44 protein-coding genes (1 of these 44 running past the window's edge) are annotated in these 57671 nt (G+C 53.1%); 20 read left to right on the top strand and 24 right to left on the bottom strand.

What is annotated here, in order from left to right:
* The 5 genes from J1781_RS13360 to J1781_RS13340 form a co-directional block, all read right to left on the bottom strand.
* Positions 1-761, bottom strand: the beginning of a protein-coding gene (locus J1781_RS13360; RefSeq protein WP_129951037.1) for a methyl-accepting chemotaxis protein. It extends 940 nt beyond the left edge of the window; 761 of the gene's 1701 nt are visible here — the first part of the coding sequence; the start codon lies at positions 759-761; the stop codon falls past the left edge of the window.
* Positions 762-1003: 242 nt separating this feature from the next.
* The gene (rcsA, locus tag J1781_RS13355) at positions 1004-1618 is read right to left on the bottom strand and encodes a transcriptional regulator RcsA (RefSeq protein ID WP_129951038.1); all 615 of its coding nucleotides are present in this window, start codon (positions 1616-1618) and stop codon (positions 1004-1006) included.
* A gap of 387 nt (positions 1619-2005) precedes the next feature.
* On the bottom strand, positions 2006-3196 hold the full coding sequence (locus J1781_RS13350) for a glycoside hydrolase family 88 protein (RefSeq protein WP_129990855.1): 1191 nt from the start codon (positions 3194-3196) through the stop codon (positions 2006-2008).
* Positions 3193-4482, bottom strand: a complete 1290-nt coding sequence (locus tag J1781_RS13345; protein WP_129951040.1) for an oligosaccharide MFS transporter — start codon at positions 4480-4482, stop codon at positions 3193-3195. The genes J1781_RS13350 and J1781_RS13345 overlap by 4 nt, the downstream gene beginning before the upstream one ends.
* Before the next feature lie 26 nt (positions 4483-4508).
* Positions 4509-6347, bottom strand: coding sequence for a DUF2264 domain-containing protein (locus tag J1781_RS13340; RefSeq protein WP_217233730.1), 1839 nt, complete (start codon positions 6345-6347; stop codon positions 4509-4511).
* Positions 6348-6608: 261 nt separating this feature from the next.
* On the opposite strand from J1781_RS13340, the gene J1781_RS13335 reads away from it, so the two are divergent.
* Entirely contained in the window at positions 6609-7460 is an 852-nt protein-coding gene (locus J1781_RS13335; protein ID WP_217233729.1) for an AraC family transcriptional regulator, read from the top strand.
* On the opposite strand, the gene J1781_RS13330 is transcribed toward J1781_RS13335, so the two are convergent.
* A complete protein-coding gene (locus J1781_RS13330; protein ID WP_217233728.1) occupies positions 7457-8842 on the bottom strand; it encodes a CoA transferase in 1386 nt (461 codons plus the stop codon). The genes J1781_RS13335 and J1781_RS13330 overlap by 4 nt on opposite strands.
* Positions 8843-9257: 415 nt before the next feature.
* Here J1781_RS13330 and J1781_RS13325 point away from each other — a divergent pair, with 415 nt between their 5' ends.
* On the top strand, positions 9258-10916 hold the full coding sequence (locus tag J1781_RS13325; protein ID WP_129990851.1) for a glucan biosynthesis protein D: 1659 nt from the start codon (positions 9258-9260) through the stop codon (positions 10914-10916).
* A gap of 158 nt (positions 10917-11074) precedes the next feature.
* Here J1781_RS13325 and J1781_RS13320 read toward each other — a convergent pair whose 3' ends face one another.
* Positions 11075-11257, bottom strand: coding sequence for a hypothetical protein (locus tag J1781_RS13320; RefSeq protein WP_129951045.1), 183 nt, complete (start codon positions 11255-11257; stop codon positions 11075-11077).
* 390 nt (positions 11258-11647) lie between these two features.
* On the opposite strand from J1781_RS13320, the gene J1781_RS13315 reads away from it, so the two are divergent.
* The 8 genes from J1781_RS13315 to J1781_RS13280 all read left to right on the top strand — a co-directional run bounded on the left by J1781_RS13315 (position 11648) and on the right by J1781_RS13280 (position 21449).
* On the top strand, positions 11648-12745 hold the full coding sequence (locus tag J1781_RS13315) for a glycerol dehydrogenase (protein ID WP_129951046.1): 1098 nt from the start codon (positions 11648-11650) through the stop codon (positions 12743-12745).
* Positions 12746-12989: 244 nt separating this feature from the next.
* Positions 12990-15497, top strand: coding sequence for a type VI secretion system Vgr family protein (locus tag J1781_RS13310; RefSeq protein ID WP_217233727.1), 2508 nt, complete (start codon positions 12990-12992; stop codon positions 15495-15497).
* Positions 15490-17625 carry a Tle3 family T6SS lipase effector gene (locus J1781_RS13305; RefSeq protein WP_217233726.1) on the top strand — a complete coding sequence of 712 codons (2136 nt, stop codon included), beginning with the start codon at positions 15490-15492 and terminating at the stop codon, positions 17623-17625. The genes J1781_RS13310 and J1781_RS13305 overlap by 8 nt, the downstream gene beginning before the upstream one ends.
* Before the next feature lie 18 nt (positions 17626-17643).
* A complete protein-coding gene (locus tag J1781_RS13300) occupies positions 17644-18339 on the top strand; it encodes a T6SS immunity protein Tli3 family protein (RefSeq protein WP_217159055.1) in 696 nt (231 codons plus the stop codon).
* Between the two features lie 13 nt (positions 18340-18352).
* Positions 18353-19060, top strand: a complete 708-nt coding sequence (locus tag J1781_RS13295; protein WP_217233725.1) for a T6SS immunity protein Tli3 family protein — start codon at positions 18353-18355, stop codon at positions 19058-19060.
* A 13-nt stretch (positions 19061-19073) separates the two neighbouring features.
* Positions 19074-19817 (top strand): T6SS immunity protein Tli3 family protein, encoded by a 744-nt coding sequence (locus J1781_RS13290; RefSeq protein ID WP_217218606.1) that lies wholly within the window; start codon positions 19074-19076, stop codon positions 19815-19817.
* Between the two features lies 1 nt (position 19818).
* Positions 19819-20079, top strand: coding sequence for a PAAR domain-containing protein (locus J1781_RS13285; protein ID WP_129951051.1), 261 nt, complete (start codon positions 19819-19821; stop codon positions 20077-20079).
* Positions 20076-21449, top strand: coding sequence for a KPHS_23130 family T6SS system protein (locus J1781_RS13280; protein WP_217233724.1), 1374 nt, complete (start codon positions 20076-20078; stop codon positions 21447-21449). The genes J1781_RS13285 and J1781_RS13280 overlap by 4 nt, the downstream gene beginning before the upstream one ends.
* Before the next feature lie 50 nt (positions 21450-21499).
* On the opposite strand, the gene J1781_RS13275 is transcribed toward J1781_RS13280, so the two are convergent.
* Entirely contained in the window at positions 21500-22786 is a 1287-nt protein-coding gene (locus J1781_RS13275) for a DUF445 domain-containing protein (protein WP_217220780.1), read from the bottom strand.
* A gap of 239 nt (positions 22787-23025) precedes the next feature.
* On the opposite strand from J1781_RS13275, the gene J1781_RS13270 reads away from it, so the two are divergent.
* A complete protein-coding gene (locus tag J1781_RS13270; protein ID WP_129951054.1) occupies positions 23026-24363 on the top strand; it encodes an MFS transporter in 1338 nt (445 codons plus the stop codon).
* Here J1781_RS13270 and J1781_RS13265 read toward each other — a convergent pair.
* Entirely contained in the window at positions 24332-25027 is a 696-nt protein-coding gene (locus tag J1781_RS13265; protein ID WP_129951055.1) for an IclR family transcriptional regulator domain-containing protein, read from the bottom strand. The two genes, J1781_RS13270 and J1781_RS13265, sit on opposite strands and share 32 nt — an antisense overlap.
* A 63-nt stretch (positions 25028-25090) precedes the next feature.
* Here J1781_RS13265 and J1781_RS13260 point away from each other — a divergent pair, with 63 nt between their 5' ends.
* Positions 25091-27349, top strand: coding sequence for an FAD-dependent oxidoreductase (locus J1781_RS13260; RefSeq protein WP_217233723.1), 2259 nt, complete (start codon positions 25091-25093; stop codon positions 27347-27349).
* Here the strand turns inward: J1781_RS13260 and J1781_RS13255 are convergent.
* Complete coding sequence (locus J1781_RS13255) at positions 27341-28276, bottom strand: LysR family transcriptional regulator (RefSeq protein WP_129951057.1); 936 nt, start codon at positions 28274-28276, stop codon at positions 27341-27343. The two genes, J1781_RS13260 and J1781_RS13255, sit on opposite strands and share 9 nt — an antisense overlap.
* A gap of 171 nt (positions 28277-28447) precedes the next feature.
* Here J1781_RS13255 and J1781_RS13250 point away from each other — a divergent pair, with 171 nt between their 5' ends.
* From J1781_RS13250 to J1781_RS13235, 4 genes are all read left to right on the top strand, one after another.
* Complete coding sequence (locus J1781_RS13250; RefSeq protein WP_217233722.1) at positions 28448-29836, top strand: MFS transporter; 1389 nt, start codon at positions 28448-28450, stop codon at positions 29834-29836.
* A 79-nt stretch (positions 29837-29915) separates the two neighbouring features.
* Complete coding sequence (locus tag J1781_RS13245; protein WP_217233721.1) at positions 29916-31577, top strand: multidrug ABC transporter permease/ATP-binding protein; 1662 nt, start codon at positions 29916-29918, stop codon at positions 31575-31577.
* A 25-nt stretch (positions 31578-31602) separates the two neighbouring features.
* Positions 31603-32421 carry a hypothetical protein gene (locus tag J1781_RS13240; protein ID WP_217233720.1) on the top strand — a complete coding sequence of 273 codons (819 nt, stop codon included), beginning with the start codon at positions 31603-31605 and terminating at the stop codon, positions 32419-32421.
* A gap of 109 nt (positions 32422-32530) precedes the next feature.
* A complete protein-coding gene (locus tag J1781_RS13235) occupies positions 32531-34957 on the top strand; it encodes a DUF3772 domain-containing protein (RefSeq protein ID WP_129951061.1) in 2427 nt (808 codons plus the stop codon).
* A gap of 639 nt (positions 34958-35596) precedes the next feature.
* Here J1781_RS13235 and J1781_RS13230 read toward each other — a convergent pair.
* The 7 genes from J1781_RS13230 to J1781_RS13200 all read right to left on the bottom strand — a co-directional run bounded on the left by J1781_RS13230 (position 35597) and on the right by J1781_RS13200 (position 44238).
* Positions 35597-38719, bottom strand: a complete 3123-nt coding sequence (locus J1781_RS13230) for an efflux RND transporter permease subunit (protein WP_217220776.1) — start codon at positions 38717-38719, stop codon at positions 35597-35599.
* Positions 38716-39960: an efflux RND transporter periplasmic adaptor subunit gene (locus J1781_RS13225; protein ID WP_217220775.1), complete on the bottom strand. Its 1245-nt coding sequence runs from the start codon at positions 39958-39960 to the stop codon at positions 38716-38718. The genes J1781_RS13230 and J1781_RS13225 overlap by 4 nt, the downstream gene beginning before the upstream one ends.
* Positions 39960-41213, bottom strand: coding sequence for a TolC family protein (locus tag J1781_RS13220; RefSeq protein WP_217233719.1), 1254 nt, complete (start codon positions 41211-41213; stop codon positions 39960-39962). Before J1781_RS13220 ends, J1781_RS13225 begins: the two co-directional genes overlap by 1 nt.
* A 14-nt stretch (positions 41214-41227) precedes the next feature.
* A complete protein-coding gene (locus J1781_RS13215) occupies positions 41228-41494 on the bottom strand; it encodes a copper-binding protein (protein WP_235174085.1) in 267 nt (88 codons plus the stop codon).
* 187 nt (positions 41495-41681) lie between these two features.
* Positions 41682-42101: a hypothetical protein gene (locus tag J1781_RS13210; protein ID WP_217233718.1), complete on the bottom strand. Its 420-nt coding sequence runs from the start codon at positions 42099-42101 to the stop codon at positions 41682-41684.
* Positions 42102-42278: 177 nt separating this feature from the next.
* Complete coding sequence (corA, locus tag J1781_RS13205; RefSeq protein ID WP_129951067.1) at positions 42279-43286, bottom strand: magnesium/cobalt transporter CorA; 1008 nt, start codon at positions 43284-43286, stop codon at positions 42279-42281.
* A 118-nt stretch (positions 43287-43404) separates the two neighbouring features.
* Positions 43405-44238 carry an oxidoreductase gene (locus tag J1781_RS13200; RefSeq protein WP_217137834.1) on the bottom strand — a complete coding sequence of 278 codons (834 nt, stop codon included), beginning with the start codon at positions 44236-44238 and terminating at the stop codon, positions 43405-43407.
* A 163-nt stretch (positions 44239-44401) separates the two neighbouring features.
* Here J1781_RS13200 and J1781_RS13195 point away from each other — a divergent pair, with 163 nt between their 5' ends.
* Positions 44402-45343 carry an AraC family transcriptional regulator gene (locus J1781_RS13195; RefSeq protein ID WP_129951069.1) on the top strand — a complete coding sequence of 314 codons (942 nt, stop codon included), beginning with the start codon at positions 44402-44404 and terminating at the stop codon, positions 45341-45343.
* A 7-nt stretch (positions 45344-45350) separates the two neighbouring features.
* On the opposite strand, the gene J1781_RS13190 is transcribed toward J1781_RS13195, so the two are convergent.
* The 3 genes from J1781_RS13190 to J1781_RS13180 are packed head-to-tail and all read right to left on the bottom strand — an operon-like array spanning position 45351 to position 49769.
* Positions 45351-47030, bottom strand: a complete 1680-nt coding sequence (locus tag J1781_RS13190) for an efflux transporter outer membrane subunit (protein ID WP_217220770.1) — start codon at positions 47028-47030, stop codon at positions 45351-45353.
* Positions 47014-48582 carry a DHA2 family efflux MFS transporter permease subunit gene (locus J1781_RS13185; RefSeq protein ID WP_129990831.1) on the bottom strand — a complete coding sequence of 523 codons (1569 nt, stop codon included), beginning with the start codon at positions 48580-48582 and terminating at the stop codon, positions 47014-47016. Before J1781_RS13185 ends, J1781_RS13190 begins: the two co-directional genes overlap by 17 nt.
* A complete protein-coding gene (locus J1781_RS13180) occupies positions 48579-49769 on the bottom strand; it encodes an HlyD family secretion protein (protein ID WP_129951072.1) in 1191 nt (396 codons plus the stop codon). The genes J1781_RS13185 and J1781_RS13180 overlap by 4 nt, the downstream gene beginning before the upstream one ends.
* 261 nt (positions 49770-50030) lie before the next feature.
* Here J1781_RS13180 and J1781_RS13175 point away from each other — a divergent pair, with 261 nt between their 5' ends.
* Complete coding sequence (locus J1781_RS13175) at positions 50031-50942, top strand: cation diffusion facilitator family transporter (RefSeq protein WP_129990830.1); 912 nt, start codon at positions 50031-50033, stop codon at positions 50940-50942.
* A gap of 113 nt (positions 50943-51055) precedes the next feature.
* On the opposite strand, the gene J1781_RS13170 is transcribed toward J1781_RS13175, so the two are convergent.
* The 4 genes from J1781_RS13170 to J1781_RS13155 all read right to left on the bottom strand — a co-directional run bounded on the left by J1781_RS13170 (position 51056) and on the right by J1781_RS13155 (position 55799).
* Positions 51056-51385: a hypothetical protein gene (locus J1781_RS13170; protein WP_217233717.1), complete on the bottom strand. Its 330-nt coding sequence runs from the start codon at positions 51383-51385 to the stop codon at positions 51056-51058.
* A 25-nt stretch (positions 51386-51410) separates the two neighbouring features.
* Positions 51411-52835 carry an alkaline phosphatase gene (gene phoA / locus J1781_RS13165; protein WP_129990829.1) on the bottom strand — a complete coding sequence of 475 codons (1425 nt, stop codon included), beginning with the start codon at positions 52833-52835 and terminating at the stop codon, positions 51411-51413.
* A 228-nt stretch (positions 52836-53063) separates the two neighbouring features.
* A complete protein-coding gene (locus tag J1781_RS13160) occupies positions 53064-53984 on the bottom strand; it encodes a L,D-transpeptidase family protein (protein ID WP_129951075.1) in 921 nt (306 codons plus the stop codon).
* A gap of 261 nt (positions 53985-54245) precedes the next feature.
* Positions 54246-55799: a DHA2 family efflux MFS transporter permease subunit gene (locus J1781_RS13155; RefSeq protein WP_217233716.1), complete on the bottom strand. Its 1554-nt coding sequence runs from the start codon at positions 55797-55799 to the stop codon at positions 54246-54248.
* A 79-nt stretch (positions 55800-55878) separates the two neighbouring features.
* On the opposite strand from J1781_RS13155, the gene J1781_RS13150 reads away from it, so the two are divergent.
* Both J1781_RS13150 and J1781_RS13145 read left to right on the top strand, forming a co-directional pair.
* On the top strand, positions 55879-57003 hold the full coding sequence (locus J1781_RS13150; protein ID WP_217233715.1) for an HlyD family secretion protein: 1125 nt from the start codon (positions 55879-55881) through the stop codon (positions 57001-57003).
* A gap of 37 nt (positions 57004-57040) precedes the next feature.
* Positions 57041-57628, top strand: a complete 588-nt coding sequence (locus J1781_RS13145; protein ID WP_129951078.1) for a TetR/AcrR family transcriptional regulator — start codon at positions 57041-57043, stop codon at positions 57626-57628.
* Positions 57629-57671: the final 43 nt, after the last annotated feature.

The raw sequence follows: 57671 nt of genomic DNA, 5'->3' as shown, positions 1-57671 counted from the left end.
ACTTGTGCGGGTTGCGTCAGGTCTCCCTCAGCAATTTTCTGAATGCGCATCACCAGTCTGTTCAGCGGATGAATAATGACTTTACGCATCACCAGGTAAGTGATGAAGGTCAGCACCAGTGCCAGCAGGAAACCGCCACCCATCAGGGTATAACCGAGCACGGCATTATGCTGCGCTTTATCATTGATGGCATTAGCCGTTTCGGTACGATAAGCAATTGCCGCCAGCAAAGGGATATTATTGGCGAGATCCAGACTACGTACCGTTTCTGCTTCCTGAGAAATGACTTCCTCGAAATGTGCCTGTCTGGCCGATTCCAGCATCGGTGCCATGCCTTTGGTCAGATAATCGTCATAGGCTTTTTTCAGCGGTTCATCAATTTCCCGATCTTTATCGGTTTTATTCGGCCGGTTGATATAAGCCTCAAACGAAGTTTGTGACTGTTTAATTCGGCTGGCAGCGTCTTTCAGGTTTTGGTTAAACACATCCTGGTCACCAATACGCGCCGCTGCGGCGGCCTGAATCAGCAACAAACGTGCGGTACGCAGATGGTTTGAACTGTTGGAAAGAGCCAGACGGATTTGCAGCTCCTGGGTAGCATTTGCCAGCGCGGCATTACTTTGTTTTAGAAAGAAACCGGAGGTGCCGACGGCAACAGCAAAAAGGAAAAGTATCCCGGTAAGAATCAGGCTAATCAGGGTGATAAGGCGAATATTGCTGATAAAAGAGGTTCTGGTCGTTGAAAATGTAGGAGTATCCATTTTATTTTGTTCCGCTCAATTGATCCTGTATACCGCCTGTTCCGGGCGGTCAGTGACAGCGATAAAGGCATTGCCAGCGGGCAAGTCCGGCCGTGACGAAAAAGACGCCATAAGGAGTCATCGGCATTCCGGCGGAGGGATTCAGTTTATATTTGTGGCGGAGATCTCATTTTCAGAGATTAACGAAGATTTCTACAGGCTGCGCCGTTGCGTAACCTGTAGCCGAAAGAGAAGAGAGGTGATTAATTCACATAAATACCATTGGTGAGCTGATCACATAAACGAACGACGTGATAAATAATATGTTTATTCGGTGATTTTATTTTCCTTTTAATATTTCCCTTATAGGAAGACACCGTTTTGGTTTTAATTTGTAACTTGTCGGATATTTCAATGGTGCCGTTACCGGACATCCACATTCTGAGCATCGCTGATTCAGAACGACTGAGCATCACAGGCCGGGTATCGAGCATTCCACTCCCGGCGGGATCCTTCGCCTGAGGTAATAACGGATGATTTATTAATTGCTTCAGTGTGTCGGCTTTAATGGATTTGGAGGTAATAATCACGTTTTTACGAACAAAAATATACTCTTCGAAATGAATACGTGTACGGGACATAAAAATAAAAAACAGCGTATCAGGGGAGCCGGTGATCAGTTCTCCGAGACGTTCTTTATTGCCTGAATGAGGTGATATGCAATCCTCGTTAATAAAAACAATCGAAGGATTCAGTTTGTTGCAACCATTAAGAAACTGCTCAAAATGGCTGACGTAACTGACATCTTGTTCACTGGTGAGAAATTGTTGCAATCCGAGACGTGTATACCGGCATGGATCCAAGATTATCGTATGCATAGTAAGTCCTCATAGGACGTCCCTGTTCTGCATAATGATTGGATTTTTTGTGTCAGCACAGCAGGCACAAACTGTGTGCTGACTCTACTTTTTGCATGAAAATCGGACAGTTGGAAGTGATTTTTTTACCCCTTAAGGGGCAGGGAAGGATTTGATAAATTTGCTTTATGTCACAATTAAGTTTGTAACTGTACAAAAAGTGGTCCGTATTAAGACTATTTTTAATGGATGTAATGACATAGAAAAAAAACTAATTGATTAGGATGTTACGGTAACACGCCGGTACCTCTGTCAATACAATGAAGACCCTGCTTATGCTTAAAAACAATTCACGAATGAAAAAGGGCAGAAAAGCAGACGCAGTGCGTAAACACTGCGTCCCGGTCATCACCAGTAGGATTGCCAGCACTGCGTCACACGGGTCAGGGCTTCGACATAAAAGTAGTCACCCCAGCTGCAACACTCATCAACACCTTTACCGCTGGCCATATGATAGACAGAATGCTTAAGTAAACCGTCACAATCTTCGTCCTCACGGGTAAGATAATTCTCGGTCAGTGAATCCATAATGCGCAGCGCCATTTCTTCATAGCACACCCGTTTGTCATCGGTGGCTGGCAGCGTGGTCGCAAGCGTCAGCAGACCGCAGACCCCAATCGCCGCAGCCGAACTGTCGCGAACGGCATCGGTGCCGAGCAACGCCAAATCCCAGTGGCAGACATCGTCTTCCGGTAAGCGGTTAAGGAAATAATGTGCCAGACGCCGTGACAGCTCCACCTGATCTTCATCGCCGGTATAACGATAACTGAGCAAAAAGCCGTAGATACCCCAGGCCTGACCGCGTGACCAGCATGAGTCATCGGCATATCCCTGATGCGTATTACCAAAACGCGGTTCGCCGGTCACAGTATCCATGTAATACGTGTGATAGGTGGAGGCGTCCGGGCGCACAATATATTTCGCCGCCTGTTCTGCATGCGCGCGGGCAGCATCGGCGAAGCGCGGTTCACCGGTTTGTTCACTCGCCCAGTACAACAAGGGCAAATTCATATTGCAGTCGATAATCATGCGGCCGGCCTGTTCCGGGTCATGCAAATCGCCCCACGCCTGTATGATTTTCGCCCGGCTATTAAAACGTTCCATCAGGGCTTCTGCTGCCAGCAGTGCAAAACCACGAGCCTGCCGGTTGCCGGTCAGTTTGTAGGCGCTGACGCACGAGAGGCTGTAGAGAAAACCGAGGTCATGCGTCGCGGTATCAATGCGGTTGGCGATACGGTTACCAAACGATGTCACTTGTTTTTCTGCTGCCAGACGGTAACGGTCATCGCCGGTCATTTCCCACGCCAGCCAAAGCTGGCCGGTCCAGAAACTGGTGGTCCATTCCACATTCTCTGTCAGCGGGTAATGGCCGTTTTCGCAGGTTTCTGCCGGGAATTTATCGCCGAACTTTTCCAGATTACGGGAAATTTTGCTGAGTACCGTCTGGCGCGCCCGTTGCATCTTTTGTGCAAAAGCGATTTTATCCAGCTGATTCAGTTCCACGGGTAGCAACGTCTCTTTCGCGATGGTGATCGTCATACTTTCTCCCTTTCCATTCCAATTGTTTCAACTTCAACCTGCACCGCAGGCACGGGGGTGCCTGAGCGCAGGCTGTGACAGGCGGATAATGTGAAGGCGGAAATCAACGTAAAGCACAGCGCGATACCGCCCATAATCAGATAAGTGTGTTCAAAACCAATACGGTCGTAGAAGTAACCGGCAGGCGGGGCGACCACAATGGAGCCGACGTATATCATGGCCTGATAACCCAACAGATACATGGTGGCGTTGACGCGTTTGCTGAAATGCTCGGCGATGTACTTGAACACTGACACCAGCAGCAACGCGATTTCCAGCCCGTAGAACGGTTTGATAATTGAAATCAGCAGCGGGTCGTGGGTCAGCCCGGAGGCAATCAGGCGTAATCCCACCAGTGCGCCGACCAGCAGCAGGCTCTTCTTGGCACCGAAGTAGTTCACCAGGAAAGGGATAACCATCATCATCAGAAATTCGAGACCGGACTGCACCGTGCTCAGATAGCCGTACCAGGCGTTGCCTTGCTCTTTGGTATCGAAGAAGGTGACGAAATAGCGTGAGAATTGTTGTTCGGCGACAAACATCATCCACGCGACACCAGCGACATACAGCGAGAACATCCAGAACTTGCGGTTTTTGAGCAGTAAAATCACATCGCTGAACACGATCTTTTGCTGTGAAATGACGTCGTTATTTTTAAGTTCTTCATCACCAATTTTCAGTGAAAGCAGCACCATCAGCATGACCAGCGAGGTCGCGCTGCTCAGGCCAAAGTTCCAGGCAGGGGAGAGGTTAAACAGCACGCCGGAAAACGACGCGGCCAGCGCCCAGCCCAGTGACCCCCACATGCGAACCTGGCCAAATTCCATATGATACAAGCGACTGAAACGGTCAGCATACGATTCGGATGCTGCCACACCGGCGTACCAGCCGAGGCTCAGATACAGCGCACCGACGATAATCCCGACCATCAGGTGGCTGTTCAGCAGTGGCTGGTAAACGAAAATAAAGAACGGTGCCATCAGGGCGGAAACCAGCACCACAAAATACAGCAGAGATTTGCTCATGCCGATTTTGTCCATGATATAGCCGTAAACCGGCTTCATGACCACCGCGAAAACGCCGTTAATGGCAAACACGGTGCCGATACTGACACTGTCGAGTCCGGCTTTTTGCCCCAGCCATAAGGCATATAGCCCGAAGCTCGAAGACCAGGTGAAGAAATACAGGAATATAAAGCTGCTCATTTTGTAATAAGCCGTTTTACTGGCTGTTTTTATGGCTTTCATCGTGACTCCTGAAACGGCTATTGCGGTTAAGCTAAAATGATTTGTCCGTTATGACCCGGATATTGCCAACGTAGCTGCTGCCCTTCGCGGGAGACTTCCGGTAAAGGGAGGCTGCGAATATCCGTGCTGGCCGAGGCCGACACGGCAGTGATCAGCCAGTGAGATCCCACCGGCAGGGCATTTTTCAATACGGGTATGGCGGCGGTTTCGGCGAACATAATGCTGCTATTGGGCGGGGTGATAACGGTGGACGCTTCGCGCGACGTGTTATCTTCCAGCGCGACAATCCGGCTGATGCCGTTACCGGCTGTGACTGTCACCGCCTGTTTTTCTGCCGGATGCAGTATTTGCGTTGAAGGTGTCTGCATCACTGCAAAACCGCCTTCGGCCGTCTCCAGCGGACGCTGATTCTCAATGTGATGGACCCGCAAATGCCAGTCACCGCAGGGGATCAGCCAGGTGCGTACTGCTACGTCGTGCCACGGCAGCCAGCGGGAATAAATCATCCCGACGGTGATGCGGGTGTCGGCACAGTCGCGACGTCCGCGATAATAGCCGTCGCCCTCAGAGAACATCAGCATCGAATCGCAACCGGCATGATTCAGACCGTACCGGCCGCGATCCAGGGTGAATCCGAACTGACTGGAATAGGCGAATTTGGTGTATTTGGCTTCGGTATTCACAAAATTATTCAGCTCAAGCTGACCGGACGTGAGCATCACAACATGCTGACCTCCGGCATCGCGGGTCAGGATCTGACTGGCATGAGGAATGCAATGAGTGTCGGGCAGTGCCGGAAGGGGCGCCTCTTCTGCCGCCCAGAAGGCATCGTCCGGCGGCAGTGCCAGCACCAGGAACAGTTTGCATGCCCAGTAAGGTGAGCCCGGTGCGTTATAGTCTTCCGCCATCACCAGGTTCGGTGTGTGATAACCGATACTGAGCACGCCGTCGCGGTCGAAAATCGGCTCTTTCAGCCAGTGACGCAGATGGCGCAAAATCAGCCCTTTGATGATGCCCGGAGTGAACACGTCCAGTTGGCTGTACGCTGCCGCACTCCAGAACGCTGCTTCGGCAAAACGGTAGGTCAGGCTGCGTCCGAAAGGCACCGCTGCGCCACCCGCGGAAAACATCGTAATGAAATCATGTGCGAAACGTTGTGCCCGTTCACGCAGCATGGCTGCACGTGATGCATCCACATCAGCCATATTCTGAGCGTACAGCAGGCCGTAATAATGAAACGCCATCGAAATGTAGTAATCACGCGGCCTGCCGGGACCGTCGGAATACCAGCCATCGCCCAGATAATAATCTTCCATCAGCGCAAAACGGGCTGCCACGGCTTCCTGATCCCAGGGTAATCCGGATGTTTTAAAGCCCATCTGCACCATAACCGGGAAGAAATTCCAGTTGTTATTCGGGATGGTGGCATCACGCCCCTGATTCAGCCAGTCCGCCAGATTTTGTTGTTCCTGAACGCTGAAATGCTGCAACAGTTTTGTGTCAAGCAGCGTCAGCCCGACACCAAACGCCGCCATTTCCACACAGCGCTGATCAAAATCGCGGATATCTCCCCAGTATTGCGGATGCTGCGGATCAGTGCCGAAACGAATGGCATCCAGATAAAAAGATAAATCCTCACATTCACCTCCACCGGCCAGCAGCGGGAAAATGCCCCACAACATGCGCGACAGTGCTTCCATTTCGGCAATTTTTTTTCCGTAATGGGTGGTGGAATTTCCGAGGTTGATTCCGCTTTTGCCTTCTTCCGTATAAGGCGACACCGCCGAGAGCAACTCTTTCAGCAGATGCTGCACATCATCGCGGGTCTGTAACGGATTATTAATGTTCACTTTTTTCAGCGTCATAAAAATTCTCCCGGTGACGTAAGGGAAGCAAAAAATAAGGGTTTATTAATTTGAAATATTATTTCAATTCTCTGTGCTGCGAGTGAAATATAGAGAAATGAAAAACACTGATTGTTACGTGCTTCACAAAATGAGGTGATTTTTGAAATTGTGATTATTAAATCGCGACTAAAAGGGCTTAAATTATAAAAAACTGACTGAAAATTGTGTTTTGTTGTCCTTGTCGTTTTACGGTGCCAAATGAAAATGAGGAAAACAGGTATGCCCGTATCTGATTATCTGGAGCGTATTGCCCTTAATGAACGTCAGGTTTCCTTTAACCGGATGAACCGCGGGAGTGCCAATTATTTTCACTGGCATCAGTGTCTGGAATTACTTTTTGTCAGTCAGGGCTACGGGATTGTCATTGTGGATAATCAGCAATACACACTGCGTCCGGGGCGCTTGTTCGTTTTTCCGCCTTTTAAACTGCACAAAGTGTTTGTCGAATCCGGTGAAAAGAACCTGTATTTACGCACCACCATCCATCTGGATCATCAGTTGCTGGATGGTTGCCTGCAATCATTCCCGCAACGCCGGGCGAGGTTCGCAAATTTGTGGGATGCCGATCGTGCAGCACATATTTATGCTCTCAGCGAGCATGCCAGCCATATAGAAGTCATTCTCGAGCAGTTCAATCAGTTGTCCGAACCGCAGGCCGATCAGTGGGAAGAAATTACCCTGCTGATCTTGCAACTGATGGCATTTATGCCAGCGGAAGACGTGTTGCCAAAAACTGTCAGCCGGACAACAGCTTCTAAAGTCATGCAATGGATTGAAGAAAATTACGTGCAAAAATTTTCGCTGGCGGAACTCTCTGTGGCCCTCGGATTGTCAGAAAGTTATATCTCGCGGGTATTCGGGCAGGAAACCGGTGGCTCAATTCAGGATTATCTCGCCACCCGGCGGGTTAAACGGGCATGTGAATTGCTGCGTTCCACAGACCGTTCGGTCGAAGCGATCGGGCTGCAATGCGGATTTACTGACGCGCCGTATTTCATTACCCGTTTTAAAAAGATGATCGGCAAAACGCCGTTGCAGTATCGCAAGGCGGCGTTTTCTCTGACGACTTAACGCCAGCTGGCGGGTGCAGAACCGAGCGGGGAAGCGGGGAGGCGCCACCTTAAGGTTGTGTTTTCCAGATGAACGGGAGGAAGCAGTCGCCGGGCATTGCCCCAGACCGTGCGTTCGGGCTCGGATGAAAAATCGTCCTGTTCTGCAGATTCAATCAGCGGTTCGTGACATGCTGCTGCTGATGCGCCATTTTTCATCAGTTCACAGGCAGTGCGTGCCAGTGAAAGTCTGCATTCACTGCCCTGACCGGTTTGCATACGTTGCGCCAACCCGTGGAGCACAGCGGCAGCCATCAGATAACCGGTCGTGTGATCCAGCCCCTGAACCGGCAACGGCACCGGTTTGTGACTACCGGAAAGCCGCATTCCCTGTGCTGCAATCCCGCAGCTCATTTGTACCAGACTGTCATATCCGCGCCGTTCGCGCCATGGCCCGCTCCAGCCATACGCATTCAGACACACATCCACCAGCCCCGGCGCAATCGCACGACGCTTTTCACTGCCATATCCCAGTCTGTGCAGCGCGCCCGCGCGATAACCATGAACCATCACATCCGCGTCCCGCAGTAATTCTTCGAAACGGTGCCGGTCCTGCGGGTTATGCAGATTCAGCCGTGCGCAATGTTTGCCGAGTGTGATATCCGCTTCCTGACTGGCTTCATCCCAGCCGAAAGGATCAATACGCAATACCTCGGCGCCCAGTCCGGCGAGAAAACGCGTGGCCACCGGACCGGCGAGAATTCTTGTCAGGTCGAGTACTTTCACGCCTGCCAGCGGCTGTAGCGGGGACAATTCCCATTGCGGCAGTGCAGCCTTAGCTGACACCGAATGTTGAAAAAGAGGTTCCGAAATCAGCGACTTTCCCTGTACATGCTGCTGCCATTCTTCCGGGCTGAACATCTGTGCGGCACATCCACCCGCCCGCACAACGGCTTGTTCAAGTTCTGCTTTTTTCCACATCTTCACCCGCAGCGCCAGCGCCTCATGGTTTTCTGCTTTGCCGAGCAGTGTCTCTACGACCTTGCGGTGGACGGGGGCATTAGTATGCAAACGGATCCAGCCGTCCGCGGTGGCGTAATCCCCCGCCAGGCTGTCCCAGGCGGGTGGTATATCCCAGCCTTCAGGCCGGATACTGGTTTTGCACCACAGCGAGGCCAGGCGACGATCCACAGTCACCGTATCGTGTTTATCGCTTTTAAGAGCAACAAGCTGTGAAACGGCAATACCCGCCAGCGCCACAGAGGCGGCAATCAGTGGCGTGACCGGATAATAAGACGGAAGATTGCCGGTACCGCTGACATGGAGCGTACAGGGAAGTGAAATTTTGCCGCTTAACTGTGCGTATAGCTCACGCGCTTTCTCCTGAATCTGTTCATCGGACATGCGGGGATCTCCATGCAATAAACAAAAAAATCACCAAACTATAAGCATTCAGCATAGCAGGACGGGCAAAAGGCGCGCTATCTGGCGAGAATGACTCGATGAGGGAGAAATAACAGTAACCTTCCGGTAACAGAATGCTCCTAAAGTCAGCCGTGATTTGCGCGCCAAAACAGGGCAGGAATAGCGGCTCAAATCCGGGTTTCTGAAAACCGGCTCAGCCCCTGTCATACGGGGAACGGGCGCGGTAAGAACTGATGACTTTTACAAGCAAAATATTAGCTGAATGCATTCAATTTCTTGTACGCGGCTTGTGAATTTTACGTTAGCCTTAGGGTCGAAAAATTCTGAATACGCGGGGACGGCGTCACAGCACGATGTCTCCAGATTTTTGCCCAGTACAGGAAACGATTCTGGCATGGAACGAAGAGCATTTATTAAAGCATCTATGGCACTCGCCGCCTGGTGTGGTGTGCCGGCTATGTCCACACTGTTTACCCGTTCCGCTGAGGCGGCAGAGGCGAATGTAGCGGACGGCGGCGAACTGCCATTTGATTTCAATGCGCTGAAAAAGATGGCGAAAGATTTAGCGGATAAGCCTTATGGTGGCGCGCCGCAGCCGTTACCGAAAACGCTGGCTGAACTCACGCCGCAGGCCTACAACGCGATTCAGTATGATCATGCACATTCCCTGTGGAATGGTCTGCCTGACCGCCAGCTTGATGTGGAACTGTTCCACGTTGGTATGGGTTTCAAACGCCGCGTGCGCATGTATTCCGTGGATCCGGTGAAACATCTGGCGCGCGAAATCCATTTCCGCCCTGAATTGTTTAACTATCACGATGCCGGTGTTGATACCAAACAACTGGAAGGTTTCTCCAACCTTGGTTTCGCCGGTTTTAAAGTCAATAAAGCCCCTGAGCTGACGCGCCGCGACGTGGTGTCTTTCCTCGGTGCCAGCTATTTCCGCGCGGTCGATGATACTTATCAGTATGGCCTGTCAGCGCGCGGCGTGGCGGTTGATACCTTTACCGATCAGCCGGAAGAATTCCCTGATTTCACCGCGTTCTGGTTTGATACACCCAAACCTGGTGACACAACGTTTACGGTTTACGCTTTGCTGGACGGCATGAGCATCACCGGCGCGTATAAATTCGTGATCCACTGCGAACCGACCCGCGTGGTGATGGAAATTGAAAACCATCTGCATGCCCGCGAAGACATCAAACAATTGGGCATTTCCCCAATGACCAGTATGTTCAGTTGCGGCACCAGTGAACGGGGCCGTTGCGACACAATCCATCCGCAAATCCACGACTCAGACCGTCTGGAGATGTGGACCGGCAGCGGCGAATGGATTTGTCGCCCGCTGAACAATCCGCAGCGATTGCAGTTCAACGCTTTCAGCGACAACAGCCCGAAAGGTTTTGGTCTGTTGCAGCTCGACCATGACTTTGACAATTATCAGGATGTGATCGGCTGGTACAACAAGCGTCCGAGCCTGTGGGTGGAACCGGTCGGAGACTGGGGGAAGGGGGCCGTTAATCTGATGGAAATCCCGACCACGGGTGAAACGCTGGATAACGTTGTGTGCTTCTGGCAGCCGGAAAAACCGGTGAAATCCGGCGCGGAATTCAGTTTCAGCTACAAACTGTACTGGAGTTCTGAACCTCCTCACCGCAGCCCGATGGCGAATGTGCTGGCGACCCGTACCGGTATGGGCGGTTTCCCGGAAGGCTGGGCACCGGGTGAGAATTATCCGCAAGTCTGGGCGCGCCGTTTTGCTATCGATTTTATTGGCGGTGAGCTGAAAGCCTTTGCTGATAAAGGCATTGAACCGGTGATCAATGTCTCGGCAGGTAAAATTAAAAACATCGAAATTTTGTATGTGCAGCCGTTCGACGGTTACCGCATCTTATTTGACTGGTATCCTGACAGCGATTCAGTCGCACCGGTCGAGCTGCGTATGTTCCTGCGCAACGGCCAGACTGCGCTGTCTGAAACCTGGCTGTATCAGTATTTCCCGCCAGCGCCGGACAAACGCAAATATATCGATGACCGGCAGATGACCCAATAATCCCGTCATCCCTCAATACAAAAAGCCCCGAATATTCGGGGCTTTTGCTTTTTTACATTATTTTTTGCAGATGAACCGGACACAGGAACATGCAAGATACTTCAAAGGTAACGCAAGGGTAACGCACGGCACTCAGCTGATGAAGGCCAAGATGGCAATCAAAACGCCTTCACCAGCATTCCGTTTTGCGGCTGTTGCTGAGGATGTCTCAGCGCCGCGTCGAAAGATTTTTCAACCTCTTTCAACTGTTGTAAAAATTCGTTCGGCGAAAACTCATGTGGTTTGCTGCTCATATAGGCAAGCGCCAGTTCTTTGGCGTTGTAGCGCTGAAAGTTATACATGCTGTTCCTTATTAATCTCAGAAATATTAACGGAATGGCTAACAGCGAGCTGGCTAATGACCACTGCTTACGACGTGCTGCCAATGCAATGAATTCTACGGGTTTCCTTATTAAGCGAAAGTCGCTTTTATTGATGTATTCAATAGCTAAAAGCTAACAATCTGCCTATACGCTATCGGTAATGAATTATGTGGATTTTAATAATCCTTATGGGGTATCAGAACAGGCGAAAGGAATTTCCCCGATTATTTTAAACATCCGCACCTTTTGGAAAAATTCTTTGCGAGTCATGTTGTTAAAGTGAATCAAATCAGTTGGGCTCGCTGTTGCACTGCGGTACGCTCGGGCAGTTATTCACATCCACATTATCCACGAAAAGAGGTTTTTATCATGAGTAAATTTATCTTTTCTTCGCCAAGAAAATACGTCCAGGGCAGCGGTGTGCTGGATGAGTTAGGAGATTATCTGCCCGCACTGGGAGGGAAATCATTCCTGATTGCTGATGATGTTGTTTGGGGAATTATCGGCGAGCGCGTTCAGCATTCATTAAAAAAAGCTGACGTGGCATTTCATTATGAGCGCTTTAACGGTGAAGCCTCTGCCAGCGAAATTACCCGTCTGGCCGGCATTGCCCGTCATGCGGGAACCCAGGTCGTGGTGGGCCTCGGTGGCGGTAAAACACTGGATACCGTGAAAGCGATTGCCGATGAACTGAAACAAAACGTCGTGATCGTGCCGACCGTGGCCTCAACCGATGCACCGTGCAGCGCGTTGTCGGTTATCTACACCGATGAAGGTGTTTTCGAATCTTACCGTTTCTACAATAAAAATCCGGATCTGGTGCTGGTAGATACCCATGTGTGTGCTCAGGCACCGGTACGCCTGTTTGCCTCCGGGATCGCTGACGGCCTGGCCACCTTTGTCGAAGCACAGGCGGTATTGCGTTCGCATTCTCAGTCAATGGTCGGGGGTGACCCGACTATCGCCGGGATGGCGATTGCCGAAGCTTGCGAGAAAACGTTGCTGACCTATGGTTACAGTGCCTATACGGCGGTTGAGCAGAAACTGGTGACGCCAGCCGTTGAAGCCGTAGTGGAAGCTAACACGCTGCTTTCCGGTCTGGGTTTTGAAAATGCCGGTCTGGCAGGTGCGCACGCGATCCACAATGGTTTTACGGCGATTTCAGGTGATATTCATCATCTGACCCACGGTGAAAAAGTGGCCTACGGTACACTGACGCAGATGGTGCTGGAACAGCGCCCGGACGAAGAAATCGCGAAATACGTCCGTTTCTACCGTGCCATTAAAATGCCAACCACGCTGAAAGAAATGCATCTGGAAAACGAATCTTTTGCCAGTCTGGTGAAAATCGGTGCGCTGGCAGGCGGCGAGGGCGATACGCTGGGTAACCTTAACCACAATCTTTCCGCCGAAGACGTGGCGAACGCTATTCTGGCGGTGGATGCATTCAGTAAAACGGTGAAGTAATTGCTGTAACGGCTCCCCCGTGTGCAGGGGGAGCATTAACACTTAACCAAACATCGCATGGTATAAATTGCGCTTTTTCAGATGGCCGAAATAATGCATTGTGCGAATAATTTTCTATTGTGTATATTAATTATGTATGTGCTTGTCTGTTTTTTTAATAATAAATGCCATTTCAAAATGAAGTCTTTGTTTATTGCTGAGGAAAAGATAAAAATATATTTCCCGTGATTCAGGATGAAAGGAAATGAACAAACACTTCCAGAATAAAGATTCATTAAACCGGTATTTGTTATGCTTTCTATTTAACGAAAAAATTAATGCAGATGTCTTATCGTTTACCGCGACCGAACACCTGAGCAAACCCTACAAATACATGATTAAATTCACGTGCCAGGATAAGAGTATCCCTATAGAACAGGTTCTTAACACGAACGCCTCTTTCCTTTTTCGTGCCCCCAATATTCATGCATTTCTTGAATCTGACCAGAAGTGGCTGGAAATAAAGCAGGTAAACGGTGTAATTACATCATTCTCACGTATTGATTCTTCACCAGATGAAGCTCTTTATGAATGTGTTTTAGAAAACGAATTAGCGCTTCTTGATAAAACCCGTAAGTCTGCTGTCTACCTCGGCATCAGCGTTCCTGAGCTGGTAAAAAAAGTGATGCTGGAACACAAGCAGATCCAGAGTTACAAAATTGACTTTGAAACACTCCAGTCAACTTACCCGTCACGCGCAATGGTCATTCAGTGGCAGGAAACAGACTTACAATTTATTCTGCGATTGCTCTGCGAAGTTGGGATTTGGTTTCATTTTGAAAATCATCCCAAAATAACCACTGAAACCCTCATTATATTCAGTGACAGTGGTACGGGTTATCAGTTTTCTGACAAGAAAATTCCCTTTGTCAGGAACTCTGGTATGACCAATGAGAAAGAATACATTACCGATCTCAGGGAGTTCTACAACGTCGTTTCTGATGCTGTTAAAACCCGTAATTATAATTACCGTGACCCGTCTTCCCCTCAGGCTGATAAATCTGTCTACGTACACAATGTTTCAGAAAGCGTCCGTGCTGGTCAGGAATATCGTTATGGCGATAATCAGCTTACTTCCGGCGATTACTATGGGACTGAGGGCGAATCGGCGTCATTTTATGCCCGTGTGCGCCACGAATATTTGCTGAATCACCAAAGTATTTTTACCGCAGTGACCAATGATCCTCAAATTTCACCGGGTGTGATGTTCTACCCCACAGGGAATGTCCCCGAGGGTTTTAAGCGCGGTTTTGTCGTCTGTCAGATTGAAATCAGCGGCAGTCGAGCAGTGCATTTTACTTCGACACTCAGCGGCATCCCTTACAGTGAGGTGTATTGTTTTCGCCCTGAACGTCTTCCCCGTCCGGTCATTTCCGGCACAGTACCCGCGAGGGTATCAGCCAGAACACGTAATGCCCTTTATGCAGAGACGGATGTGCAAGGCCGTTACATCGTTAAATTCGATTTTGATGTCGATGAGAAAAAGAAAGGTTACGAAAGTGCTTTTGTCAGGCTTGGCAGACCTTACGCTGGCGATACCTTCGGTTTTCACTTCCCCTTACTGGATAATACCGAGGTCGCGGTTGCCTTTGAGCTGGGCGACCCTGACAGACCGTTTATTTCCCATGTGCTCCATGATGGCGCAAATCCTGATCTGGTCACCATCAAAAACGACACACGCAACATTATCCGCACGGCCTCTTTCAACAAGATAAGACTCGAAGATAAGCGCGGGCAAGAGCATATCAAGCTGTCCACCGAGTACGGCAAAACACAACTCAATACCGGTCATCTGGTCGATGCCGAACGCCAAAAGCGCGGAGAAGGTTTTGAGCTACGCACTGATAAGTGGGGGACGATACGTTCCGCTAAAGGGCTGATGCTCACCACGGAGCCACAGCCAGGCGCAGAGGGAAAACAGCTTGATATGACGGCTGCCATCAGTGCATTGCAAAGCGCCTTAGCACTCGCCCGGACATTACAGCAAACCGCCACCACAGCCGGTGCCGGTGCGGTTGATACAGGCGCACAGCAGCAGTTGAGTAAGGCGCTTAACCAGCTCACGTCATCCTCACTTTTAGCCTATTCAGGCCAGGGACAGGCATTCATCACTCCCTCGGCGCTTCAGCTTTCAGCGGGTGAAGATCTGATTGCCACCGCAGGCAGCAATGCCAGCCTGAACATTGTTAAAAAATTCTCATTAGCCGTCGGCGAAAAGTTGTCTTTATTTGCTCAGAAACTGGGGATCCAGCTGATTGCCGCAGCGGGCAATGTCGAAGCCCAGGCACAGCGTGGCGAAATGCATTTACTGTCACAGCAGGATTTCACGCTGTCATCCACAGACGGCAAGATGACCGCCAGTGCCAAAAAAGGCATCCAGTTTTCCTGTGGCGGCGGTGGTATCCGCATTAACGCCGACGGCTCTGTTGAAATATTCTCTCCGACCGGTATTGAACTGAAAGGACCGAATCTGGCTTTTATGGGGCCGGAACGTGTTACGACCACAGCCCCCGTTTTTGAAAAAGGCACCTTTAAGCGGCGATTCAAACTCCATTCTTCTGATGATCCTGATCAGCCTGTCTCTCATCAAAAATTCCGCTTAACCGGCACAGACGGAACGGTTACCGAGGGGATGACGGATGGTGAAGGACATTCATCCCTGCTTGATGCTGATGATATTCACATGTTCAAAATGGAGATTTTACATGACTGATCAGAAGGGTAGCCCTTATCAACCCCGCGTCATTGCCACCCATGAAATCGGTGTACATCACTCACTGGGTTTAGCGGCACAGACCTGTAACATCGGGATTAAACGGCCTATGCCGTGCATTGTCATTCTGGTACACGGTGTGAATGACGTCGGCGAGGCGTACCAGAATCAGGAAAAAGGCATCATTGCCGGTTTGAATAAGCGTCTTGACCGCGCCGATTTATACGCGCACGAATGGCGGGATTTTATGCTGATGCATAATGAAAGTGCGCAGCAAAAAATCAAAGCTCCCGGCCGCTCACCGGTAATTCCTTTCTACTGGGGCTATAAGCCCGTTACCCATGACGACTACATTCAAGATCAACAAAAGTATCGTGATGAACTGAAGACTTTACACGACGACGCCAGACTCCCCTATGACGCTTACCAGGAAGATGATCCTAAAAAAATGGCGGCTCAGGGGAATGACGGCGGCAATTCTGTCAAATTTCAGAACGACAGTTTTAAAAATGCGCTGGATGCCAATTTTGCAAAAAATGGTGGTACGTTTGCCAACGCGACCACCAGCATACCGGATATGTTAGGGCCGGGTTCAGGGGGCGCGGTACTGGCGCCGGTAGGCTTCGCCACGCTGTATATGAACGGCGGCGATTACACTCACCCGATTTACCCAAACCCGCACCGCATCTATCAGTTTTTTGCCGCACAAAGGCTGGCGGATTTAATTATGCAGATCCGAAGCAACCAGGCCACAAGAAATGATGTGATAAACGTCGTCGCCCACAGCCAGGGAACCATTATTACCATGCTGGCGAACATGCTGGTTAAACAGGCAGGCGGAGAACCGGCAAACTGCGTGATCATGAACCACTCTCCGTATTCTCTGGAAAGCCGGATAAGTGAAAACATTCAGGAAGGAAATCAGCAAACCACCGAGGCCAGACAGAAGACTTTTAGAAACTTCTGCAACCTGATGGCGACGCAATACCAGGGAACACAACACACGGAGGAGGAAATAACGGCCATTGAGACATTGTGTGCGCTGCCGTCGGCCAGGAAAAATCAGTGGCACACTGACCCGCGCTACAGCCGGAATAATAACGGCAGAGTGTTTAATTATTTCTGTGTCGATGATGACATTGTGTCATTACAAAACGTTCAGGGGATCGGCTGGCGGGGAGTGCCACAGGCGATTGCTCAGGATATCCCTAATCTTTATCAGCGCGTCTTTGTCCAGCATGGTGAGGTAGGGAAAGCTCCGGACGGACAACCTTTTGTTTATCCCATCAAGAAATCCGGCGATTTCAGCACCGCATCAGGCATCAATGCCGCTTATTATTTCCGCGACGTGATACCCAATGCTGAGGAGTTGCCGGAACCCTTTAAATTTGTATTGCAGGGACAGAACACAAATTACGAACACGCCGTTGATCCGGACAGCCCCGATCAGACGATTTCCTATTCTGCCAAAGCGGGCGCGATAAGCCGGACAGGCAAGGCCATCTATCAGCTGGATAAATATGATTACCGCGACCTTATGCCGGGTTCGGTGCTCAGTGAACAACAACTGATTATCGAAAGTATCTACCGTGAAAAGAAAATCATCAAAGGGGTGATCACAGGAACGCCTGAATATCGCGGTATTCAGTTTACCTGGCTGAAATCACGCGAGGAACTGGAAAAGGAATGGCTGAAAACGGATCCGGTGGGTTACAGCCAGCATTCCTCCATCGTGATGAGTGAATTTGCGCCCTCACATGCCATGGCATTTGATCTGGCCATTGGTCAGTGCAAGTCATTCGATTATCAGGAAGGCAAATTCTGGGAAAGTTTGCTCCATCGGGCTGACTGGCGGGATCCGTTGAATCCATTCTTTGATGCAAAGGAATACTACAGGAGTGGAAAACTTCCCTATGACAATACGAAGATACATATGAGTAAACCCGAGCAGGTGCTTCCGAAAGGTGATTTTGGTGTGGACAATGGTTATGGTCCTCGTGAAAAACCTTATGTGCGCAGCCGTATTGAAATCGAAATGGAGCTCTTCCTGGCGGGAAGTTCAGGAATGATAGCAATCAAACAATGGGAAATGCCGCAACCATTAAGTGACAGCCAGTTGAAGTCATGAAGTCATAAAGGAGACGTGATGAACGGAATGAAATTATTAACAGGCTTACTACTGATTGCTGCAGCCAACACCGTACAGGCCAAAAAAGTGCCGACGCAGGTGGTTTATCGCTTTGACGATCACAGGTATCTGGAACTTAAAGGCTGGAATTGCGAAGGGGAACTTTGGTACATCGATACTAAAAGGGGGGTTCGTTCAAATCCTGTGGGTCAGTTTTATCGCATATTCACCCGAAAACTTGTACATCCCTCTGAGCGATATATTGCCCTAACAGGATGGAGTGCAGGAGGTTTTAGAGTGTCTAAAGATTATGGGCAAACATGGAGTACAGCTATGTTTTCTCCAGGTCCTAATGAACCTGACGAAATGAATCAACCCCCGTCAGAAGATGTCATTTCTTTCACCGTCGTTAACGATCAGGGTTTTTTACTGACTAAAAAAAGCCTCTATATGTCGTCCAGAGGATTTGACGATCCGCGCATCCTTCCTGGCGGGCCAGGTATCACTTTTACAGCACCAGATGGCACCCTCGATACAATAAAACCAAGGTCCCCGGGATGGTCCTGGGGAATGGTCTATATGACCAAAAGAGGGCTGGCAGATGCAACTAATCAATATAGAACTGAATGGATGAACTTGCCGGATAACGTCCCGGAAGTGAAGAACTATCAGGGATGGGATCATATGCGCTGCGATATGGATGCAGGGAAATAAAAGGGAGCATGCAATGAAAGGGCTAAAAGTTTTAGGCGGATTATTGATGACGCTGGTGGTGGGCGCAGCGCAGGCAAAAGAGCCTCCGGCGCAGGTGGTTTATCGCTTTGACGATCACAGGTATCTGGAACTTAAAGGCTGGAATTGCGAAGGCGAACTTTGGTACATCGATACCAAATTAGGGATACGCTCGGAAGTGGCCAGCCAGTTTTATCGTATTTTTACCCATAAATATGTCCATCCCTCTGAACGTTATATTGCTATCCCCTGGTGGGGAGCAGGGATAAGTGGCTTTACAGTGTCGAAAGACTATGGGCAAACCTGGGAGAGCGGCGGTGGACGGATGTCTCCTGGCCCAAATGAGCCTAATGGGGATAACGCCCCCCCTTATGGCGATGCAATTTCTTTCACCGTCGTTAACGATCAGGGTTTTTTACTGACTAAAAAAAGCCTCTATATGTCGTCCAGAGGATTTGACGATCCGCGCATCCTTCCTGGCGGGCCAGGTATCACTTTTACAGCACCAGATGGCACCCTCGATACAATAAAACCAAGGTCCCCGGGATGGTCCTGGGGAATGGTCTATATGACCAAAAGAGGGCTGGCAGATGCAACTAATCAATATAGAACTGAATGGATGAACTTGCCGGATAACGTCCCGGAAGTGAAGAACTATCAGGGATGGGATCATATGCGCTGCGATATGGATGCAGGGAAATAAAAGGGAGCATGCAATGAAAGGGCTAAAAGTTTTAGGCGGATTATTGATGACGCTGGTGGTGGGCGCAGCGCAGGCAAAAGAGCCTCCGACGCAGGTGGTTTATCGCTTTGACGATCACCGGTATCTGGAATTAAAAGGGTGGGATTGTGTCGGAGCGCTTTGGTATACCGATACTCAAAAAACGATTCATACTGAAGTTGTTAAGCAATTTTACCAGATTTTTACCCAACCATTTATTCATCCATCAGAAAAATACATCGCCATTCCCGGATTGAATGTTTCTGAATTTGTTGTATCGAAAGACTATGGAAAAACCTGGCAAACAGCGGTATTTGCGCCTGAGAATTTAGAGTGGCGCCTTAAGCAATGGTCAAATCAACCCGTGCATCCTGACAGGGAAAATACGATATCTTTTACCGTCGTTAATCAACGGGGTTATTTACTGACCAGACCCTATAACAATCCTCGCGAGAAGCAAAAGAAGTGGATGTTTATGTCGTCACAACCTTTTGATGCACCAGAAATGAATACAGATAAGCCAATCAATATTGACGTAGGTCCTGATTATAAACCCGTCGCGATGCCGGGTGGTTTTCGTGGCTGGTCCTGGGGGACATTATATATTACCGCAGATGAACTGCGGCAAACGTCACTCAGGGGGCAAACCAACTGGCAGGACTTACCCGATAAGGTCCCTGAAGTGAAGAACTACCTGGGATGGGAACACATGCGCTGCGATATGGATGCGGGGAAATAATATGAAAGGCGTTATTCGTTTGAACGATCCTCTGGTCAACGGGGGATATGTTAATCAGGCCTCCGGATCGCAGTTTATGGGCATCGCCGTTGCTCTCAAAGGTGATACGGTCATTTGTCTGGCACACAAAGGGACATTTCCCATTACAGAGTGTTGCGAAACCTGGACGATGAACGGGCGTGGCGTTGTTGTCGATGATTGCAGGGCAGCCTGTGGTTGCGCAATTAAAACCACGCTGCAAATTGCCGGAGCCTGTCAATGAGTCAGTGGAAACTATACCCACCCCTTAAAAAGAGAGAAAAGTTTCGTTTCCCCTGGCTCCCTATCTTACTGATATATATTGTGGTCATTGTTGTAGCGGTATTGATAAGGGCTTTGTCCTGGCCTGACAATAAACCCGTTGAGGACATATTTTTTCTCCAGTCTGTGGTGGTGCCTTTTGTCATTATTACAACATGCTTATGCTATGCGGGTATGTTTCTCTCTGTTGAGGGATACTATTATGATGTTAAAAGGCAGTGCGTGGAGTGGGATTTATATTATCTGAAAAAGTTTTCTCAGAGACGCCTGGTGATTGTTGGATACACTTCCGTCGCTCCTGTAGATAACCTTGCGGTGCAATTGCTTAAATTAGAGGGGCAATTCCCCCTTGCGCCGAAAACCCCGCTAAGGATAAAAATGGCGGAAAGATTTGAGGTGACGAAATCACAGTATATTTTTAATCAGCTTATTGAGACTCTGGCGGATAAAATAATTAAATATCCTGAGGTAGAGGTATTCTATTGGTTGCGTGAAGGTGATAATACAACAACCGAAGAATTACGCAGAGTATTAGATGAACATGGTCTCAAATTTAAAAATGAAATAACGCAGCTCTGTGAATGTCCGGATTACAGCGTGCTGGCAGCAATGATCGAAGAGTCAGGTAATCAATGGCAATATAGCCGTTTAATTATTATTGCCGATCTCTACAATGATGAAACGGTGAACAGCATGGAAAGTGCCACAGCCTTATTTATTTGCAAAGAATATCCGGTGAATGAAAAGCCCAAACCTGTTTATCTTTACCAGCCTTTAACCGGCGACGCTGATCTTGCTGATTCGGTACCTGTGTATCTGGCAGGTGAACAAACAACTGCCCCCAAAATACTTTGGCATACCGGATTAGCACAGACAGAAAAATATCCACTTCTGAATGCATTGAACGAATGCAAAGTGGCAGCGGAAAGAATCGATCTTGAACTGGCTTTTGGTGAATATACCGCAGGTTACAGGTGGCTTGCACTGGCAGTGGCTTCTGATGCTGCGAGGTATGGGCAAGGAGCACAACTTATTGCTGCATCAGAAAAGGGTAAAGCTGCTTTAACGGTATTATCGGCGACACAGCCTTCAGCGTTAAAACTCCCCGAAGGGGATTATGTTGCTATGCCGCTTTTGTGGTCTTTTCCGGCCCTTGTGATGTCAATAGTCGCTTTTGTTTTTAGCTGGGGGGTTTATTTCGGCGTGCCAGAGGGATGGTCAGTCATCATATTTATCGCGATAATGTTTTTAATTACCCCGGTATTGGGCGTTTTACTTACCCGATTTGCAGTGAGATCTGCTGAAAATGATGTGCAATATCCGCAAGAATAATATAAACGGGTCTGAAAAAAGGACCCGTTTGCTCTCCGGAGGGTAAATTTTTAAATCCGCGCCATCACCCAGGGAATAGCCACCGGCAGTTGTGACAACAGATACAGCATCAGCCCGATAAATGCGCCGACCAGCGTGCCGTTGATGCGAATAAACTGTAAATCCTTGCCGATGTTTAACTCAATCTGGCGCGACATATCACGCGCATCCCAGCCTTTAACCGTGTCACTGATATGGCGTGTCAGGAATTGCGCGAACTCCGGCGCGACTTTCTCTGCAATACTTTCCATCTGCTGATTCAGCGAGAGGCGCAGCTTTTCATCCTGCGCCAGCGCATTGCCCAGCCATTGCCCGGATTCGGTGACTTTAGCGAATACCCGCGAATCCTCGCTTTCCAGATCTTCTTTCAGCCAGTTGCGCATATCGCCCCATAACTGCAATACGTAGATATTCAGTTTCTCGTCATCTTTCAGATATTGCTTGATCTCTTCCGCTTTCTGCGCAGTGGCCGGGTCATTTTGCAACTTCCAGATAAAGCGCTGAACGGACTGATCAAAGCCTTTGCGGAAGGCATGGGTTTTGTCGTTGCCCATATCATCGAGCACCGAATTTACCGCATTGGACACCATATCCGCGCCGTTGCGCCCCAGCCAGCCGGTGGGCAGCAATTTGGCGGTCAGCGGATGTTCGCGTTTCATCCAGCCAACAATCTGCGCGGAAATAAACTGTCGCGTACTGTCTTTGTCCAGCAAAATTTCCAGCTGATCCATCGCCTGATCCAGCAGTTCCTGATGGCGGCCGTTTTTGGTCAGACTGTCCAGCAAGGTGGCAACCGAGGCTGACAAGTCAATTTTGTCGATCACACGGTACAGCGCACGGCGGATAAGTTGTGCGATGCGCTGATCGTCCGTGACATCGAGAAATCCGCGGATCATCTTCACGGCATATTTCGCAAACCGCTGCGCGTTGTCCGGCGCGTTCAGCCAGTCGGTCAGCATGCGTGCCGGGTCATGCTGGCGAATGAGCGTAATAAGCGTGGCGGGCGCAAGGAATTTCTCCTGCACGAACACTGCCAGATTATCGGCAATTTTGTCTTTGTTTTTAGGGATGATCGCCGTATGCGAGGCGACGAAGGGCACCGGTACGCGACGAAACAGCGCCACGACGGCAAACCAGTCGGCCATGGCACCGACCATCGCAGCCTCAGAAATGGCTTTCAGCCCGGACACCCAAAAGTTGGGCGGCAGGAAAAGGGTGATGATAAACAGGGCAGCGGCCACCAGCAGCAGCCCCAGCGCGTTACGTTTACTTCGGTGAAGTTCTTGTTCTTTATCCATTACCTCAGTTTAGGAAGCGTGCGTCGGACTGTCAGCTTTTTTCTTGCGCCGGTGAGTAACGGAAACGGCGTTCTAAAATTTCGTAAAGGGTCAGCCCGTTCTCCAATGCAGATCACAAAATGAACGATAACACTTTGCGGAGGCCTTAATGTTTCTATAAAAGAAACACTGAAAGATAAGTGAACGTCATCCTGCCGCAGCCTGGCGGGTCGTGAGAATAAATATGAGAGAACATTCTTATGTCAGAACAACCACTTACCCGCGTTAAGGCAAAAAGCACCGGGCGCGTACGCTTTATGGTGCTCGGTCTGGTGTTTATCAACATCATTATCAATTACATGGACAGAACCAATCTGTCGGTGGCGGCCACGCAAATGGCCGGTGAATTACAATTTACACCATTGCAGATGGGGCTGATATTTTCAGCATTTGGCTGGATTTATGCCGCATTGCAAATCCCCGGCGGCTTTATCATTGACCGCTTCGGCGCCCGCGTAGTGTATGGCGTGGGATTGTTTCTCTGGTCACTGATCACCGCGCTGCATGCCGTGGCCAGCAGTTTTGGCGCACTGATTGGTCTGCGTCTCGGCGTCGGGGCATTTGAGGCACCGGTGATGCCTTCCAATAACCGGGTGATTTCCAGCTGGTTTCCTGAAGAAGAAAGGGCCAGCGCCATCGGCATCTATTCTTCCGCGCAATTTGTCGGACTGGCCTGCATGACGCCGGTGTTATTTCATGTGCAGGATCTTTACGGCTGGCGAGGGTTGTTTCTGATCACCGGTGTGGCGGGCATGGTCTGGGCGCTGGTGTGGTATTGCCTTTACCGCGAACCGCTGGAGCATAAAGGCGTTTCTCAGGCAGAGCTTGACCATATTCGTGACGGCGGCGCGATCCTTGAAAGCCGGCAGGAAGCGGCGAAGCGCAAATTTGTCTGGAGTGACCTCGCGCTGATGTTCCGCAGCCGCAAGCTGGCCGGCATTTATTTCGGTCAGTTCACCATTTCAGCCACCTTCTGGTTTTTCCTCACCTGGTTCCCCACCTATCTGGTGCAGTACCGGCATATGGATTTCATCAAATCAGGCTATATCGCCTCGGTACCTTATCTGGCCGCTTTTGTGGGCGTGTTGCTGGCGGGATTTGTCTCTGACCGGTTAATCAAACGTGGCGTCAGCGCCAGTTTTGCCCGTAAAGCACCGGTGATTTTGGGTATGGCGCTGACCCTGTTCATTCTGGGTGCGAATTACACCAATGATCCGACGCTTATTATCGTCTTTATGTCGGTGGCGTTTTTTGGCAACGGCCTGGCGACCATCACCTGGGTATTCGTCACGGCACTCGCGCCGCGTCACCTGATCGGGCTGGCGGGTGGGGTGTTTAATTTTACCGGCGCGTTGTCATCGATTGTGGTGCCGATTGCCATCGGTGCGTTGATAAGCGGAGACAACTTCGCCCCGGCGCTGGCGTTTATTGCTGTACTGGCGGGGCTTGGGATCTGTTCTTACCTGTTTGTGGTGGGGCGGATCAGTCTTGACCCCCCGGAACACCCTACACAGGATGAGGAACGAGCTGCGCGGTGAGCTGGCGTAAGCCGGTCAGGCGCGTTGCGATGTCAGCTTCACCGGTATTCCACATGCCGGCGAAGGCCAGCGCGGCGTTATGTGCACCCAGCGGTTGTGCCATCGACACCTCGCCGTCGTCATGCTGCCAGACGACATAACCCTGCTCACGCTGCTGCGCCAGATAAGGTGCCATCGTCTGCCACTGTTCCTGTGTGAACCGTGCCTGCAATGCGTCATCACTTTCAGCCGCAAGCAGCGACATGCCAATCACAGATTGCCATGCGGGCAGCATATGAAAACCGGCCAGTGCCTGACTGACCTGAAGACCCGGTTCAGAGTGATAAATATAAGTGACCTGATCCTCCCACAGCACGCCCATTGCCACCACGATGTCTTTAGGGGCGTGGCGCTCAAGCAGCGGCAGAGCCTGCGAAAACAGTGCGGAGCCGCGGATAGATTGCGCGGCAAGGGCGTGGATGCCCGGACCGGGAAGATAGCGCCGCTGATCATCCTGCTGGGTCAGCCCCATGGCCGCCATGGTCATCAGCAGCCGGTTAACCCGGGTCGCGTTGATATCCATCAGGCGTGCCAGTTCGCGACAGCCAATGGCACGGTCACTGGAAACCAGATATTGCAGACAGCGTATGCCGTCGATAAGGCTTTGATTCGGTTGTGATGACATGGCGCGCTTCAAATGAAAATACGTAAAACGATTTTATCGTCAGTTTTAGAGGAAACAAACTTTATGCAAATTTTTCCGCAAACCGGTGCCCGTGAATTTCCGCAACAACAGATGCACACTGATTTTCTGGTCGCCGGTGGCGGTCTGGCCGGGCTGTGTGCTGCACTGGCCGCTGCACGTGACGGGCTGAAAGTCGTGCTGGTTCAGGACCGGCCGGTGCTGGGCGGCAATGCCTCGAGCGAAGTCCGCTTATGGGCGAACGGCGCCACCTCGCATATGGGCAACAACAACCGCTGGGCACGCGAGGGCGGTATCATGGGCGAAATCATGGAGGAAAACCTTTACCGCAACAAAGAAGGCAATCCGGTGATGTTTGATCTGGTGTTACTGGATATGGCCAGAAGCGAGCCGAACCTGACATTGTTGCTCAATACCGCCCTGTTTGAGGTGGAAACCGAAGGGAGAAAAATCATACGGGTGAAAGGTTTTAACGCCATCAACGAAACCTTCTACAACATCAGCGCCACACAGTTTTGCGATGCGACCGGTGACGGCGTGCTCGGGCATCTGGCCGGAGCGGAATACCGTGTTGGTGCGGAAGATCCTGGCGAATTCGGTGAAAAAATGGCACCGGGTGATAACTTCGGTCATAAGCTCGGGCACTCGATCTATTTCTACACCAAAAAAGGCGGGGCGCCGGTGGATTTCGTTCCGCCGTCTTTTGCCCTGCAAAATATTGAAGAGATCCCGCGCTATACCCGTCTGACCTCCACGCTCAACGGTTGTGATTTGTGGTGGCTGGAATGGGGCGGGCGGCTGGATACCGTCCACGACAGCGAAGAAATCAAATGGGAGCTGTGGAAAATAGTTTGGGGCGTGTGGGATCACATTAAAAACTCCGGCCAGTTTCCGGAAGCCGCCTGCATGACCATCGAATGGGTCGGCGCCATTCCCGGCAAACGCGAAAGCCGCCGGTTTGTCGGCGACCATATCCTTTGCCAGCAGGACATTATTGAACAGCGCGACCATTATGACGCGGTGGCTTACGGTGGCTGGTCGATCGATTTGCATCCCGCTGATGGTGTTTACAGCAAACATGACGGCTGTCGCCAGTTCCACAGCAAAGGCACTTACACCATCCCTTACCGCAGCCTGTACAGCCGCTCGCTGGAAAACCTGTTTCTCACCGGACGGCTGATCTCGGCTTCCCATGTGGCGTTTGGCAGTGCGCGGGTGATGTGTACCTGCGGTTTACTGGGCGAAGTGGCCGGTCGCGCCGCTGCACTGTGCCATCGCGGGCAGCTGAATGCGCCGCAACTGGCGGAGAAAAACCGCATCGGCGCGCTGCAACAGCATCTGCAACAGACCGGTTGTTATATTCCGCGCCAGTGGCTGGAAGACCCGGCACAGGGCGCACAGGTCTCGGTCAGCAGCGAACTGTTACTGCGTGAACTTGCCGCCAGCGGGGAATGGACGTCCCTTGACGCGCGGATGGCACTGCTTCTGCCGCTGAAAGCCGGGGAAACGCTGCCGGTAATGCATTTTACGTTGCGTTCCACGTCGCCGCAGCCGCTGAAAGTCAGCCTGCTGGGATCAGCGCGTGTGGGGAATTTCACGGCGGATACCCCGCTGGATGCGTGCGAAATTCAGGTCAGCGGTCAGGGGGAATATACGGTGAAATTTACTCATCAGAGCCCGCGCGACGAATACCTGTTTATCGCTTTTGAAAGCAATAAACAGGTGGATATCGCCCTGAGCGGGAAACTTCTGCCCGGCATCATGACCGTTTTCAACAGCCTGAATGCACGCGTGGCAAAACACACGCGGCAGATTGCAGACGGCGATTATGGTGTGGATGAGTTTGATTTCTGGCTGCCGCGCCGCCACCCGAATCAGATCCTCCCGGCACTGCGCTGCCAGCCTGCGCTGCGTTGTTACGCTGCCGGTAATCTGCTAAATGGCCGTCTGCGTCCGGAGCAGCAAACAAACGCCTGGGTGCCTGACCTGAATGATCCTGCGCCTTCCGTATGCTGGCACTGGGAAACGCCGCAGAAGATACAGGCGCTGACGCTGATATTTGATAACGATTTTGATAATGCGATGGAAAGCGTGCAGATGGGGCATGCGCTGGCGGTGACGCCGCATTGCGTGACGCATTACCGCCTGTGGGCAGACGATGAGTTGCTGGCGGAAGTGACGGGTAACCGGCACTCAGTCTGTGAGCATAATATCCCGTCCGGCCGGTCTGTCCGCCGGATCCGTCTTGACATCGTCAGCACCGCAGGCGGTGTGCCGGCGCTGTATTCGCTTAATTTACGCTGATTTTTGAGCACGGGGCTTACGCCGCGGCGCAGGTATATTCTGCGCCGCGCTATGTGCTGTCACCATTTGTCTGAACGCCAGCAGCGCGGGGGTTTCACCATCCTGACGCCACGCCATATGGATTTCAGCGAAGGCGTCCGGGTGGCTGAGCGGGCGGAATTCGATGCCGGGAAAGGCCAGCTGGCGGGCACTTTCCGGCACAATCGCCAGCCCGACACCGGCGCGCACCAGCCCGAGAATGGTATGGGTCTGGCTGCAATGTTGAACGTAATGTGGCACGACATTAGCCTGCGCAAACAGCCCGGCGATACAGTCGTAAAAATATTTACCTTCGCTGGCGGAGTACATAATGAATGGCTGTCCGGCGAAGTCACGCAGACGGATGCGCGGTTTTGCGGTCAGTGCGGATGAGGCAGGCAGCGCAACGCATAACGGCTCGCGCAGCACGCAGTGATAGGCCAGCGGAAATAACGCCACAGGCTGGCGCACAAAGCCGATATCCAGCGTGCGTGCCGCCAGCGCCTGAAGCTGCGCTGACGACACCATTTCCTTCATCACCAGCGTGATTTCAGGTAATTCCTTTGCAGCCAGCGCAATAATCTGCGGGATCTGCCAGTAACCACTGACCGCTGTGAATCCCAACGTCAGCCGGCCAATTTCTCCTTTTTCAACCCGTTTTACCGTCTCCTGTGCCTGCCCGGTAAATTCGAGGATCAGTTTTGCATCGCGCAAAAATGTCTTGCCCGAGGCCGTCAGGCTGACGTGCCGGTTGGTCCGTTCGAGCAAACGCGCACCCAGCGCATGCTCGAGTAACTGGATCTGACGGCTCAGCGGTGGCTGCGTCATGAACAATCTTTTTGCCGCCCGGCCGAAATGTAATTCCTCCGCGACCGCTACAAAACAGCGCAACTGGTTTAATTCAATCATTCAATTTTTGACTTGTTCCATTGTCTTTTTAACTTAGACCGTATCGTTAAATGTTTCTACTCTGTTAATTAATTTGGATTTTTTAGATCTAAATGGCGTGGCCGAAACGCCAAAAACTGTGCATCCGGTCACAAAAAGCAGGGAATGCAATCATAAGTCTGGAGAGAAAACATGACGTCCCCTACAGATGTGTCAGATAACGCAAAGCCGGTCATCCGTGAGTCAGCGGCTGAAGCGGCAAAACCGGGTCATTTCCGTTACGTGGTTCTCGGGATGATTTTTGCCATCACGGTGATTAACTACGCCGACCGTGCCACGCTGTCGATTGCCGGTACCGAAGTCTCGCGGGTGCTGAATCTGGATCCGGTCATGCTCGGCATGGTTTTTTCGGCGTTCGCCTGGGCGTATATGATCGGGCAAATTCCCGGCGGCTGGCTGCTGGATAAATACGGCGCACGGCGGGTGTACGGTTGCAGTCTGGTGTTCTGGTCCGTGTTTACTTTGTTGCAGGGCACGGTGGGCTGGTTCGGGGTCAGCGGGATTTCGGCGGCAATCATGCTGTTTTTCCTGCGCTTCATGCTCGGGCTGGTGGAGTCGCCGGCGTTTCCTGCCAATGCGCGCATCGTCGCCTGCTGGTTCCCGACCAACGAACGCGGCACCGCCACTTCACTGTTTAATTCCGCACAATACATGGCGATCGGCGTGTTTACGCCGATCATGGCGTGGCTGACCCACGCGCTGGGCTGGGAACATGTGTTCCTGTGGATGGGCTGCGTCGGGCTGATTGCCGGGATCCTCTGGTTCGCATTGTACAAAGAGCCACACAGCAGTCCGCACATTAAACCAGCCGAACTCGAACACATCCGTGCCAACGGTGCGCTGGTTGATCTGGAACTGAACCGCCGAGCCTCACGTCAGCGATTCACCTTGCGTGAAGTGATGCAACTCTTCCAGAGCCGGACGCTGTGGGGCATTTATATCGGCCAGTACTGCATCACCTCGATGAGTTACTTCTTTATGACCTGGTTCCCGATTTACCTGATCAAAGGGCGGGGGATGACGGTCATGGAAGCCGGATGGGTGGTGGCGTTACCGGCCATCTGTGGTTTTACAGGCGGTGTACTCGGTGGCGTAATGTCAGATTATATGATCCGCCGCGGTGTCAGCCCGTCGAAAGCGCGTAAAACGCCGTTTGTGCTCGGGATGTTCTTCGCGGCGATGCTGGCCATGGCCAATTTTGTCACCACTGATGCGGCGGTGATTGCGCTGATGACGCTGGCATTTTTCGGCAAAGGCTTATCGGCCATCGGCTGGGCGGTGATGTCGGATACCGCACCGGAGAAAATGATCGGCCTGAGCGGCGGGGTGTTTAACTGTCTGGGCAACGTTGCCGGGATTATTACCCCTGTCGTGATCGGTTATATCGTCGCGGTAACCGACTCCTTTAACCTCGCGCTGTGGTTTGTCGGTGCGCACGGTTTGCTGGGCATGTTTGGCTATCTGGTGGTTGCCGGCAAGTTCGAGCGCATGGTGATCCGTCAGGATACGCGGGTAAAATGAGAATTGTTCTTGATATGGCAATGCGTGTCATTAAACTGCGTGCAGCATTATTTCCCTGCATTCAGAATGAGAAAAATTCATGGAGTTGTTACGTGTTGTCTTTAAGCAATATCGCTGGCCGTTTTTAGGCGTTATGGCGCTGAGCCTACTCAGCGCCGTTCTGGGCATCGGGCTGATCGCGTTTATCAATCTCAAGCTGATTGAAACCACACAAGGCTCACTGAGTGTTCTTCCGCAATTCCTCGGATTACTTCTGCTGCTGATGGCCGTCACGCTGGGCTCACAGCTGGCACTGACTGTACTGGGTCATCATTTCATTTACCGTCTGCGCGGCCAGTTCATTAAACGTATCCTTGATACTGATATCGAACGCATTGAGCAAATCGGCAATGCGCAACTGCTTGCCAGCCTCGGCAGCGACATCCGTAATATCACGCTGGCGTTTGTGCGCTTACCGGAGCTGGTGCAGGGGATTATTCTGACCCTTGGCTGCGCCGGTTATCTGGCGTGGTTGTCGCCGGAAATGCTGCTGGTGACGGTGATCTGGCTGCTGATCACCATTTTCGGGGGTTTCAAACTGGTATCACATGTTTACCGCCATCTGGCGAAAGTGCGCGATGCTGAAGACAAGCTGCAAAGCGATTATCAGAAAGTGATTGAAGGGCGCAGGGAACTGGCGCTGAACCGCGAGCGCGCCCGTCATTTGTTTGATGATGTGTACCGTAAAGATGCGCAGGAGTACCGGCATCACATTATCCGCGCTGATACCTTCCACCTCAGCGCCGTGAACTGGTCCAATATTATGATGCTTGGCGCGATTGGCCTGGTGTTCTTCATGGCGAACACGCTGGGCTGGTCGGATACCGACGTTGCCGCGACCTATTCCCTGACGCTGTTGTTCCTGCGTACGCCGATGTTACAGGCAGTGGGCGCATTGCCGACGCTGCTCAGCGCGCAGGTGGCTTTCGATAAACTGAAAGCGCTTAAACTGGCAGAGTATAAAGAAGCCTTTACACCTGCCCTGGCCAGCGGAAAATGGCACACCCTTGAACTGCGCGACCTGACGTTCAGTTACGCCGGCAAAGAAGAAGGCGAAGGTTTTGGCGTAGGTCCGCTGAACCTGACACTCACCCGTGGCGAACTGGTGTTCCTGATTGGCGGCAACGGCAGCGGTAAATCGACGATGGCGATGCTGCTGACCGGTTTGTATCAGCCGCGTTCCGGGCAAATCCTGCTTGACGGCGTGCCGGTCACGGCTGAAAACGCCGAACAATACCGGCAGATTTTCTCGGCGGTGTTCACTGATTTCCACCTCTTCGGTCAGTTGCTGGGCCCGCAGGGGCAGAAGCCTGATCCGCTGCTGGTGGAAGACTGGCTGCAACGCCTGAAAATGAAAGAAAAACTTCAGTTCAGCGGCCATGAGGTGACTAACCTGCAACTGTCTGCCGGACAGCGTAAGCGTGTGGCGCTGTTGCTGGCGGCAGCCGAAGGGCGAGATTTCCTGTTGCTCGACGAGTGGGCTGCCGATCAGGATCCGCAGTTCCGCCGTACGTTCTACCGTGAGCTGTTGCCACAATTGCGTGACATGGGTAAAACCGTGCTGGCAATCAGCCATGATGATCACTATTTTGAACACGCCGATCGACTCCTGGAGATGCGACAGGGCAAATTACACGAACTGCACGGACAGGCACGTATTGATGCCAGTCGTGATGCGGTCGCACAGATTGGAAGTCACTAAATTTTTTTACTGAAGGCAATGGAAAATGAACTGGAATGAAGTGATGGTGTGGGGCATCAGTGGCGCGGTGATGGGATCGCTGATTGGCGCATTACACAAAAAAGGCAAAATTGGCCGGGTACCTGCGGTGATCTTATTTCTGGTGCTGATCATCGGTGGCAACCTGTTGTGGGGCGGTGTGATCAAACCGCGTCTGGCAGGCAACAGCGAAGAGCAGAAAATTGATCAGGCGCTGGCTGCATTGCCGTTGTATAACACCATCAGAATGCAGGAACCGGCCCTGTATGCGCAGATCCGCAGTCATATTCTGACGATGAAGAAAGAAGGAAAACCGCAGCAGGAAGCCATTGATACCGTTAAACCGATGGTGTCAGCGCTGCTCTCGCAGCGTATCAGCCATGCACCGGACGCCAATGTGAACCAGGCGATGCAGGTGAATCTGGAAGAAATGCAGACCCTGCAGGCGCGCAAAGACGGCAGCTGTTTTAAATTTCTTTATCCACAAGTCAGCGGCGGTGTGAACACCGCGCAGGTGCTGCCGCCGGAACTGTTCCGCAAAGATCTCGACACCATGAATGATTTACTGCTGGCAACCGGCAGCGGGCAAACTGCTATGCCAGCACCTGTAAGCACGGAGAAAGTGGCGCAGATGATGGCACCGGTGCGTGAGGCGCTGGCCAGTATGTACGGCGAGCAGTTACAGATGTTCAATGATCTGACCCAGCCGGATGTCGATCGCGAAAAAGTGTGTGAAATCTCTGTCAGCCTCTATTCCGGTATTCTGGCGCTCAGGCCTGCAGAGTCTGCGGCTATACTCAGAATGATGTTAGGTAAAAACAACTAAATCCCAGGCTCTTTTCAGAGAGTTAAACGCTATTTTTCCGGCTGAGAAAGCGTATTCTTAGCCGGATTTTTCAAACAATAATTTCCTGAACTCCCGGAATCATCCTTCTATGCAAAAAATGTTAAGAGTGCCGTTATTGCTGGCATTGTTGTCATGTCTGCTGATAACGCCGGTGCTGAGCCAGGCCGACGAAAGTACAGGCCAGCCCGCCACGGCGGAACAACCGGTTAAAGTGAACGCCACGATTGCGCTGCCGGCATTACAAAAGCGTCTGGATCAGCTTAAACAGCAGGTCTCTTCGGCAAAAACCGATAAGAAATTTACCGGACTGACTGATGCAGCGCAGAAACTGGCCGAAGATGCCGACAAGCTGACGGCCGCGCTGACACCGGAACTGGCGCAGGTACAGGCGCAGCTCGACGTGCTGGGTCCGGCACCTGCGCCAGGTACCATCACTGAAACGCCGCAGGTGATCAGCCAGCGTAATAAGCTCAACAACAGCAAAACGCTGCTGACAACGCAAATTGAGCAGACCAAAGCCATCTCCGTTGGCGCGCAAAACCTGTCTTCGCAAATCGCCGGATTACGTCGCGATGCGCTGAAAACGCAGATTGCGCTCAATACCGGTAGCATTCTCGGTGGCAATTTCTGGACACCGCTCATTACGCCAAACGCTGACGATGCGGCGCGTTTTGATGATTTCGGTTCGCAGGTTAAGGATGCCTGGGCGCAGGCGTGGAGTGATGACTGGCGCATCGGCACCGCGATTTACCTGTTACTGGCGCTGGCGATTGGTCTGGCGGGGCGTCGCGTACTCGACAGACCGATAAACTGGATCCTGCCGCGCTGGTTACCGCAAGGGCGTTTTCGTCGCAGTTTCCTGGCTTGTTTCACTACGCTGAGCACCACGCTGACGCTCGGCATCAGTGTTCAGTTGCTCGGGTATATTTTCACACGTCTGCCGGATACCTCACCGTGGGTGACAGAGTTCGCTGAACAACTGGTCGAGCTGACCTATTTCTCCGCCGTGATCGCAGGCCTGGGCATTGCGTTACTTTCCAACAATCATCCGTCATGGCGTTTGCCGGGCATTGCTGATCCGCTGGCCAAAACACTGGCGTCGTTCCCGATCCTGCTGGCGACCTTTATCTTCCTGTTCGGCATTATTGAACAGCTAAACAATCTGGTCGGTGCCAGCGTTTCGGCAACGTTATTTGGCAACGGGCTGGCGGCGTTACTTGTGGCGCTCAACTGCCTGATCGCGCCGGTGCGTATCAACCGTATGCGTCGCAAGATGAAGGCCGAAGGCGAGCAGACCGAAGCACGCTCCACGCTGGCCGGGCTTATCCACCTGGTAATAAGCCTGACGGCATTTGTCATTCTGATGGCGCTGCTGATTGGCTATATTCCGCTGGCCCGTTTTGTGACCTTTGAACTGCTGTGGATAGGTCTGGTGGTCAGTTGTCTGTATCTGCTGATCCATTTTGTGGTTGACCTGTGCGAAAGCCTGTTTTCTCCGACAACACACAGCGGCAAAATCCTGAAAGGCACGCTGAGCGTTAATGACCGTCATCTGTCCCTGGCCGCAACCTTATTCTCGGCAATCGGCAAAACCGCACTGCTGCTGATGGCCGCCGTCGCGCTGCTTAACGGGACTTTCGGGACGACAACCCCGCTGGAACTGCTGGCCAAAATCGTCGATATCTGGGGCGGAAAAGGTCTCGAAAGCATGAACATCATTCCGGCGCATGCGGTCAACGCGGTGCTGTGTCTGGTGATCGGCTGGTATATTTTGCGCTCGGCACGCCGCTGGCTGGATAACGATTTCCTGCCCAAAACCATGATGGATCGTGGTATGCGTGCGTCGCTGGTGACACTGTTCACCAACGTCGGCTACGTGCTGATCATCCTGCTGACGCTGTCGTCGCTGGGCATTGAGTGGAATAAACTGGCGTGGATCGTCAGCGCCTTGTCGGTCGGTATCGGTTTTGGTTTACAGGAGATTGTGAAGAACTTTATCTCCGGTCTGATCCTGCTGACCGAGCGTCCGGTAAAAGTCGGGGATTTGATCAGCATCAGCGGTGTGGAAGGGGATATCCGTCGCATCAATGTGCGTGCTACGGAAATTCAGCTCGGTGATAAATCAACGGTGATTGTGCCGAACTCACAGCTGATTTCACAGAACGTACGCAACGCCACCATGGGTAATGCGCAGGGCGTGGCGACCATCACGCTGACGTTCCCGCTGGATATCGACCCTGAACAGGTACGCACCTTATTACTGGAAGCCTACAATCTGCATGAATCCATTCTGGAAGCGCCTGCGCCATCGGTCAGTTTTAAAGAACTCGGCCCGACCGGGATCGTGCTGAGTGTGACCGGCTACGTGAACAGTCCGCGCATGGTCAGCGCTACGCGCAGTGATTTGCTGTACGAAATCCTCAAAATGCTGCGGGCAGCGGGGATCAGTCTGAGTCAGACGCAGACGATGATCCTTGAGAAAACGAATGATCGGGTCGTTCCGGCAGAAGAATGATATGTGTGGGATTACGGTCCCACACGCCGTTTTAACTTCAACTTCAAGGTCGTGGGCGTCGGCCCACACCGACAAAACCTTGGGTTGCCACCCAAACTGGCCTTAAGAGGCGCCTATCGCCGCGCCTCTTAAGAATCTCCGGCTCTTTCACTGCGCGCTCCGCTTGCTGGCTATGTTTCAGGCATCACAGCGATAGCCGCAAAATCCCGCCGCTGCGCGGTTCCCTCCCTTCGGGTTACAACCCGCGTAATAAAGACACGCGGTTTTCCACCTCTCGTCCGGCGTGATTTTGGAACCGGCCTCAGGCTTCTACTTCACAACCTCACTGATTTTGATATGAAAAGCGGATTGGTTTTGAATTTAAGATCGTGCGGGCGATTCAGAAATCTTGCTGAGCGGAGCGGCCTGGAGACCAGAGGCTCCAGGACCGAGAGAAGGCACCGCGTAGCGGCAAGATTTCCAGCCGGTCACTGATGTACCTGAAACATGGCCGACTGCGATAGCGCGCAGTAAAAAAGCGGAGGGAGATCCAAGAGGGAGAAAGCACTTCTCCCTCTTGGGCGGTTTCGGCGCAGCGCGTCAGGTAAGCACCGCACGTGAGAAACCGAAATTTTCTCGATCAGGGCTGCACTGCAAGTGCTAATTCCGCCTCCGATGTATCAGCAAATAAACCGCCGGGATCACCAGCATCGACAGCAGCGGGGCACTCACCATGCCGCCGATCATCGGCGCGGCGATGCGCTGCATCACTTCTGAACCGGTGCCGCTTCCCCACATGATCGGCAGTAAACCCGCCATAATTGTGGCGACGGTCATGGCTTTTGGCCGGACACGCAACACCGCGCCATGATGAATGGCGTCGCACAGTTCTGCCTCACTCATCTCCTCACCGGCTTTCTGCTGGCGCTGCACCGCCTGATTCAGATACAACACCATGATTACCCCGAATTCGGCAGCGACACCGGCCAGGGCGATAAAGCCGACGGCGGCGGCGACCGACAAATTGAAGCTGAGCAGGAACAACAACCAGACGCCGCCGGTCAGGGCAAACGGCAAGGTCGCCATGATCAGCAGCGCGTCACGGACACTGCTGAATGTGACATATAACAGTACGAAGATAATCAGAAGGGTCACCGGCAGCACTATTTTCAGTTTTGCCGTAGCGCGCTCCAGATACTCAAATTGTCCCGACCAGCTGACCGTCACGCCTTCCGGTAATTTTACCTGCTGGTTCACCGCCCGTTGCATGTCGTCGACCGCAGATTTCAAATCGCGTCCGCGCAAGTCAACATAGATCCAGTCAGAAAGACGGGCGTTCTCACTTTTCAGCATCGGCGGACCGTCGGTGACGCTGACCGATGCCAGCGCTGACAGCGGTACCTGTGCACCGGAGGCTGTCAGCACCGGTAAGTCACGTAGCGCCTGCACATTGTCCCGCAGTTCACGCGGATAGCGCAGGTTGATCGGATAACGTTCGCGGCCTTCCAGTGTTTCACCGATATTTTCTCCACCGACCAGTGTCGAAACCAGCGATTGTAGTTCAGCAACCGTGACACCGTAACGTGCAGCTTCGCGCCGGTTGATTGTAATATCGACGTAACGGCCGCCTTCCAGCCTTTCGGCCAGCGCTGAGGTTACACCCGGCACTTTTTTCACGATATGCTCGATCTGCTGAGCAATCTGCTCGATTTGCGCAATATTATTACCGTTCACCTTAATGCCTACCGGGCTTTTGATGCCGGTGGCCAGCATGTCGAGACGGTTGCGGATAGGCGGTACCCAGACATTGGCGATACCCGGTAATTTCACCGCATTGTCGAGCTCCGTCACCAGTTTGTCTGGCGTCATACCCGGCCGCCACTGGTCGCGCGGTTTAAAGCGGATCGTGGTTTCGACCATCGTCAGGGGAGCCGGGTCAGTGGCGCTGTCTGCCCGTCCGGCTTTGCCAAATACACTGGCGACCTCCGGTACTGTTTTGATTAACCGGTCCGTTTGCTGCAACAGCCGCGCCGCTTCCCGAGCTGAAATCCCCGGCAGCGTCGACGGCATATACAGCAGGTCGCCTTCATCGAGCGGCGGCATAAATTCACTGCCCAGTTTTGCCAGCGGATACAGGGACACCAGCAGGAACAGACCGCTGGATAACAGCGTGATTTTCGGGCGTTTCAGCACGGCGGAAAGGACCGGCTGATAGACAGCGATCAGCCAGCGGTTGAGCGGGCTGGCATTCTCATCAGGAATTTTGCCACGGATAAAATAGCCCATCAGCACCGGTACCAGCGTGATGCCCAGCCCGGCAGACACCGCCATCGCATAAGTTTTGGTGAATGCCAGCGGGGAGAACATCCGGCCCTCCTGTGCTTCCAGCGAAAACACCGGAATAAACGACAGGGTGATGATCAGCAAACTGCAAAACAGCGCCGGACCGACTTCCGTGGCAGCCCGCTCAGACACTTTCCAGTAATCTGCCGGTGCCGGTTGCTGACCGGGATGCTCATGCCGCCACTGTTCCAGTACCTTATGCATATTCTCGATCATCACAATCGCGGCATCGACCATCGCACCGATGGCAATCGCGATGCCGCCCAGTGACATGATATTGGCGCTGACGCCCTGATAATGCATGACGATAAATGCACCGAGAATGCCAAGCGGCAGGGTGATAATGGCCACCAGCGCAGAGCGGAAGTGAAACAGAAACAGCGCGCAAACCACCGCAACTACCACAAACTCTTCCAGTAATTTATGGGATAACGTGTCGATGGCATTTTCGATCAGTGGCTGACGATCGTACACCGGTACAATCTCCACGCCCGCCGGCAATGTGCGGGCGAGAGCATGTAACCGCTGTTTGACCGCTTTCAGGGTTTCCAGTGCGTTTTTACCCGAGCGCATAATAATTACGCCGCCCGCCACCTCGCCTTCACCGTTGAGCTCCGCCACACCGCGCCGCAGTTCCGGGCCGGTACGCACGGTGGCAACATCCGCCAGCAGCACCGGGATCCCGCTGTTAACCGTCACCACCACGTTGTTGAAGTCCTCCGGACTTTTGAGATAGCCGGAGGTGCGGACCATATATTCAGCCTCACCCATTTCCAGCAGTGAACCGCTGCTTTCCTGATTGGCGTTTTGCAACGCGGTCACCAGTTGCTGGTGTGTTACGCCACGGGCGCGCATTCGTTGCGGATCGGCCACTACCTGATACTGACGCACCATGCCACCGATGCTGGCGACCTCAGAGACATCCGGCACCGTTTTCAGATCGTAACGCAGCGTCCAGTCCTGCAGGGCGCGCAGTTGTTCGAGGCTGTGTTTGCCGGTTTTGTCGGTCAGTACATACTCATAAATCCAGCCGACACCGGTCGCATCCGGCCCCAGCGAGGCTTTTGCACCTGCCGGCAGTGAGGACTGCACCTGGCTCAGATATTCCAGCACGCGGGAGCGCGCCCAGTAAGGATCGGTGCCGTCATCGAACAGCACGTAAACATAGGCATCGCCAAACATTGAAAAACCGCGCACGGTTTTCGCACCGGGCACCGACAGCAGGGTAGTGGTCAGCGGGTAGGTCACCTGATCTTCGATGATTTGCGGTGCCTTACCCGGATAACTCACGCGCACAATCACCTGCACGTCAGAGAGATCCGGCAGGGCATCGAGCGGGGCTTTTTGTAATGACCAGATGCCCCATCCCGCCATCATCAGCGCGGCGAGTAACACCAGCAGCCGGTTTTTCAGCGACCAGCGGATCACGGCGGCAATCATAAATCCCCCCCGTGCTGATGCGTGTCTGACAGCGGAGTTTCTGTCGCCGGCAGCGCGCTGCGCAGGCTGGCTTCGGAGTCGATCAGGAACTGTCCTGATGTCACCACCGCCTGGCCTTCATCGAGGCCGGATAGTATTTGTGTCCAGCCATCACGCGTCGCGCCCGTGGTAACCGCTTGCGGGGTGAAATGCCCGTTACCGTCGTCGAGCAGCACGGTATTGCGGCTACCTGTCTGGATCAGCGCTTCCTGGGGAATGGCCAGAACCGCAGCCCCGTCACCGACATCCGGCGACAAATTCAGGTACATGCCGGGACGCAGGGTCTCCTGCGGATTCTCCATTATTACGCGGGCTTTCAGTGTCCGGCTGACGGCATCGATATCCGGCAGCAATTCACTGACCGTGCCGTGAAAAACTTCGCCCGGCTGACTGTCGGCGCTGGCCGTGACTTTGCTGCCGATCCGGATCTGGCTGGCGGCGGAAGGCGGATAATCCATCACAATCCATACCTGCTTCAGACTGGTCAGTTCGAACAATGGCTGCGTGGCGCTGACCTGCGCACCTTCACGTACGGCAAGCTGACTGAGATAACCGTCTTCCGGCGCCACGACGTCGATGCGGGTTTGCGGCTGACCGGTTTTATCCACGCGGCGCAAAATGTCTTCCGGCATAAACTGTAAGGCCAGCCGCTGACGGGCGGCGGTGGTCAGGCTGCGGTCGCCAAGCTGACGCACGGCCAGGTATTCCTGCTGCGCGGCGGTCCAGTCGGGGATCCACAACGTGGCCAGTTTCTGGCCCTTTTTCACCCGCTGCTGACTGGCGGCAACGTAAAGTTTTTCGACTAAACCGTTCGCACGCGCGGCGACGGTGCGCAGGCTGCGTTCATCGGCGCTGACCGTACCGTAGACATTCAGCGTGGCGGATAACACCCGGCGTTGCACTTTCTCACTGCGTAATCCCAGATTCTGTTGCTGGCGGGCACTGACCGTCACACCGTCGTCACCGGTGACTTCATCGGCGTAACGTGGCATCAGTTCCATATCCATAAACGGCGATTTACCCGGCTTATCAAAACGCTGGCCGGGTGTCATCGGATCATACCAGTACAGCACTTTGCGCCCGGCGGGCGCGGCAGCTGTCTGCGTTGGTTCCGGATGACTGTGGCGGCCGGCGACGTAACCGGCGCTCAGCGCGGCCACGATCGTGATGGTCAGCAGGCTATAAGTTTTAGCATCAGTCATTATTGAATCTCCTGTGGGGCCAGATAACGCAGGGCGACCCAATAACGGGCCACTTCCAGCGCGGCATTACGTTCGGCAATCTGGCTGTCGATCAGGTTACGGCGGGCGTCGAGAACCTCATTCAGGCTGCTTTTTCCGGCGCGATATTGCGCCTGAATCACGCTGATACGCTGCTGTTGCAGCGGGATTACGTCATTTTTTTGCCGCTGCCATAATGTCGTGGCCGCCTGATATTGCGTCAGCAAGCTGGTCAGCTGCGCCTGATGATCGCGTACCCGTTGCGCCAGCCGGTCATTGCTTTCCATTGCCATCGACTGATCGGCGGCGTGATCTTTATCCTGACGTGAGGCGGTAAACAGGGGCAGATCAACGGTAAACATCACGCCCGCCAGATCTTCATAGCCGTCAGCGCGGTGGCCGTAATACACTTCCACACCGACGTCGGGCAGTGCCGCAATGGCCGACTGTGAGGATTTCGCCTGCGCCACCTCGGCTTCGCGCCTGGCCTGAATAATTTCAGGATGCTGTTCGACGCTTCCGGCCTGTAACGCCTGTGCCGGAAGTTCGGTGAAAGGCGGAATGGCGCCGTTAATTTCAGGCTGACCGATACCTGTCAGCTGACTTAAACGGGTGCGGGCCAGCTGAACATCGCGTCCGGCCTCAGTCAGTTTGTCCTGCATGCTGATAAGTGTCAGGCGTGCGTCCAGCACCGAGGCGGGCAGCGAACTGCCGCCACTGACGCCACCCCGCTGAACACCAATCTGATGCTGACTTTCGTCCACCAGTTTTTGCAATTGCGAGACAGTTTGCCCGCCGATCGCCATCTCCATCCAGGCCAGGGCGGCCTCGCGCTGCAAACGTGCCCGGATACTTTGGCGGGTAGCCGCGACTTCCCGGGACTCCGCCCGCAGCGTGTCCGCTTTGCGCTGACGTTTATCACTGCTGATGTAATCCTGCATGATGCCGATACGTTCCATCGTCATGCCTTCACGGCTAAACCGGTCGGTGTTGCCGCCGCTGACCGGCAGATTTTCGATGCCAAATTTCAGCTTCGGATCCGGCAATTGCATGGCCAAACCGGCGCGGTTATCCAGCGCATCTGCCTGGTGACGGCTGGCAGAAAGCTCGGCGGAATAATCCTGCGCAGCAATCAGTGCCTGCGGCAGGGTAACGGGTGTGGCAAACGCGCTGACGGGCACAAAAGCCAGCAGCCATTGCCACGTCACCCGGTGGTGACGCGGTAAAACAGACATGGTGAATCTCCCGGTCAGCGTTTCAGGGGTGACAGTGTCTGCAACTGATAAGCGGAATCAGTTTTGACAAAGCTAAAGGTGACCGGTGTACCGGCGGGCAGGGAGCGGGCGGCAATTTCTGGCGGCAGACGGAAATTCATGGTCATGGCCGGCCATTTCAGCGCAGGGATGGCGTGATGGGAAATCCCGACACGATCAGATTGCCATTGGGTGATCACGCCTTCGGATTCATATGTCTGCACATTCTGCTGCATCGTCATATGATCATGATCCGTACTCATCGGCATGGACTCTGCGGAGGAATAAAAGGGAATAAAGAAAAGACTAGCGAAAATTAAATTAAAAATTGCACGCATGGGGAATACTCCGATACTGTCATCAGATAAAAATAGCCATTGTTCTGGAAAATAAATGGCAAATAAATTTCATTGAATATTGAGTGCTGGAAAACACTCAGGACAGCAGGGGCTATTCTCTGTATCGGCAGAACTGAACTTCGGCAGGAGGGGGAGTGACCGGAGGGGCAACCCAGTCTGCGGTAGTGACCGCTGTGCTGGCATCGACGGTGATCATGGCTAATGCCGGAAGGACCGGCAGTGCTACCAGCGACACGGAACCACTGTCAGACGAGGTTCTTTCAGGGACGCAGTGCTTCTCACACAACACGGACTGACTTTGCATATACTCAGGAGAATCAGTCGTTTGCATAGTCATGTTGTGCGCCATGGGGGTGTTTTCCACCGGCGGGCGCATATCGCACTGATGGCTGGCAAGCGCCAGCTGGGAATTGAGAATAAGCCAGCATAACGCGAACAGCAACGCACTGACCCGCTTGCTGGGCAAGCGCAGTGAATGCATAAACTGTGAAATCGCGAAACGGACTGACATGATCAATATTATTTCCGTAAGAAAGATGCGACTGAGTATATAAGGAAATAATGCGAAGAGGAAAGGGCAAACAGAATAAGTCAGGATTAAAATTGTCAGGATAATTAAAGAAGGCGAATAACGACGGGTTCTGTTATTCGCATGTTAATTAACGTGTGGCTTCAGGTAATAATTAACTTACAGCCAGCCTGATTTTTTAAGCTTCCAGTATAGCCACGCACAACCGGCGACAGTGACGCCCAGCGTCAGCGGATATCCCCACCAGTCATCCAGTTCCGGCATGTTTTTGAAGTTCATGCCGTACAGGCTGAAAATCACCGTCGGGATCGCCAGGATCGCGCCCCAGCCCGCCAGCCGCTGCACCACTTCGTTCTGATGCACTGACACCAGTGCCAGATTCACATGCATGGCGTTCGAGAGCATTTCGCGGAGATCATCTGTGGTGCGGATGACCTGATTGGTATGATCCTGCACATCACGCACATACGCGCGCAGGCTTTTGGGCATCAGCTCCTCAAAGTGATGACTGAGCTGATTACAGATATCTTCCATCGGCACTGCCGCATTGCGCAGCGACAACAGATCCCGCCGCAGGCTATACACCTGCTGCACCGCCTGCTGATTAAAGGTGTTACGGAACATCAGTTTTTCGATGGCAGCAAACTGTTCAGTGTACTGATGCAGAATTTCCAGATAGTTATCAACAATGGAATCGAGCACGCAATACAACGCATAACCCGGTCCTTTATTCATCATTTCAGGGCGTTCTTCCGCATGTTTACGGATCTCTTTGTAACTCGATGATGCGCCATGACGCACGGTGATCAGAAAGTTTTTGCCAAGGAACAGATGTGTTTCGCCGTACTCAATGGTTTCATTCACTTTCTGCGCGGTGTGCGTAACAATAAACAGGGACTCACCGTACTGCTCGATTTTCGGGCGCTGATGCGCCGTCAGCGCGTCTTCAATCGCCAGATCATGCAGGCCGAATTCTTCCTGAATGCTGCGCATGTAGGCATCTTCAGGCTGCCATAATCCAAGCCAGACAAAGGTATCGGGCTCTTTCAACACTTCGCTGATGTCTTCGACCGTCACATCCTGTAATCGCTTACCGTCACGGTAAGCCACGCTGTTGATCACTGAATCACAGCTGGGTTTTTTCTCTTCGTTGGAAATGGAGTTCATTGTTTTACCCGATTGTTATTCAGACGAAAATCCTGCCCGCAGGCAGGATGAATTCAGTGTCTGAACAGAATAGCGCAGTCTCCGGGAAATGCGCTGTCGGGATATTTAAAAGAATGTTTCAGCCATCGGTGGACTGGCTTAGCGCTTCCCAGGCATCAATATCGGTATTCATTTGTTGCAGTTTTTCCCTGACAAATTTTACCGCGTCACTGCCGAGTAACAGCGAGGCAGGCGGTGCCGGCGAATTAATCAGTTGTAAAATAGCCCGGGCGGCTTTTTGCGGATCACCTGGCTGGTGGCCGCTGCGTTTTGCCCGGGTTTCACGCACGGGGCCGAAACTGGCGTCGTAATCACTGATCGTGCGCGGCGAGCGTACCATTGAACGCCCTGCCCAGTCAGTGCGGAACGATCCGGGCTGAATGGCCGTGACGGAAATATTGAACGGTTTAAGCTCTTTGCTCAGCGTTTCAGAAATCCCCTGTAAGGCGAACTTGCTGCCACAGTAATAACTGATGCCGGGCAAAGTGATAAAGCCACCCATTGATGTGATATTGAGCACATGCCCGGCGCGGCGTTGACGGAAATAGGGCAGAAAGGCTTTGATGACGGCCACCGCGCCAAAGACATTCACATCAAACTGATGCCGCGCCTCACTTAACGGTGATTCCTCCATAATGCCTTCATGTCCGTAACCGGCATTGTTAACCAGTACGTCAACGGCACCGATTTCCTGTTCTACGGCAGCGGCCAGCGGGGTGATAGCCTCGAAATCCGTGACATCCAGCACGCGGCCAAAACTGCGGCCAGGGGCCAGCGCCTCGAATTTTTCACAAGCCTGCGCATTACGTAATGTGCCGACCACGCGGTGCCCGGCTTGCAGAGCCTCCTCTGCCAGCGCGCGGCCAAATCCGCTGCTTACACCTGTGATGAATAATAATTTTGACCGGCTCATACACACTCCTCAATAAAAAACGGACTTGTAGCATAGGGCGTGCAACCCCGGAGCTGTAGCCCCGATCCTCTCTGATGTTTGCCTGTTCCTCTGAGTCATCTGGACACGGCGGATTCTCGGTGCGACACTTTATTCACTTTTTGCCAGGTATTTTCAGGGTGATATGACGCATCTGACGTTGAGTGTGACTGAGCAAATGATCGCGCTTTTGGACCGGCTTACGCCCCGTGAAGGCTACAACCTCACGGCTCTGGCGGATGTGCGTTTTCTGCGTTCCGATCGTCCGCTTTTGCGTACGCCGGTTTTGTATGAGCCGGGGATTGTGATTGTCGTGCAGGGAAGTAAACGCGGTTTTTTAGGCAATAATGTCTATTTGTATGACGCGCAACATTATCTGGCCGTCTCAGTGCCGGTGCCTTTTACGATGGAAACCGACGCCAGCGTCAGCGAACCGATGCTGGCGATTTATCTTCGGCTGGATTTCACGCTGGCGGCAGAACTGATGTTGCAACTGGATGCGTATGACCCGCCACAGGTAGACGCGCCCAAAAGTATGGTGTCGAGTTTAATGGACGAAGCCATGCGGGCGTCAGTCTTGCGATTTTTACAGGTCATGGCGTCTGCGCAGGATGCTGAAATTCTGGGCAGGCCGATGATGCGGGAGCTGTATTATCGCGTGCTGACAGGCGCTCAGGGCGGTACATTGCGCAGTGCGCTGGCCCTGCAGGGGCAATTTGGCAAGGTGATGAAAGCCCTGCGGAAATTGCACGCAGAATACCCCATGCATTTGGATGTAAATGCGCTGGCAAAAGAGGCGGGGATGAGCGTGCCGACGTTTCACAGTCACTTTAAAAGCATTACTGATACATCGCCGATGCAATACCTCAAGTCCACCCGTTTGCATCAGGCCAGATTACTGATGTTGCGTAATAATCTGACCGCCTCAGCAGCCAGCGCGCAGGTGGGTTATGAAAGTGTGTCGCAGTTCAGCCGCGAATTTAAACGCTTATTCGGGCTGACTCCGGTGAGTGAAGTGGCGCGCATGAGGCAGAATTTTTCATTACCTGCCCCGGCCACGCCTTCTGATTTTATCTCTTCGCATTAAGCCGTGATTACGGCGTTACGCCCGCGGTGGTGTTGACTTTTACATCCGGTGTAGCCGCCGGGCCAAACACGGTGTAAGTCGGTAATTCTACATTCTGATAGGGCTCCCAGCCGCCGCCTAACGCTTTATACAGCGAGACCAGATCGGTGCTGGTTTTCACTTTCGCTTCGGCGGATTGCTGATGCGCCTGTGCCAGCTGACGCTGGGCATCGAGCACGTTGATAAAGGTGGAAAGCCCCTGACGGTAGCTGTCGCTGGCCAGATCAAACGCGGTCTGCAACGCTGCCGTAGTCTGCTCAAGTCCGTTGACCTGATCCTGATCGGTGCGGTAACTGACCAGCGCGTTATCCACATCCTGTAGTGCGGTCAGCACGGTCTGGCGATAACTGAGCGCGGCATTAGCCTGTTGCGCACGGGAAAGATGCACGCCGGAAACCAGACGTCCGCCCTGGAAAATCGGCAGGGAAATCTGCGGGCCAAAGGAGTAGAAATGGCTGCTCCAGTTATCGAGATAGCTGGCGTCGGTATTACGCATGCCAAACTGGCCGGTGAGCGAAATACTTGGGAACAACTGCGCGACGGATACACCGATATTTGCGGTTGCCGCATGGAGATCGGCCTCAGCCTGGCGCACGTCAGGACGACGGCGTGCCAGCTGTGAAGGCACACCGACCGGCACCGCAGCGGGCAGGGCTGGCAACGGTTTCGGCGCGGAGAGTTCAGCATCAAGCGAACCCGGCGTCTGGCCGAGCAGGACGGCCAGACCGTTCATTGCCTGACGTTCCTGCGCCTGATATTGCGGCAACTGAGCACGCAGAGAGCCTAACTGTGCGCGGGCATTTTCAACATCAAGCTGCGGTGACAGACCGTTTTGCTGACGGTTTTGCGTCAGGTCTAAGGTTTGCTGCGCCACGTCGATTTGCGTTTCGATAGCGGCTGTCACGCTTTGCGCACCACGCAACTGGAGATAAGTACGGGCAACTTCGGCTTCCAGCGACACTAATGCATCGTTGCGCTGTTCAACGGACGACTGCGTCTGGGCATTCGCGGCTTCGACCTGACGTCGTGTGCCGCCGAACAAATCCAGTTCCCAGCTGGCATCGAAATTGCCCTGATACAAATTCACCGGTCGTGTGGCCGCGCCGATGGCACCGGAAGCTTCCGGACCGAGCTGATCAATCTGCTGCGATGCACCGCTCGAATCGATAATCCCTTTCAGCCCGAGTTGCTGACGCGTCACTTTAGCGCTGCCCTGAACCGACGGTAACCAGGCACCTTCCGCCTGTTTTACCTGTTCACGGGCACCGGCAATGCGCAGCACCGCCTGTTGCAGGGAGATATTACCGGCAATCGCCCGGGTGATCAGACTGTCGAGCTGCGGGTCATTAAACGCTTTCCACCATAACGGATTGGGTTCCGAAGGCAGCGCAATAGACGCGCCATCTTTATCTTTCGGTTGCGTCATGTCGTTATAGGCCGGTGGCGTTACCGGGTTTGGCTTCTGATAATCAGGGCCAACGGAGCATGCAGCTAATACCAGCGTTAATGTCGAGAGTGTCAGGAAACGGGTGCCTGTATTTAAAACCCTCTCCCGGCCTCTCCCGTCGCAGGAGGAGCAGGGCGGCATCATTGATGGCTGATTTCTCAGAGTAGAGCTTTTCTTGTTCAACTTAATGTGCTCCGGCATTACCTTCGCTCTTAACCGGCGAAAGCAGGAAACAAAATGGGATCAAAATAACGGCGACGATGGCGCAGTAACCGAACACGTCGATATAGGCCAGAATGCGCGATTGTGAAATCATTTCCTGATACATCCGCGCAGTCGCCAGTTGTATCGGGTCGCCGGCGATGTGGGCAAAATCACGGATCGCCGCCGCGCTTTTACTGACTGCCTGATTAAACTGCTCATCGAGCGGTGACATGTTGTGCACCATGTGCGCACTGTGCGCCTGAGTACGTTCGGTGACACCGGCTGTTGCCAGCGAGATGCCGATCGAGCCGGCGACGTTACGGAACATGGTAAACAGCGCGGCAGCATCAGCGTTCATCTTTTGCGGGATCGTAATAAACGCAATGGTGGTCAGCGGCACAAACAGGAAACCGAGTCCTATCGACTGCGCACTGCGGAAAAGCACCAGTGTTTCAAAATCCACATCCGGGGTCAGCGTGGCCGAATAAATAAACGAAGCCGCCAGCAGGAAGAAACCGAAGGCAATGATGTAACGCGTCTGCACCACGGGCATCAGCTTGAGCACCAGCGGGATCGACAGCACGATCAGCACCGCGCCGGGCGACATCACCAGCCCCGAGAGCGTGGCAGTGTAACCCAGTTGCTGTTGTGCCAGTTGCGGGATCACCACCGAACTGCCATACAAAATCATCGCCATTCCGGCCATCAGCAAACCGGCGACTGCAAAGTTTTTATCCTTAAGACAACGCAGATCCACCACCGGCTTTTTGGCGTAAAGCAGCCAGTAAACTGCGCCGACAATCCCGGTGACCGCCAGTACGGCAAAGGTGACAATGAAACCCGACTGGAACCAGTCGTCGTCCTCGCCACGGTCCATCATCACCTGTAAGCAACCCAGACCCAGCGCAATCAGCCCGATACCAATGTAATCAATACTGAGTTTCCCCTTGGCTTTACGTTCCCACGGCGGGTCTTCCAGCAGCTGATAAATCGCCAGTAACGCGATGATCCCCACCGGAATGTTGATCAGGAATACCCAGCGCCAGCTGAAGTTATCAGTGATGTAACCGCCGAGCGTCGGGCCAACTACCGGCGCAACAATGATGGCAATCGAGGATAGGCCAAACGCCTTGCCCCGGTCTTCCGGTTTAAAGTAATCGAGCAATACCGATTGCTGAATCGGTTGCAAACCCCCACCGAAAAAGCCCTGCAGGATGCGGAATAAGATCATCTGCCAAAGTTCAGTGGCGACCCCGCACAGGAAGGAGCAGACGGTGAACATGCCGATACATATCAGGAAGTACGTTTTGCGGCCCATCACACGGCTGAGAAACGCTGAAATCGGCAGCACGATACCGTTCGCGACCAGATAGGACGTCAGGACCCAGGTCGATTCGTCATAACTGGAAGACAGCGAACCGGCGACGTGCGGCAGCGCCACGTTAACGATGGTGGTGTCCAGGATTTCCATGAACACCGCGATGGTCACGACGGCGGCGACTGCCCATGGATTAGCCTTGGGTTTCCAGTAGCTGCGATCTTCATTCATTCGACGGTCACCGTCGGTTCAACAGACAGCCCCAGTGGCAGGTGGTGATTTTCATCCAGTCCGCTGTCGATGATGATTTTCACCGGCACGCGCTGAACGATTTTCACGTAGTTTCCGGTGGCATTTTCAGCCGGGAAGGCCGAGAAGCGTGAGCCGGTGCCTTGCTGAATACTGTCAACGTGACCATGAAGTTTGATGTCCGGGAAGGCATCGACGGTGATTTCCACTTTGTTACCCGGGCGCATGCGTTCGAGCTGCGATTCTTTATAGTTCGCGGCAATCCAGATATCTTTCGACACCACTGAGAACAGCGAGGTCCCGGCCTGCACCAGCGTGCCGAGCTGCACATTACGCTTGGTAACGTAACCGTCGAACGGGGCGCGTACCTGCGCATATGACAGATTCAGCGTCGCCGTTTCCAGCTGGGCTTTCGCCTGTTCAACCTGTTGCTGGCGGGCTTCGACGTTGGTTTCTGCCTGACGAATATTCAGCTGGACCTGCGCGGCCACCTGCACCTGCGCTTTGGCATTTTCCAGATCAGCGGTCGCAGACCGTACCTGCGCATTGGACGTATCGATATTTTGTTGGGTGGTGGCACGAGGATCGACGCCGCGCTGACGGCGGAAATCGGCGGTGGCATTAAGCAAATTGGCTTCCGCGCGCGTCTGCTGGGCTTTTGCCTGAGCAAGCTGCGCCGGATATTGCACTTTCGCCAGATCGTACTGCGCCTGTGCCTGGTGTAACTGCGCGATGGCCAGGCCCAGTTGCGCCTGTGCCTGATCGCGCTGCGCGGTGGCGTCACGCGGATCGATTTCCACCAGCAAATCGCCTTTTTTAACAAACTGGTTATCTTTCACGGCAAGACTGGTGACATAACCGGCAATTTTCGGGGCGATGGTCACGGCATCACCTTCGGTAAAGGCATCATCAGTACTGACCTGATCTTTTGTCATCAGCCACCAGACCAGTGCCACAACCACCATGATGACCACGACAATCCCGAGGATGATTAGCGGCTTCTTGCCGGGGCCTTTACGCTTTTCATCGTTATCCTGCTTGCCGTCATCAGGTTTTTTCTGGTCTTTGGGTGCCTGCGTGTGACCTTCTCCAGATTTTACCTGGCTGGAATCGAGTTCAGTGTTTGCGTCATCGGACGCGGAAGGCTGTGCTTTGTTATCGTTTGTCATAGTGCTCTTCTGATTATTGGCGGCCGCGCGCCTGAACAAAGAAATCTTGTCTTAAGCTAGAACGTATTGATGTAAATGCAAGTAAATCCATGTCAATTAACCTTAGTGAAGGCACAAAGATCCAAACCATAGGGAACGTCTTAAAAGTGGGAAATGGGTTATAATGCCGGGCTGGCATTGGTTTTTTAAAATAAGTAGTTCTCTGCTTCAGGAAATTCGTGTGAAAGATTCCCAACAACAACTGCTCCTGTGGGGCAAACCATGACCCGTCCTGCACCGTCTTATAAAGGGCTGACACGTATTGCCTCGCTGGTGTCGCTGTGTGTCGCATTAATCCTGGTTTGCGTCAAAGTTTGGGCATGGGCCGCCACCGGCTCGATTGCGCTGCTGACTTCTGCGGCTGACGGTCTGGTGGATGTGCTGGCCTCAATGGTGACGCTGATTGGTGTGCGTTATGCCGGACGTCCGGCCGATAAAGGCCATCGTTACGGACACGGCAAAGCCGAAGCTGTGGCGGCGTTTGTGCAGGCGCTGTTACTGGGTGGCGCGGGGCTGGTGCTCGGCGGGGAATCCATCGGGCGGATCATTAATCCCGAACCGCTGGCGCAACTCGGTCTGGGCATCTGGGTGATTATCGGCAGTTCCCTGGCCGCGACCGGCCTGGTGCTGATGCAAACCTATGTGGTGAAACGCACCGGTTCAACGGCCATCGCTGCTGACCGTGCGCACTACATCACAGATGTGGCTGTGAATATCGCTGTATTACTGGCGCTGATTTTCGAACGTTACTTTGGCTGGACGCGTTCCGACTCCATCGGCGCGCTGTTGATTTCCTTCTACATGCTCTGGAACGCGCGTGGTATGGCGGCCGATGCCTTAACTCAGTTGCTGGACAGGGAGCTGAGTGCTGACGATCGTAAACGCGTTAAAGCGGCAGTATTAAGTGTGGAAGGTGTGCGTGGCGTGCATGACATCCGCACCCGCAACGGCGGTGACCGTGTGTTTGTCGAGTTCCACCTTGAGGTGGATGGCAATCTGACGGTGGATATCGGACACGATATTGGTGATGCTGCTGAAATGGCGGTCAGTAAATTATTCAAGTCAGCGGATGTGACAGCGCATCTGGAGCCGGACGGGATTGATGACGACAGACTGGATAATATCCTGAGCTGATTGCTTCAAATTCAAGGTTGTGGGCGTCGGCCCACACCGACCAGAGACCCGGTAACGCGCGGGCCTTTGGACTCCGCGCTTTTTAACTGCGCGCTGCCGCTGGAGGCTATGTTTCAGATAGGTGTGTGATAGCCGCAAAATCCCGCCGCTGCGCGGTGCCCTTCGTTCGGGTTACAACCCGCGCAAACAGATGCGCGGTTTTCCACCTTCCCTCCGGCGGTATTTTGGAACCGGGTGATACCTGAAACATAGCCAGCGAGCGGAAGCGCTTGTTGAAAAAGCGAAGGGAGATCCAAGAGGGAAAAAGCACTTTTCCCTCTTGGGCGGTTTCGGCGCAGCGCGTTAAGTGAGCATCGCACGTAAGAAACCGAAAGTTTCTCGATCAGGCGTTCAGTGCAACTGAGAAACCAAAACTTACCCAATCCGGTTTCGAAGGGTTCCAAAGGGACATCTCCCTTTGAAAAACTATCACTTAATCGCCATGGCATCCCGCATCGTATAGAACAAATCCGTCTGGTCGGTCAGACCGACCACATTCGCTGCATGCGGCCCGAACGCGGCGATACGCAGTTGTGTCCCGGTGTGCCCCTGTGAATCCTCTTCTGAGTTGCCGTAACTGATAGTCATCGGCGCACCGTCTTTGGTGGTCAGTGTTTGCGTCAGGCCGGGCGCTTTGGCATCGGTTTCGATAATCTGGCTGGAATGGGCATGATCGGCGGTGACGATAACCAGCGTGTTGCCGTCCTGTCGGGCGAACGCCAGCGCTTTTTGCACCGCTTCATCCAGATCCACTGTTTCCCCGAACTGGCCGCACGGATTAGCGGCGTGATCTTGTTTATCAATCGATGCGCCTTCAACCTGCAGGAAGAAACCGTTCTGATTCGTTTTCAGCAAGTCGATGGCTTTTTCAGTCATAACGGCCAGCGTCGGGATGTCGGCAGTGCGTTGCGGATTGGCTTCACAGGTAACAGCCGGTTTATCAATGTTGCCGTGATAAGTGGCCTTCGGACCCTGCCAGCGTACCGGCATGTTGCCCTCGGAGAACAGGCCAAGAACCGGTTTCTTCTGGTCTGCCTGCGTGACAGCACTGAGCTGCTCCGCGTTTTCCACCCACACGTAACCCTGTGCCAGTGCCTGATCTTTCAGGGATTTACCCTGGAACTCACCGGCTTTAGCCAACTGGCTGAAAGATTTTCTGCCGCCGCCCAGCGTGACGTCTGCGCGGGTTTGCAATAACTGTTCGGTGATCGAACCACGTCCGCCGTTTTCCAGCCCGTTGCTGGCACATTTTTCCGCCGTTTCTTCCGGACCGTAGCACTTACGTGAGGTTACGTGGGCGATTTGCGCAGCCGGGGTTGCATCCTGCAATTCGGCAGTGGAGACGTTGCCGGTGGCCTTGCCTGCGGCTTTGGCGATCTCAAGAATAGTCTGGTGATCTTTACCGTTAACATCTACACCAATCGCGCCGTTATAGCTTTTAACACCTGTCGCCCAGGCGGTGGCGGAAGCTGCAGAATCGGTCACGTAACTCGGTTTCTGCGTTTTCTTATCCAGAGAATAATGGGTGTACTGACCGGTCAGCGGCAGGGCATCGATACCTTTAAAATAGCCGCCAGCGCCTTCTGCATAGTTGCGGGCGGAGGTGATTTCAGAATCCCCCATACCGTCGCCAATCAGTAAAATCACGTTTTTCACCGTTTTGTCTGAAAGTGACGCTTTCAGCGCGGCGGTCTGGTCACCGCTCAGGCGACGCGCGCCACCCGGTTCTGTCAGCACACCTTTTGCTGCGCGGTCAGTCAGCGAGTCAGTTTCAGTGGCGAGGACAGTGGCAGAGGTGGAAAGCAGCAGGGCGGCAGTCACGGCGCGGGCCACAAGAGATACGGATTGTTGCATTGTCAAAACTCCTTTTCATAAATCATCGGAAATAAAAATACACATATAGATATTTTTTGTTACCGGAAGGTTAAGTCAGAGTTGTGACATTTTAATGACAGTGATGGAGAGGATGTTGCTTTACGCCTCCCCTTCGCAGGGGAGGGAGTTATCCGTAGTTTCCTTTTGCGTTTGCAAAAAAAAAGCCCCGATGAACGGAGCTTTTTCACTAAAACGTCAGGGACGCAATTAATTAACCTGAACCGGCATCCCTGAACGCATCTCAATAGCGCGCTGAACCACAGTCTGGTTGACCGCAGGATCCATCGATACGCTGCTTGCGTTACCGGTCAGAGTGATTGGCAGCGGCTGCTGGGAATCAAACTCTTCCTGGTTAGAGGACAGCGGGTTATGGATCTCAATATAACGTTTACCGTCCGGCTCAACGGTGGCTTTCACCGGCTCGTTGATGAACTGAACGCGGGTGCCTTGCGGAACGTTGTCGAACAGCCATTTGATGTCGGCATCACGCAAACGTACACAACCGTGGCTCACGCGCAGACCGATACCGAAGTTGGCGTTGGTGCCGTGAACTGCATACAGACGGCCAACATACAGTGCGTACAGCCCCATCGGGTTGTCCGGGCCAGCAGGGAAGACGGCGGGCAGGAATTCACCACGGGAAGCATATTCTTCATGCATTTTCGCCGTCGGGGTCCAGGTCGGGCCAGCTTTTTTACGCTGAACCGTAGTCACCCAGTTCATCGGGGTGTCTTTGCCCAGTTCACCGATACCGATTGGCAGCACGACCACAGTATTGGTGCCTTTCGGGTAGTAATACAGACGCATTTCAGCACTGTTGATCACGATGCCTTCATGCGGGGTATCAGGCAGGATCAATTGCTGAGGGATAGTCAGCACGGTGCCCGGGGTTGGCAGATAAGGATCAACGCCAGGGTTAGCTTCGAGCATATTGCTCAAACCCATCTGGTATTGCGCTGCAAAATGTTCCAGCGGCAGGCTGCTGCCCTGCGGAACGGTAACTGTGATGTTTTCACCGACCAGACGACCATTATTGGCCGGAAGAGGGTAGACCACAGCAAAAGACGCCTGGCTATATGCAGCAACTGCCAAAACCAGGGTAAGGATTGCGCGAATGCTCATTTTCATATTTTCGTTGGTCGTTAATGCCACACTGGCAGTTGTCAGGATGTTAATTCCCCCCGATCCGATCGTAACCGGCCGGAGGAATAGTGTACTTGCACATAGCACTTGAAAGGGACACGGTATGTGTAACGAATCGCATTTCAGGGCCGCTAATTATAAGGATTTATTTCAAACAGGCCAAAGCTTTCTCATCTTGTTCGAAAAGTTCCCTGCCACAACCGCATTTTTTGCGGCAGCCTGCACATTTTCTTCACATTCCTGACTTTATTTACGGCAAAACGGCACCATGACCAGCGCGGCAACAAACATCCACGCCATGACCTGAAAGATGTCGTTGAACGCCAGTGTCAGGGATTGCGCCGCGACTTTCGCGCCAAATATCCCTTTTGCCATCAGCAATGCCTGAGCGGTGTCCGGCGTCAGGTAGACAATTTTTTGCGCCAGCGAATCTATCATCTCCTGCGCATGATCCCCATAGTGTCCCAGCGATTCGCCGAAACGTGCAGCGTGCACGCGGGTCCAGTCCTGCAGCCAGGTATTCACCGTGGCAATACCAATCGCGCCGCCGAGATTACGCATCAGATTAAACAGCCCTGAGGCGTAGCGCAGTTCCGGCCCCTGAAACGCGGTCAGGGCCATGTTCACACTCGGCACGATGCACAACATAATGAACAGGCCGCGCACCACCTGCGGCCAGAAGAACTGTTCTGCTCCCCAGTAGGTTGTGACCGTCGTCGTCAGCCATAAACTCAGTGCGAAACCGGATAAACCCACCGTAATCAGGACCCGCCGGTCGACACGGCTGATTAATCGGGCGGCGATAATCGTACTGAAGAATTGCCCGACGCCGACCACAAACACCGTTGTGCCAATTTCCAGGCTGTTGAAATCTCGGATGCGGCCGAGGAAAACCGGCGTCAGATATGTTGAGGCATACAGACCAAAACCGACCACCAGATTGAACAGACAGGCAAAGGTGAATGTGGGGTCACGGAAGGGGCTCAGGCGTACGATCGGGTTTTTTGAATAAAAGGATCGCTCGAGAAACAGTACAAAGGCCACCAGCGAGAACCACGCCGAAATCTGGATTTGCGGTTCGCTGAACCAGTTTTTTCGCGGGCCTTCTTCCAGCACATACTCCAGACAACCGAGAGCTATCGCCATCGACAATAAATGTACCCAGTCGATACGTTTAAGCATCGGAAAATCGGCTTTATCCACATGAATAAATAACACGGCGCCGGTGGCAACCAGAGCGCCTGGCAGGATATTGATGAAGAAAATCCATCGCCAGTCGAGTAATTGCGTCACCACGCCACCCACCGTCGGTCCCAGTGTGGGGGCCAGCACGCTGACCATGCCGAGGATCGCCGGGATCAGCGCCTGCTGTTTACCCTGAAACATCGCGAATCCGGTCGCGAATACTGTCGGCACCATCGCGCCGCCGGTAAAACCCTGCAATGCGCGAAAGAAGATCATCGACTCAATATTCCACGACAATCCGCAACCGATGCTGCTGAGGGTAAACAACGCCGCCGATGCGCTGAACAGCCAGCGGGTAGAAAGTGCCTGCGCCAGGAATGCGGAGAAGGGGATCATCACCAGTTCGGCGATCAGATACGAGGTTTGCACCCAACTGATTTCATCTGGTCCGGCGGAAAGCCCGGCCTGCACATCGTTTAACGAAGCGGCGACGATCTGGATGTCGATCAGCGCCAGAAACATACCAAACGCCATAATGCTGAAAATCAGAAACTTGCGTGATGTCGGGTAATCCGCAGGCGAGAGCGTCGCGGCTGGCGTCAGGTTGGCAGACATATTGTGAAATCCCGGAGCTTGTTTGTATGATGGGTATCATATTAATATGATGTTCATCATGCAATGAGTGGAATTAAAAATGAGCGAAGCAACGACAGGAGAAGGGATGCCGGTCCCGGTAGAGAAGGTCAATAAACGATCTAAGCGGATCTTCGTGGTCAGCGGTATTGCGCTGGTGGTAGCCCTTGGCGGTGCGGCATGGTTACTGGCTGCACCCGCGTCAGAATCGACGGATGATGCGTATCTGACAGCGGATGCGACCCTCGTTGCGCCAAAAGTAAAAGGCTTTGTGTCGCAGGTGCTGGTGAATCATAACCAGCGGGTGCATGCCGGCGATAAACTGGTACTGATCGATAGCGAAGAGTTTACGGCGCGTCTGGCCGCTGCGCAGGGGGAACTTGAAGATGCCCGCGCGCAGGTGGCACAACAGGAAGCCGCATTGCTGAGCCAGCAGGCGCAGGAGCAGCTGGCGCTCACCCAAATCGAGGCCGCGCGCACGGCGATCCGTTCCTCGCTTGCTGAACAGCAACATGCAGAGGCCGAGCAGCAGCGTTATCAGTCGCTGGCGGTTAGCGGGGCCACGTCTCGTAACGATGCAGACCGGTATAAAACGGTGGCGGTGACGGCAGAGCAAACCTCTGCGCACGCCGCAGCTATGCTGGATGTCGCCCAAAATCAGGCAGCGGTAACACATGCACAGCGGGCAGAAATTCAGGCGGCACTGGCGCTGGCGAAGGCTGCTGTGGTGAAAGCGCAGGCAGCAAAAGCGCTGGCGCAGCAGGATCTCAATCACACCACTATTTTTGCCGCTGTTGATGGCGTGGCGGGCAACCGGCAGGTACAGATAGGCGATTACGTCACACCCGGTCAGCGTTTGATGACACTGGTACCGGAGCAGGGCATTTATGTAACGGCCAACTTCAAAGAAACGCAGACCGGCAGAATGCAGCCGGGACAACGGGCGGATGTGCATGTGGATGCATTGCCGGGCGTGACATTTCACGGTGAAGTCGACAGCCTCGCGCCGGGTTCTGGCTCAACGTTCGCATTGCTGCCGTTTGAGCCGGGCACGGGTAATTTCACCAAAATTGTTCAGCGGGTGCCGGTGCGTATCCGTCTGGACACCGGTCAGCCTGATTTAGCGGCGCTGCGCCCCGGATTATCGGTGGATGCACGCGTTTCGCTAACTGATCCTGTCAGGTAAACTATGACGGCAATTTTCTGATTATCAGGGTGTTACTATGCGCTACGAAAGTGAACATAAACCTAAAATCCGTGAGCGGATCGTGAAGGAAGCGGCGAAAGCCATCCGCGCCAAAGGGCCATTGCAGGTCAGCGTGGCAGGTGTGATGAGCAAAGCCGGCCTGACGCACGGTGGGTTTTATGCGCACTTTGCCTCAAAAGAGGCGTTGATTGAGGCGGCCATCGGGCAGATGTTTAATCAGGTTATGGCCCGCTGGGATAAAGAAAATCAGGGACTGACGGCGCAGAAGCAACTGGCAGGGTATATCGATTTTTATTTGTCGCCGTGGCACCGCGATAACCGTGCGCAGGGTTGTCCGGTATCGGCGCTGGCCTCTGAAACTCCCCGTATGTCGGCACCCTGTCAGGCAGAGTTTGCGCGTGGTATCGGACGTATCCGTGAAATGATTATCCGTCAGATAACAGAGATGGGTGTCGATGATCCGCAAACGCTGGCGATTTCGGTGAGTGCGGAACTGATGGGCAGTTTGTCACTGGCACGCTGTGAGCCGGACCGGCAGGTATCGGATGCCTTGCTGGAAAGTGCGAAGAAAGCGCTGAAGGCGCGGTTAAATTTGCCGGGATAATAAACTCTCAGAATCGCTCCCTCCCCTGCGAAGGGGAGGGTTG

Source organism: Rahnella perminowiae, from assembly GCF_019049695.1.
In the GTDB taxonomy this organism is placed as follows: Bacteria; Pseudomonadota; Gammaproteobacteria; order Enterobacterales; family Enterobacteriaceae; genus Rahnella; species Rahnella perminowiae.
The sequence above is the reverse complement of the archived record's forward strand: the minus strand, read 5'-3'. Positions and strand labels throughout refer to the sequence as shown.

Coding starts and splice junctions, on each gene's coding strand:
- rcsA (WP_129951038.1), bottom strand. CDS start 1,618: ATGCATACGATAATCTTGGATCCATGCCGGTATACACGTCTCGGATTG.
- J1781_RS13350 (WP_129990855.1), bottom strand. CDS start 3,196: ATGACGATCACCATCGCGAAAGAGACGTTGCTACCCGTGGAACTGAAT.
- J1781_RS13345 (WP_129951040.1), bottom strand. CDS start 4,482: ATGAAAGCCATAAAAACAGCCAGTAAAACGGCTTATTACAAAATGAGC.
- J1781_RS13340 (WP_217233730.1), bottom strand. CDS start 6,347: ATGACGCTGAAAAAAGTGAACATTAATAATCCGTTACAGACCCGCGAT.
- J1781_RS13335 (WP_217233729.1), top strand. CDS start 6,609: ATGCCCGTATCTGATTATCTGGAGCGTATTGCCCTTAATGAACGTCAG.
- J1781_RS13330 (WP_217233728.1), bottom strand. CDS start 8,842: ATGTCCGATGAACAGATTCAGGAGAAAGCGCGTGAGCTATACGCACAG.
- J1781_RS13325 (WP_129990851.1), top strand. CDS start 9,258: ATGGAACGAAGAGCATTTATTAAAGCATCTATGGCACTCGCCGCCTGG.
- J1781_RS13320 (WP_129951045.1), bottom strand. CDS start 11,257: ATGTATAACTTTCAGCGCTACAACGCCAAAGAACTGGCGCTTGCCTAT.
- J1781_RS13315 (WP_129951046.1), top strand. CDS start 11,648: ATGAGTAAATTTATCTTTTCTTCGCCAAGAAAATACGTCCAGGGCAGC.
- J1781_RS13310 (WP_217233727.1), top strand. CDS start 12,990: ATGAACAAACACTTCCAGAATAAAGATTCATTAAACCGGTATTTGTTA.
- J1781_RS13305 (WP_217233726.1), top strand. CDS start 15,490: ATGACTGATCAGAAGGGTAGCCCTTATCAACCCCGCGTCATTGCCACC.
- J1781_RS13300 (WP_217159055.1), top strand. CDS start 17,644: ATGAACGGAATGAAATTATTAACAGGCTTACTACTGATTGCTGCAGCC.
- J1781_RS13295 (WP_217233725.1), top strand. CDS start 18,353: ATGAAAGGGCTAAAAGTTTTAGGCGGATTATTGATGACGCTGGTGGTG.
- J1781_RS13290 (WP_217218606.1), top strand. CDS start 19,074: ATGAAAGGGCTAAAAGTTTTAGGCGGATTATTGATGACGCTGGTGGTG.
- J1781_RS13285 (WP_129951051.1), top strand. CDS start 19,819: ATGAAAGGCGTTATTCGTTTGAACGATCCTCTGGTCAACGGGGGATAT.
- J1781_RS13280 (WP_217233724.1), top strand. CDS start 20,076: ATGAGTCAGTGGAAACTATACCCACCCCTTAAAAAGAGAGAAAAGTTT.
- J1781_RS13275 (WP_217220780.1), bottom strand. CDS start 22,786: ATGGATAAAGAACAAGAACTTCACCGAAGTAAACGTAACGCGCTGGGG.
- J1781_RS13270 (WP_129951054.1), top strand. CDS start 23,026: ATGTCAGAACAACCACTTACCCGCGTTAAGGCAAAAAGCACCGGGCGC.
- J1781_RS13265 (WP_129951055.1), bottom strand. CDS start 25,027: ATGTCATCACAACCGAATCAAAGCCTTATCGACGGCATACGCTGTCTG.
- J1781_RS13260 (WP_217233723.1), top strand. CDS start 25,091: ATGCAAATTTTTCCGCAAACCGGTGCCCGTGAATTTCCGCAACAACAG.
- J1781_RS13255 (WP_129951057.1), bottom strand. CDS start 28,276: ATGATTGAATTAAACCAGTTGCGCTGTTTTGTAGCGGTCGCGGAGGAA.
- J1781_RS13250 (WP_217233722.1), top strand. CDS start 28,448: ATGACGTCCCCTACAGATGTGTCAGATAACGCAAAGCCGGTCATCCGT.
- J1781_RS13245 (WP_217233721.1), top strand. CDS start 29,916: ATGGAGTTGTTACGTGTTGTCTTTAAGCAATATCGCTGGCCGTTTTTA.
- J1781_RS13240 (WP_217233720.1), top strand. CDS start 31,603: ATGAACTGGAATGAAGTGATGGTGTGGGGCATCAGTGGCGCGGTGATG.
- J1781_RS13235 (WP_129951061.1), top strand. CDS start 32,531: ATGCAAAAAATGTTAAGAGTGCCGTTATTGCTGGCATTGTTGTCATGT.
- J1781_RS13230 (WP_217220776.1), bottom strand. CDS start 38,719: ATGATTGCCGCCGTGATCCGCTGGTCGCTGAAAAACCGGCTGCTGGTG.
- J1781_RS13225 (WP_217220775.1), bottom strand. CDS start 39,960: ATGACTGATGCTAAAACTTATAGCCTGCTGACCATCACGATCGTGGCC.
- J1781_RS13220 (WP_217233719.1), bottom strand. CDS start 41,213: ATGTCTGTTTTACCGCGTCACCACCGGGTGACGTGGCAATGGCTGCTG.
- J1781_RS13215 (WP_235174085.1), bottom strand. CDS start 41,494: ATGAGTACGGATCATGATCATATGACGATGCAGCAGAATGTGCAGACA.
- J1781_RS13210 (WP_217233718.1), bottom strand. CDS start 42,101: ATGTCAGTCCGTTTCGCGATTTCACAGTTTATGCATTCACTGCGCTTG.
- corA (WP_129951067.1), bottom strand. CDS start 43,286: ATGAACTCCATTTCCAACGAAGAGAAAAAACCCAGCTGTGATTCAGTG.
- J1781_RS13200 (WP_217137834.1), bottom strand. CDS start 44,238: ATGAGCCGGTCAAAATTATTATTCATCACAGGTGTAAGCAGCGGATTT.
- J1781_RS13195 (WP_129951069.1), top strand. CDS start 44,402: ATGACGCATCTGACGTTGAGTGTGACTGAGCAAATGATCGCGCTTTTG.
- J1781_RS13190 (WP_217220770.1), bottom strand. CDS start 47,030: ATGCCGGAGCACATTAAGTTGAACAAGAAAAGCTCTACTCTGAGAAAT.
- J1781_RS13185 (WP_129990831.1), bottom strand. CDS start 48,582: ATGAATGAAGATCGCAGCTACTGGAAACCCAAGGCTAATCCATGGGCA.
- J1781_RS13180 (WP_129951072.1), bottom strand. CDS start 49,769: ATGACAAACGATAACAAAGCACAGCCTTCCGCGTCCGATGACGCAAAC.
- J1781_RS13175 (WP_129990830.1), top strand. CDS start 50,031: ATGACCCGTCCTGCACCGTCTTATAAAGGGCTGACACGTATTGCCTCG.
- phoA (WP_129990829.1), bottom strand. CDS start 52,835: ATGCAACAATCCGTATCTCTTGTGGCCCGCGCCGTGACTGCCGCCCTG.
- J1781_RS13160 (WP_129951075.1), bottom strand. CDS start 53,984: ATGAAAATGAGCATTCGCGCAATCCTTACCCTGGTTTTGGCAGTTGCT.
- J1781_RS13155 (WP_217233716.1), bottom strand. CDS start 55,799: ATGTCTGCCAACCTGACGCCAGCCGCGACGCTCTCGCCTGCGGATTAC.
- J1781_RS13150 (WP_217233715.1), top strand. CDS start 55,879: ATGAGCGAAGCAACGACAGGAGAAGGGATGCCGGTCCCGGTAGAGAAG.
- J1781_RS13145 (WP_129951078.1), top strand. CDS start 57,041: ATGCGCTACGAAAGTGAACATAAACCTAAAATCCGTGAGCGGATCGTG.